Annotated in this window: 38 protein-coding genes (2 of these 38 running past the window's edge); 17 read left to right on the top strand and 21 right to left on the bottom strand. The window is 66.3% G+C overall.

Annotated elements, in window-relative coordinates; all coding sequences use genetic code 11:
- A protein-coding gene (locus HT578_RS02580; protein WP_213500422.1) for an IS5 family transposase crosses the window boundary here: on the top strand, positions 1-314 show its end. Its footprint begins 499 nt before the window's first position; the window shows 314 of its 813 coding nt (coding positions 500-813); its start codon lies off the left edge, out of view; it ends in the stop codon at positions 312-314.
- Between the two features lie 104 nt (positions 315-418).
- Entirely contained in the window at positions 419-1,450 is a 1,032-nt protein-coding gene (locus HT578_RS02575; RefSeq protein ID WP_213502043.1) for a LacI family DNA-binding transcriptional regulator, read from the top strand.
- A gap of 155 nt (positions 1,451-1,605) precedes the next feature.
- Here HT578_RS02575 and HT578_RS02570 read toward each other — a convergent pair whose 3' ends face one another.
- Positions 1,606-3,000: an amidase gene (locus HT578_RS02570; protein WP_239026451.1), complete on the bottom strand. Its 1,395-nt coding sequence runs from the start codon at positions 2,998-3,000 to the stop codon at positions 1,606-1,608.
- Positions 3,001-3,750: 750 nt separating this feature from the next.
- Here HT578_RS02570 and HT578_RS02565 point away from each other — a divergent pair.
- Complete coding sequence (locus HT578_RS02565) at positions 3,751-4,569, top strand: alpha/beta fold hydrolase (protein WP_213502041.1); 819 nt, start codon at positions 3,751-3,753, stop codon at positions 4,567-4,569.
- Between the two features lie 10 nt (positions 4,570-4,579).
- On the opposite strand, the gene fabI is transcribed toward HT578_RS02565, so the two are convergent.
- From fabI to HT578_RS02535, 6 genes are all read right to left on the bottom strand, one after another.
- The gene (gene fabI, locus HT578_RS02560; protein ID WP_213502040.1) at positions 4,580-5,353 is read right to left on the bottom strand and encodes an enoyl-ACP reductase FabI; all 774 of its coding nucleotides are present in this window, start codon (positions 5,351-5,353) and stop codon (positions 4,580-4,582) included.
- The gene (locus HT578_RS02555; protein WP_213502038.1) at positions 5,350-6,540 is read right to left on the bottom strand and encodes an acetate/propionate family kinase; all 1,191 of its coding nucleotides are present in this window, start codon (positions 6,538-6,540) and stop codon (positions 5,350-5,352) included. Before HT578_RS02555 ends, fabI begins: the two co-directional genes overlap by 4 nt.
- On the bottom strand, positions 6,537-7,949 hold the full coding sequence (locus HT578_RS02550) for a bifunctional enoyl-CoA hydratase/phosphate acetyltransferase (protein ID WP_213502037.1): 1,413 nt from the start codon (positions 7,947-7,949) through the stop codon (positions 6,537-6,539). The genes HT578_RS02555 and HT578_RS02550 overlap by 4 nt, the downstream gene beginning before the upstream one ends.
- A 13-nt stretch (positions 7,950-7,962) precedes the next feature.
- Positions 7,963-9,744 carry a PHA/PHB synthase family protein gene (locus HT578_RS02545; RefSeq protein WP_213502035.1) on the bottom strand — a complete coding sequence of 594 codons (1,782 nt, stop codon included), beginning with the start codon at positions 9,742-9,744 and terminating at the stop codon, positions 7,963-7,965.
- Positions 9,745-9,952: 208 nt separating this feature from the next.
- Positions 9,953-11,944: a tetratricopeptide repeat-containing sulfotransferase family protein gene (locus HT578_RS02540; protein WP_213502034.1), complete on the bottom strand. Its 1,992-nt coding sequence runs from the start codon at positions 11,942-11,944 to the stop codon at positions 9,953-9,955.
- Between the two features lie 109 nt (positions 11,945-12,053).
- On the bottom strand, positions 12,054-14,729 hold the full coding sequence (locus tag HT578_RS02535; protein WP_213502032.1) for a TonB-dependent receptor: 2,676 nt from the start codon (positions 14,727-14,729) through the stop codon (positions 12,054-12,056).
- 423 nt (positions 14,730-15,152) lie between these two features.
- On the opposite strand from HT578_RS02535, the gene HT578_RS02530 reads away from it, so the two are divergent.
- Positions 15,153-16,676 (top strand): BCCT family transporter, encoded by a 1,524-nt coding sequence (locus tag HT578_RS02530; protein ID WP_239026450.1) that lies wholly within the window; start codon positions 15,153-15,155, stop codon positions 16,674-16,676.
- Positions 16,677-16,686: 10 nt separating this feature from the next.
- Here HT578_RS02530 and HT578_RS02525 read toward each other — a convergent pair whose 3' ends face one another.
- Positions 16,687-17,382, bottom strand: a complete 696-nt coding sequence (locus HT578_RS02525) for a glycoside hydrolase family 15 protein (RefSeq protein ID WP_213502029.1) — start codon at positions 17,380-17,382, stop codon at positions 16,687-16,689.
- Positions 17,383-17,535: 153 nt separating this feature from the next.
- Positions 17,536-20,208, bottom strand: a complete 2,673-nt coding sequence (locus HT578_RS02520; RefSeq protein ID WP_277884189.1) for a cation-translocating P-type ATPase — start codon at positions 20,206-20,208, stop codon at positions 17,536-17,538.
- Positions 20,209-20,349: 141 nt separating this feature from the next.
- On the opposite strand from HT578_RS02520, the gene HT578_RS02515 reads away from it, so the two are divergent.
- The gene (locus HT578_RS02515; RefSeq protein WP_213502027.1) at positions 20,350-21,360 is read left to right on the top strand and encodes a 2-hydroxyacid dehydrogenase; all 1,011 of its coding nucleotides are present in this window, start codon (positions 20,350-20,352) and stop codon (positions 21,358-21,360) included.
- Between the two features lie 27 nt (positions 21,361-21,387).
- Here the strand turns inward: HT578_RS02515 and HT578_RS02510 are convergent, their stop codons facing one another.
- The 5 genes from HT578_RS02510 to HT578_RS02490 form a co-directional block, all read right to left on the bottom strand.
- A complete protein-coding gene (locus HT578_RS02510) occupies positions 21,388-21,615 on the bottom strand; it encodes a hypothetical protein (RefSeq protein ID WP_039393392.1) in 228 nt (75 codons plus the stop codon).
- A 112-nt stretch (positions 21,616-21,727) separates the two neighbouring features.
- The gene (locus HT578_RS02505) at positions 21,728-22,918 is read right to left on the bottom strand and encodes a CaiB/BaiF CoA transferase family protein (RefSeq protein WP_213502026.1); all 1,191 of its coding nucleotides are present in this window, start codon (positions 22,916-22,918) and stop codon (positions 21,728-21,730) included.
- 3 nt (positions 22,919-22,921) lie between these two features.
- Positions 22,922-24,802 (bottom strand): hydantoinase B/oxoprolinase family protein, encoded by a 1,881-nt coding sequence (locus HT578_RS02500; RefSeq protein ID WP_213502024.1) that lies wholly within the window; start codon positions 24,800-24,802, stop codon positions 22,922-22,924.
- Positions 24,803-24,818: 16 nt separating this feature from the next.
- Positions 24,819-26,867, bottom strand: coding sequence for a hydantoinase/oxoprolinase family protein (locus HT578_RS02495; protein ID WP_213502023.1), 2,049 nt, complete (start codon positions 26,865-26,867; stop codon positions 24,819-24,821).
- A 136-nt stretch (positions 26,868-27,003) separates the two neighbouring features.
- Positions 27,004-27,927 (bottom strand): hydroxymethylglutaryl-CoA lyase, encoded by a 924-nt coding sequence (locus tag HT578_RS02490; protein ID WP_277884188.1) that lies wholly within the window; start codon positions 27,925-27,927, stop codon positions 27,004-27,006.
- A gap of 363 nt (positions 27,928-28,290) precedes the next feature.
- Between HT578_RS02490 and HT578_RS02485 the strand changes: the two genes are divergently transcribed.
- Both HT578_RS02485 and HT578_RS02480 read left to right on the top strand, forming a co-directional pair.
- Positions 28,291-30,747, top strand: coding sequence for a TonB-dependent receptor (locus tag HT578_RS02485; protein ID WP_213502021.1), 2,457 nt, complete (start codon positions 28,291-28,293; stop codon positions 30,745-30,747).
- Between the two features lie 120 nt (positions 30,748-30,867).
- Entirely contained in the window at positions 30,868-31,545 is a 678-nt protein-coding gene (locus HT578_RS02480) for a GntR family transcriptional regulator (RefSeq protein ID WP_213502020.1), read from the top strand.
- Here the strand turns inward: HT578_RS02480 and HT578_RS02475 are convergent.
- Both HT578_RS02475 and HT578_RS02470 read right to left on the bottom strand, forming a co-directional pair.
- Positions 31,542-33,095, bottom strand: a complete 1,554-nt coding sequence (locus tag HT578_RS02475; protein WP_213502018.1) for an MFS transporter — start codon at positions 33,093-33,095, stop codon at positions 31,542-31,544. The genes HT578_RS02480 and HT578_RS02475 overlap by 4 nt on opposite strands.
- Before the next feature lie 133 nt (positions 33,096-33,228).
- Positions 33,229-34,266: a LacI family DNA-binding transcriptional regulator gene (locus tag HT578_RS02470; protein ID WP_213502017.1), complete on the bottom strand. Its 1,038-nt coding sequence runs from the start codon at positions 34,264-34,266 to the stop codon at positions 33,229-33,231.
- A 356-nt stretch (positions 34,267-34,622) separates the two neighbouring features.
- Between HT578_RS02470 and HT578_RS02465 the strand changes: the two genes are divergently transcribed.
- The 5 genes from HT578_RS02465 to HT578_RS02445 all read left to right on the top strand — a co-directional run bounded on the left by HT578_RS02465 (position 34,623) and on the right by HT578_RS02445 (position 45,135).
- Entirely contained in the window at positions 34,623-37,319 is a 2,697-nt protein-coding gene (locus HT578_RS02465; RefSeq protein ID WP_039395405.1) for a TonB-dependent receptor, read from the top strand.
- Positions 37,320-37,464: 145 nt separating this feature from the next.
- On the top strand, positions 37,465-39,306 hold the full coding sequence (locus HT578_RS02460; RefSeq protein ID WP_213503966.1) for an alpha-amylase family glycosyl hydrolase: 1,842 nt from the start codon (positions 37,465-37,467) through the stop codon (positions 39,304-39,306).
- A 52-nt stretch (positions 39,307-39,358) separates the two neighbouring features.
- Positions 39,359-41,017, top strand: a complete 1,659-nt coding sequence (locus tag HT578_RS02455) for an alpha-amylase family glycosyl hydrolase (protein WP_213502016.1) — start codon at positions 39,359-39,361, stop codon at positions 41,015-41,017.
- Positions 41,018-41,019: 2 nt separating this feature from the next.
- Positions 41,020-43,086, top strand: coding sequence for a glycoside hydrolase family 97 protein (locus HT578_RS02450; RefSeq protein ID WP_213502014.1), 2,067 nt, complete (start codon positions 41,020-41,022; stop codon positions 43,084-43,086).
- Positions 43,087-43,335: 249 nt separating this feature from the next.
- A complete protein-coding gene (locus tag HT578_RS02445; protein WP_213502012.1) occupies positions 43,336-45,135 on the top strand; it encodes a DEAD/DEAH box helicase in 1,800 nt (599 codons plus the stop codon).
- A gap of 375 nt (positions 45,136-45,510) precedes the next feature.
- Here HT578_RS02445 and HT578_RS02440 read toward each other — a convergent pair whose 3' ends face one another.
- Entirely contained in the window at positions 45,511-47,391 is a 1,881-nt protein-coding gene (locus HT578_RS02440) for an ABC-F family ATP-binding cassette domain-containing protein (protein WP_213502010.1), read from the bottom strand.
- 199 nt (positions 47,392-47,590) lie between these two features.
- Between HT578_RS02440 and HT578_RS02435 the strand changes: the two genes are divergently transcribed.
- Genes HT578_RS02435 through HT578_RS02415 form a run of 5 tightly spaced genes read left to right on the top strand, consistent with a single transcriptional unit; the run spans position 47,591 to position 54,227 of the window.
- A complete protein-coding gene (locus tag HT578_RS02435) occupies positions 47,591-48,592 on the top strand; it encodes an HlyD family secretion protein (protein WP_213502009.1) in 1,002 nt (333 codons plus the stop codon).
- Entirely contained in the window at positions 48,589-50,430 is a 1,842-nt protein-coding gene (locus tag HT578_RS02430; RefSeq protein ID WP_239026449.1) for an ATP-binding cassette domain-containing protein, read from the top strand. The genes HT578_RS02435 and HT578_RS02430 overlap by 4 nt, the downstream gene beginning before the upstream one ends.
- Positions 50,427-51,563, top strand: a complete 1,137-nt coding sequence (locus tag HT578_RS02425; RefSeq protein WP_213502006.1) for an ABC transporter permease — start codon at positions 50,427-50,429, stop codon at positions 51,561-51,563. Before HT578_RS02430 ends, HT578_RS02425 begins: the two co-directional genes overlap by 4 nt.
- A gap of 10 nt (positions 51,564-51,573) precedes the next feature.
- Positions 51,574-52,686: an ABC transporter permease gene (locus tag HT578_RS02420; RefSeq protein ID WP_213502005.1), complete on the top strand. Its 1,113-nt coding sequence runs from the start codon at positions 51,574-51,576 to the stop codon at positions 52,684-52,686.
- 23 nt (positions 52,687-52,709) lie between these two features.
- Positions 52,710-54,227: an efflux transporter outer membrane subunit gene (locus HT578_RS02415; protein ID WP_213502003.1), complete on the top strand. Its 1,518-nt coding sequence runs from the start codon at positions 52,710-52,712 to the stop codon at positions 54,225-54,227.
- Here HT578_RS02415 and HT578_RS02410 read toward each other — a convergent pair.
- From HT578_RS02410 to HT578_RS02395, 4 genes are all read right to left on the bottom strand, one after another.
- Positions 54,224-54,544, bottom strand: a complete 321-nt coding sequence (locus HT578_RS02410; protein ID WP_052322517.1) for a PepSY domain-containing protein — start codon at positions 54,542-54,544, stop codon at positions 54,224-54,226. The two genes, HT578_RS02415 and HT578_RS02410, sit on opposite strands and share 4 nt — an antisense overlap.
- Positions 54,541-55,125 (bottom strand): ferric reductase-like transmembrane domain-containing protein, encoded by a 585-nt coding sequence (locus HT578_RS02405; protein ID WP_213502002.1) that lies wholly within the window; start codon positions 55,123-55,125, stop codon positions 54,541-54,543. The genes HT578_RS02410 and HT578_RS02405 overlap by 4 nt, the downstream gene beginning before the upstream one ends.
- A 5-nt stretch (positions 55,126-55,130) precedes the next feature.
- Complete coding sequence (locus HT578_RS02400; protein ID WP_039393424.1) at positions 55,131-55,814, bottom strand: Fe2+-dependent dioxygenase; 684 nt, start codon at positions 55,812-55,814, stop codon at positions 55,131-55,133.
- A gap of 76 nt (positions 55,815-55,890) precedes the next feature.
- On the bottom strand, positions 55,891-57,671 hold the 3' portion of the coding sequence (locus tag HT578_RS02395) for a TonB-dependent receptor (protein ID WP_213502000.1). The gene runs 571 nt beyond the window's last position; 1,781 of the gene's 2,352 nt are visible here — the last part of the coding sequence; its start codon lies off the right edge, out of view; it ends in the stop codon at positions 55,891-55,893.

Raw genomic sequence — 57,671 nt, 5'->3', positions numbered from 1 at the left:
ATGGCGGCGGCGCGTTGCTGCAAATCTCGCGCGGCCTCTTCCCGTTCATCGAGAAGGTCTGGGCCGATGGCGGCTATAACCATCACCGTGTCACCGAGGCGACCCGCATCACCGTCGAGATAGTCAGCAAGATCGCCGGGCAGTCCGGCTTCGTCGTCCTCCCTCGGCGCTGGGTGGTCGAGCGGTTCTTCGCTTGGGTCAATCGAAACCGCCGTCTGGCCAAGGACGTGGAAGCCACCCTCAAATCCGCCGCAGCCTTCCTCTACGCCGCCGCCGCCATGCTCATGCTACGCCGTTTGGCTCGGTCAGCGTGAGTTTCGAAACCGACTCTAAGAGGAAGGTTACCATCCTGTAAGGTCGCAGCCGGCCTGTGTGAAACACTTGTGCGCGCTTCGCCGCAACTGTAACGATTACAGTAATGGCAAATATCAAGGACATTGCCCGCGTCGCGGGCGTTTCGGTCGCGACCGTTTCGCGCGCGCTGAGCACGCCATCGATGGTGCGGCCAACCACGATCGAGCGGATCGAGGCTGCCATTGCCGACCTCAACTACCAGCCCAACCACATGGCGGCAGGCCTTCGCCGCCAGCGCAGCGACAATGTCCTGGTGGTCGTCCCCAGCATCTACAATCCGTTCACGTCCGCCTTCGTCGAGGGCATTGAGAACGTCGCGCGCACGAGCCGTATGCGCGTGCTCCTGGGCATCACCGAAGGTGACCGCGATGCCCTCAACACGTATACCGCGATGATCGCGGGCAAGCAGGCCGACGGGATGATCCTGCTGGAAAGCAACCTGCCCGACATCCTCATCAATCCACCCGCCAAGGGCACGCTGCCGCCGATCGTGTCGGCCTGCGAATATCCGCTCGACCACGCCCTGCCGCGCGTGAAGATCGACAATCACGAAGCCAGCGCGCTGGTGGTCAGCCATCTTGCCGGCCTTGGCCACAGGCGGATTGCCGCGGTGACCGGGCCGATCGACCTGGTCATGTCGCAGGACCGTCTGGCCGGGTATCGCCTGGGCCTTGCCCGGGCGGGGATCGAGTTCGATCCGCAACTGGTGCACGAGGGCGATTTCACGCTGCAGTCTGGCTATGACGCCATGGTCCGCCTGCTCGATGCCGGGACGCCTTTCACGGCGGTTGCCTGTTCCAACGACGAGATGGCGCTGGGCGCGATGAGCGCGCTGCGGGCCCGCGGGCTGTCGGTTCCCGACGATGTCTCGGTGGCCGGCTTCGATGACCTGCGCTTCGGGGCCTACGCCAGTCCGCCGCTCACCACCGTACACAGCCCCACGGTGGAGATCGGTGAGGCGGCGATGCGCCTCATGCTCGATGCCCTTCTCCCCGCCGACCGCCAACCACCCGCGCGCGAAGTGATCCTGCCGCACCGCCTGATTGTCCGCGAATCCACCGCGCGGGTTCCGGCTCGGGTCGTCGCGGGCACCTGAGCCGCGTCCACCATCATCAAACTAAGGCTGTCGCAGAAAGAAGCCCCGGCCCCGCAAGGAGACCGGGGCTTCCCCGCGACCCGAGGGCTGGAGGAGCCGTGCTTGTGTTATCGGCTCCGCCTCGGGGAAAGGGGCAGGGGGGGCGGCCTGGTGCTCTAGGCTCGGGCGAGGGCTGCGTGCGGGTGGGCGCGCCACCGGGTCGCCTGTTCGTAGGCGTGCGCGGTGCGCAGGAGCCGGGCCTCGCTGTGGGGCGGTCCGATCAACTGGAGCGCGAGGGGCAGGCGCCGGGTGTCGAACCCCATCGGGGTAACCAGCGCGGGAAAGCCGAGCAACGAGGCGGGCCGGGGCAGTTCCGAAATCTCCCCGATGAGTTCCTGGCGGCTGTCCGGCCCGAGGATCTCCACGTCGCGGGCCAGCGGGACCGACATGCGTGTCGCCGGGGTCAGGAGCAGGTCGACGTTGGCAAACGGGCCGTCACGCATCGCCACTTGCGCCCAGTGGCGCAGCGCCAGCGCACTGCCGTAGTCGCTTTCGCTGATGGCCGAGCCCCGTGCGAGGCGCGCGCGCACGTCCTCGCCGAAGTCGCCGGGGCGCAGGGCCAGGTCCCGGGCGTGGACGCGCGCGCCTTCGTAAAGGGCGATTGTCCCGGCCGCGCGCGCCATCGCGGACTGGTCGGGCACGGCGACATCGACCAGTGTCGCGCCCAGCGCGCGCATCTGGGCCGCGGCGGCCTCCAGCGCGTAATCGATCTCGGGATGGATGCCGTCGTTGTACCAGGAGGTGGGAAGGCCGATGCGAAGCCCGCAAAGATCCTCGCCGATCCCGGCCATATAGTCGCGTCCGTTCGCGGCCAGGACCGTCATCAGCAGCGCCAGAGCGCGCGATGAGGTGGCAATGGGGCCCGCCGTGTCGCAGGTGCGCGAGAGTTCCATCATCGCGTAGGTGGGCAGGAGGCCGGTGGTCGGCTTGAGACCGCTGACGCCGCAGAACGCGGCCGGAACCCGCGCGGACCCGCCCGTATCCGATGCCAGCGAGGCGCAAAGGATACCCGCGCCGACCGCCGCCGCCGAGCCCGAGGACGAGCCGCCCGAAATGGCCCGCGCGTGCCAGGGATTGCCGCAGCGTCCCAGATGGACGTTGTGTCCCGTGGGGCCCAGCGCGAACTCGGCCATGTGGAGGCGGCCGAAGGTAATCGCGCCTGCCCCTTCGAGCCGGGCGACAAGCGGGGAGGTTTCCTCGGGTCGAAAGCCCCGCCACAGCGCCGCCCCCGCTTCTGTCGGAAGGCCGGCCCGAAAGAACATGTCCTTGTGGGCGAGGGGGACGCCGTGAAGGGGGCCGCGCAGCGACCCGGCCTGGCGTTCCCGGTCGCACTGGCGCGCGAGAGCAAGTGCGCTCTCGGCCTCAAGCGCGACAAAGGCGTTGAGATCGCGTGCCGCCTCGGCGCGGGCGAGCGTCATACGCACCGCGTCTTCGCTCGAGACGGTGCCATCGGCGATGGCTCGGGCAAGGGCGCACAGCTCGTTGGGCAGATCCGGCAGGTCGACCATCATGGCTCACTCCGTCACGGGCGGGGCGCCGACAGGGCCGGGCTCCGGGCGAGAAATGGGAAAGGGGCGATGCAGCCATTGGGAGGAGGAGAGAGAGAGGACTGCATCGCCCCTGTCACGTGGAGCGGGTTACGGGCAGGCCCCGAACGTCGACAGGAAGGGACTTACCGTCGTCGTTCCGCGTGGGTGGCGTGCATCGCGGGCGACCTGCGGATGGTCGCAATGGGGTGTGCCCCTGGATGTGACCCGTACACGTGATTTCATCGGACATGACCCCTGTTCGTGGGTGGGATGTCTAATCTGTGCGTTTCGTTTTCATGAGAATGCGCGATTCGTTCCGGATTGCAAGCGGCGTTCGCGAAGGGGTGCTCGGCTGTGTCCTAGATCGCTGATAATACTGCGGTTTAGCGCAACATTTATGCGCAGGTGTCCGCCTGGCGGATGATCGCAGTGCGGCATGGAGCAGGATCGGGCGGAGCGCAGAGGCGAGGTACCCCAAGGGCTTGGCCCCCGGATCAGGCGCATGCTGCGCTGCGAACACCGCCCATTCCTGCGCTCCAGGCGGTGCGTCTTATACTTTAGGCCTATTGCGGCGCGAATGTAATCGATCTCGCCATTTAGGCACGAGTCGAGCGTCTGCTCGCTTGGTGGAGCATGCTGCGGGCAAGGCGTGCCGTGCGCAGGCAGGCGTGCGATGTCCACCTGCGAGGCAGGAGACGTGGCCACTGGCCCGTCCGCAAAAGGAGATGACGAGTGAAGCGCTGGTCGCGACGCGGTTACACCGAAGGCCCCTACGGGCAGATCCACTATCGCCACGAAGGAGCCGTTACCCAGACCCGCGGGGCGATTGTCCTGTTGCACCAGGCGCCGATGACCTCGGCCCAGTACGACAACGTGCTGCGTCCTCTGGCCGCTCATGGTTTCCATGCCATCGCCATCGACATGCCCGGGTTCGGCATGTCCGACCCCGTCCCGGGCGTGCCGCGGGTGGAGGACTGGGCCGCCGTGGTGGCGCCGGTCCTCGACGCCCTGGGCTATCCCGATGCGGTGGTGCTGGGCCATCACACCGGCGCGATGGTCGCGACCGAGGTGGGCATCCAGTTCCCGGACCGCGTGCGTGCGGTAATCCTGAATGGCCCGATGCCGGTCAGCGAGGAGGAACGCGCCGAGTTCATGGAGGGCCTGCACCAGACCGAGCGCACGATTACGGCAACCGACGACGGCACGCAGTTCAACATGGTCCACGCCGCCCGCACCGGCCTTGCCGAGGGCACCGTCGCACCGGCGCGTATCAGTGAGTACGTCGTCCAGGCCTTCGAGGGGCAGGGTGCCTACTGGCATGGGCACCATGCGGCCTTCCTGTACCGGCAGGACGAAACGCTGGGCAGGTTGGAGCGCCCCGCGCTCATCCTCACCAACACCGGCGATGTCATCTACGAGCACGCGCTCGCGGCCCATGCAATCCGGCCCGACTTTGCCTTTACGGCGCTGGAGGGGGGCGGTGTCGACGTCGTTGACCAGATGCCCGAGGACTGGGCCGAGGCCGTGACGCGCTACGTTTCGGGGCTCTGAGGCCCTAGCCCTAGCCCATGATGTGTTCGCCCGCATCGACCGGGATCACGGTCCCGGTGATGCGGCGTGCGGCGGAACTCGCCAGGAACGCGGCGAGCGCGCCGACATCGTCGATATCGACACGCTCATGGACCGGCACGCTGGCGGCCGTGCGTTCGAGCAGTTCATCGAAACGGGCGATGCCGCTCGCCGCGCGCGTGGCAATGGGGCCGGGCGAAATGGCGTGGACGCGAATGCCTGCCGGGCCCAGTTCGGCGGCGAGATAGCGGCTGGTGCTTTCGAGCGCGGCCTTGACCGGGCCCATCAGGTTGTAGTGCTCGACCACGCGCTCCGATCCATAGAAGGTCACGCACATCAGGCAGCCGCCCTCGCGCATCAGCGGCTCGGCAAGCCTGGCCATGCGGATGAAGGAGTGGCACGACACGTCCATGGCGAGCGCGAAGCCTTCGGCCGAGCAGTCGGTCACGCGCCCGTGCAGGTCCTCGCGCGGGGCAAAGGCGATGGAGTGGAGCAGGAAGTCGAGCCCGCCCCAGCGCGTCCTGACCTCCTCGAACAGGGTTTCCAGCTGGCCTGGCTCGCGCACGTCGAGGGGGGCGATCCACTCACAGCCCATCGCATCGGCGACCGGCTCCACGAAGGGGCGGGCCTTCTCGTTGAGATAGGTCGCGGCAAGGCGCGCGCCAGCGTGCGCGAAGGCGCGCGTGCAGCCCGCCGCAATCGAGTTCTCGTTGGCGATCCCGATGACGAGGCCGCGCTTTCCGGCAAGGTCGACAAGTGGCTTCATGGCAGGTCTCCACAGAGGATGCGAAGGGTGTGGAGCGCGATCATGCGCTCCTCGTCGGTGGGGATCACGCGCACGGCGATACGGCTTTCGGGCGCGGAGATAAGGGGGGCATGGGCGGCGTTGGCCTCTTCATCGAGGATGAGGCCAAGCCAGCCAAGGCGCGCGCAGATATCGGCGCGCAAGGCGGCATCGTTCTCGCCGATGCCTGCGGTGAAGACGAGACCGTCAAGACCCTGGAGCGAGGCGGTAAGCGCGCCGATCTCGCGCGCGGTGCGGTAGGCGAAGAGTTCGACCGCCTCGCGTGCGGCGGGCTCGCGGCTTGCAGCCAGTGCGCGCATGTCGCTGGAGATGCCGGACACGCCCAGCAATCCCGACTGGCGGTAGAGCATCGTCTCGACGGCCTTGGCGCTGTAGCCCATCTGGGTCTGGAGGTGCAGGACAACGCCGGGATCGAGCCGCCCGCAGCGTGTCCCCATCATCAACCCGTCGAGCGCGGTGAAGCCCATGGTCGTGTCGATGCTGCGCCCATTGGCCATCGCGCACAGGCTGGCCCCGTTGCCCAGATGCGCGGCGATGACCTTGCCGTGCGCCAGCGCCGGATCGAGCCGGGCGAGGGTGCGCGCGATGTATTCGTAGGACAGGCCATGAAATCCGTAGCGCCGGATCCCGGCCTCGTGGAGGCTGCGCGGGATGGCCATACGCGCGGCGACTTCGGGCTTGTCGTGGTGAAAGGCGGTGTCGAAGCAGGCGACCTGCGGGAGGTCGGGGGCAAGCCGCGCCAGCGTGCGGATCGCGACGAGGTTGTGCGGCTGGTGCAGCGGGGCGAGGGGGGAGAGCGCCTCCAGTTCGTCGAGCAGCTCGGGTGTCACCCGCTGCGGCGCAACGAAGCGCGTGCCGCCATGGACGACACGGTGGCCGATGGCGACGATGGTCCCGCTTTCGATGTGGCGGGTGGCCCAGTCGAACAGGAAGTCGAGCAGGTCCGCGTGGGTCAGGTGCGCGCCCTCGGGCCAGTCCTTCTCCAGCAGCACCTCGCCCGCGTCGGTGGCGATGCGCAGGCTGGGCGCGATGCTGATCTTCTCGAACTTGCCGCCCGCCGAATGGACCGGATGGTTGCCTTCATCGAGGCGGAAGACGCCGAACTTGATGCTGGAGGAGCCCGAGTTCAGGCTGACGATGGCCTTCATTCGGCAAGCCCCGGTGCGGCCATGGTCTGGGCGCGGGCCATCAGCACCGCGACGGCGCAGGAGGCAAGCCGCGTGCGCAGGCTGTCGGCCCGGCTGGTCAGGATCATCGGTACGCGCGCGCCCAGGACGACGCCCGCCGCGTCCGCATCGCTGAGGAAGGTAAGCTGCTTGGCGAGCATGTTGCCCGCCTCCAGATCGGGCACGACGAGGATGTCGGCCTTGCCCGCCACGGGCGAGACGATGCCTTTCTCGCGCGCGGCGCTCTCGCTCACGGCGTTGTCGAAGGCGAGCGGCCCGTCGAGCAGGCCTCCGGTGATCTGGCCCCGGTCGGCCATCTTGCACAGCGCCGCGGCGTCGAGCGTTGCGGGCATGGCCGGGTTCACCGTCTCGACCGCCGCCAGGATCGCGACGCGCGGGGTCTCCTTGCCGATGACATGGGCAAGGTCGATGGCGTTGCGGATGATGTCGGCCTTGCAGGCGAGGTCGGGCGCAATGTTGATGGCCGCATCGGTGATGATGATCGGCTCGGCGTGGCCGGGCACGTCCATCACATAGGCGTGGCTGATGCGCCGCTCGGTGCGCAGCCCTCCGCTGCGGGCGACGACGGCGCCCATCAGCTCGTCGGTGTGGAGGGCGCCCTTCATCAGGAGCTGCGCCTCGCCTGCGTGGACAAGCTCGACCGCGCGCTGGGCGGACTGGTGGCTGTGCGCGCTCTCGACGATACGCATGGCCGAGATGTCCTTGCCCGCCTTCTCGGCAGCCTCTTCGATGCGCGCACGAGGGCCGACGAGGATGGGGGCGATGAAGCCTGCCTCGGCGGATTCGCAGGCCGCGGTGATTGCAGTGGCCGAGCAGGGGTGGACGACGGCGGTGGGGACGTTCGCACCGCCCTTGGCGGCCTCGATCAGGCGCTGGTACTGGCCGTGGTCGGAAAGGCGGATGTCGGGCAGGGCGACGCGCGGGCGCGCAACGCGTTCGGTCGGGGCGATGACGCTGGCCTCGCCGGTGATGACGGTGGTGCCCTCCTGGTTGGTGCAGGTGCAGTCGAGCTTGAGGCGCTTCTTGTCCTCACGCCGTTCGGTGACGGTGACCGTGGCGGTGATCGTGTCGCCCAGCGCCACCGGCGCGGTGAAGCGCAGCGATTGGCCGAGGTAGATCGTGCCGGGGCCCGGAAGCTCGGTGCCCAGGACCGCTGAGATCAGGCCCGCGCCCCACATGCCATGGGCGATCACCTTGTGGAACATGTCGTGCTCGGCATAGTCGATATCGACATGGGCCGGGTTCACGTCGCCCGAGACGAGCGCGAAGAGGTGGATGTCGCGCTGGGTGAGCGTGCGGACGACGCTGGCGCTGTCCCCTACGGCGATCTCGTCGAACGTGCGGTTGGTAATGGTCTGGTCGGTCGACATCGGGGCGTGGGTCCTATTTCTCGAGCACGTAGCGGCCGGGCGCGTTGCACAAGGGGGGATAGCCCTTGTCCGCGTTGCCCAGCGGGGGCGGCGCGGTCGGCTCGCCCGAGTTGGCATCGAGCCAGGCGCCCCAGTCGAGCCACCACGATCCGTCCTTGAGCGCGGCGCGCTCGCACCATTCCTCGGGCGCGAGATTACCGTTGGGATGAGGATGGGTGGCGATGCGGTAGTGGCGGTGGGGATGGCCCGGTTCGGAAACGATTCCGGCGTTGTGCCCCCCGCTCGTCAGCACGAAGGTCACCGCCGTATTGGTGAGAAGGTGGATCTTGTAGACCGAGCGCCAGGGCGCCACGTGGTCGCGCTCGGTGCCCACGGCGAAGACGGGGACCGTAATGTCCTCCATCGTCACGACATGGCCATCGACGCGGAAACGCCCTTCGGCCAGATCGTCGTGGAGGAAGAGCTTGCGCAAGTACTCGCTGTGCATGGCATAGGGCATGCGCGTGCCGTCCGCGTTCCAGGCCATGAGGTCGTTGATGTCGGCCCGCTCGCCCATCAGGTAGGTCTGGAGCATATGCGACCAGATGAGGTCGTTCGAGCGCAGGATCTGGAAGGCGCCGCCCATCTGGTCGCTCTCCAGATAGCCCCGGCTCCACATCATGTTCTCCAGCACATGAAGCTGGCTCTCGTCGATGAAGAGGCCCAGCTCGCCCGGCTCGCTGAACTCGGTCTGCGCGGCCAGGAGGGTGAGGCTGGCGAGGCGTTCATCCCCCTCGCGCGCCATGGCGGCGGCCGCGATGGAAAGGAGCGTGCCGCCCAGACAATAGCCTGCGCCGTGGATCTTCGCAGCGCCCGTGATCGCGCTGATGGCGTCGAGCGCGGCGAGAGGACCCAGGCGCCGGTAGTCGTCCATGTCGAGGTCCCGGTCGTGGCCATCGGGGTTGTGCCACGAGATCATGAAGACGGTATAGCCTTGCGCGCGCAGCCACTCGACCAGCGAGTTGCGGGTCGAGAGATCGAGGATGTAGTACTTCATGATCCAGGCGGGCACGATCAGCACCGGCTCGGGCCGGACCGTCTCGGTCGTGGGGGCGTACTGGATGAGTTCGATGAGGCGGTTGCGGTAGACGACCTTGCCGTCCGCGGCTGCAACGTCGGTGCCGACCTCGAAGGCTTCGGTGCCCGCGGCGGGGCGTCCGGTCAGGTAGCGGCGCATGTCCTCGAAGAAGTAGTCGAGCCCGTCGGCAAGGCACTTGCCCCCGGTCTCGGCGATGCGCTTCTGCAGCACCGGGTTGGTGGCGATGAAATTGGTGGGGGCGAAGATGTCGAGGATCTGCCGCGCGGCGAAGGAGACCATGTCCTCGTGGTGCTTCGAGACGCCGCCGATGCCGGTCGTCGCCGCTTCCCACCACTGCTGGTTGAGGAGGAAGGCCTGGGCCCACACGTTGTAGGGTGCCTCATGCCATTCGGGGCCCTGGAAGCGTCGGTCCTGCGGCAGGGGCTCGACCACGCGCGGGGTCTCCGGGTCGCGGGTGGCGCGCGCGGTGTAGCCCATCAGGCGCAGCGCCTTGCCCCCGGCCTTGGCGGCAAGCTGCATCTGCTTGCCGGGTGCCGAAGCGAGGTGGAGCGCCCAGTCGGTTGCCGCGAGGATCATGGTGGCCGGCGAAAGCCCGCTGGTCGCCTGGGCAATTGCCGCCGAGGCCGAGCGGTCGAGCGTCTGGGCAATGCCATCCAGCGGCTCGCGCGGGGATGAGGACGCGCCGGTCGATCCGGGCGCGGGGGCGGGAGAAGTCATCGTCAGGCTCCGCGTTGCGTCGCGTGTCGCTTCGCCTCGAAGCAACCCACGTAGTACGCGCAGGATGAGCGTCCAATTGTTGCAGTGCAATGTCCTTGATCAAAGACAATCGAGTGTAGCTGCCATTTCGCCGCAAATTCACCGTAAGTTGCGTTGCCCTAGAGATGGCGTGCGCAACTGTTGCGGTGCATGAAAAGCCGCGCCTGGGTCAGCCTTCCAGAGCCGTGCGCAGCGGACCGAGCCATTCTTCGTACGGCTTCCACGCCCCCACGCCCGCGCGCGAGATGGGGCGGCGGACCTGTTCGGAGCTGGCCGTGCGCACCGCGCGGTCGGTTTTGTGAAAGTCCAGGCAGGCCGGATCGAAGGGGACCCCGATATAGTCCAGCATGCGGCGCACCTGGCCTTCCAGATCGTCGAGCACGTCCTCGTGTTGGACGCGCAGGACACGGCCGGGAAGCACTTGGTCCCAGTGCTCCATCAGCGCCACGTAGTCGCGGTAGTAGCGGCCGATTTCGGCGAGGCCATAGGTAAACTCCTGGCCCTCGGCGAAGAGCTGCTTGAAGCCAGAGAAGCAGCAATCCATCGCATCACGGCGCGCATCGATGATCTTCGCGTTGGGGAGGATCAGGTGGATGAGGCCGATATGCCGGAAGTTGTTGGGCATCTTGTCGATGAACAGCGGCGCGCCCTGGCGGTGGATGCGGGTGTTCTCGATGTAGCTCCTGCCCAGCCCCTCCAGCTGCTCCGCCGACAGTTCATGCAGGATCTGCGGGTAGCGGGGCGCGCTCGCCTTGCGGCCACGCAGGCGGTGCGCGGTGGCAAGGATGTCGGGCAGCTCCAGCGTGCCGTCGATCATCGGGTGCGAGGCAAGAATCTGTTCGAGCAGGGTCGAGCCCGCGCGCGGCAGGCCCACGATAAAGATCGGGTCCGACGCGGCGTGGCCCTTGCCCCCCTGGCGCGCGAAGAGTTCGGACGTGCAGGCCTCGATCTGCGCGGCGATCTCTGTGTGCATGCGGTCCGCATCATAACGGCTCTGGCGCAGCTTGAGCTCGTTGCCGTGCGCGTAGTGGGCAAAGGCCTGCGCATGAAGCCCTTCGTCCTCGGCGGCCTTGGCGGCGGCGAAGGTCAGGTGGACGCGGTCCATGAAGGCAAGGTCGGGCTGAGCCAGCAGGTCTTCCATGCGCGCGCGCTCGTCCTCGGAAAAGCGCCAGGTCTTGAGGTTGGCCAGCGCGTACCAGGCATCGCCGTGTTCGGGCTTGGCGGCGATGGCGGCGCGGTAGGAGGCGACGGCTTCGTCCTGCGCGCCGGTGGTCTTGAGCGCATGGCCCTTGCTGGTGAGCGTGGCGGGGTCCTGGGGGAGCTTGTCCAGCACCGCGTCGAACAGGGCGAAGGCGCGGGCGTAGTCGCCGGTCTGCATGGCCTCGATGGCGAGGTGCGAGGCGAAGACGGGGCTTTCGGGATCGCGGGTGTGGAGGGCTTCGGCCTGCTCCAGCGCCTGCGTGAATTTCTGGCGCTTGCGCAGGACCTGGATGTAGTCGAGCCGCAGCTGCACAGTGTCGGGAGAAAAAGTAACCGCACTTTCCAAAAGAAACTCCGCGTCGTCGAGGATGCCAAGGCGGCTGGCGATTTCGGCCAGCAGGCGCATGCCCTCGATGTCGGTGCGGTGGGTCCGGAGGTAGGCCCGGCAGATCTCCTCGGCGCGTAGCAGGCGGCCTTCGTGGAGGTGATTGGAGACGGCCAGAAGCTCACGGGGAAGGGCCGCGATGCGCTCGGCCTGGGTGCGGGCCTGCGCGGCCTCGACGCTTCGTCCGGTGCGGGCGAGAAGATCGGCCTGCGCGCGCCAGCTGGCGTCGAGTACCGGGTTGTAGCGGGTCGCGCGGGCGTAGGCGCGCAGGGCTCCCGGCACATCGCCCCGGTCGCGGGCGAGATGGCCCGCTTCCTGCCAGGCGCGGCCATATTCAGGCTGCGCGGCGGACAGGGCGGAAAGGTGACTTTCAGCCTCGGCGAAGCGCTTGAGGTAACGGCACGCGACGGCGGCCATGTAGAGCCCTTCGGCGCTCGGCTCCCCGGCGTCGAGAAGGGGCGCCAATACCCCCAGCGCGGGCGCGAACTGGCCGCGCTGCATGGCCTCCCGGGCCTCTTTCAGCACGGCGGCTTCATCAAGGGAGGAAGGAGCGGGATTGGGGTCACGCGATGCCATGGGAATGTCCTTGCCGCAAACGCCAAGCGGCAGGCAAGGTCCGATGCCCGCCTGCCGCCGGATTGTCCGATCCCCGGCGCCTTCACGCAGAAGGCGCCGGGAGATGCGATCAGTAGTGCCAGCCGACGCGCACACCCACCGTCAGCGGACGGTTGGTGTTGATGCGCGGGGCATCGTAGTAGAAGTTGCCCGAGACCTGCGCGCGCTTGTCGGTCAGGTTCTCGCCGAAGACCTCGACCGACCAGTCGTCCTTCTTGACGCCTGCGGTCATCGAGAAGGTGGTGTAGCTGTCGAGCTTCAGACGGTTGATGTTGATGATGTCGGTGTACTTCGAACCTGAATGCACCATCTGCGGCATGACGTGGGCGACAAGGCCCGTGTCGCCCAGATCCCACTCGTAACGCACGCGCAGGTTGCCCTGGAAGGACGGCGCGTAGGCCAGCGAGTTGCCCTTGGTGACATCGTCGGTCGGCGTCAGCACCTCGGTGATCTTGGTGTCGAGCACCGAGAAGGCACCGGCAACGGTCAGACCCGGCACCGCGTAGGGAGCGAAGGCGAAGTCACCCTCGACGCCCAGGATGCGCGCGTCGGCCGCGTTGTCCGAGAAGAACAGGTTGACGATCGAGGTGTCGAAGATCGTGGTCTGCAGGTTCGAGATGTCGACGTAGAACGCGCTGCCGTTGAAGCGCAGCTGGCGGTCGAACAGTTCGGTCTTCCAGCCGATCTCGTAGTTGTTGACCTCGTCGGTCTGCAGCTCGAAGGGCACCATGTAACCCGAGGGGCTGACCGCGCCGCCGGGACGGTTGAGCAGGCCCGGACGGAAGCCTTCCGAGTACGTCGCGTAGAACATGACGTCCTCGGTGGGCGTGAAGGTCAGCGAGCCCTTGAAGATGACGCCTTCGGTCTTGGCCTTGTCCGGTGCCGAGAGGGCATTGAAGACCTGCATGGCCTGGCCTTCGGTGAGGCCTGCGTCCATGATGTCCTGGATGCTGTCGCCCTGGTTGAAGGTCAGACCCAGCGTATCACCGCACGAACCGATGAAGGTGAACTCGCCGTCCCCGTCGTAGAGGTCCGAGAGGTTGGTGCCAAAGGCGTTCGCATCGGTGCCGCCGGCGTTGCAGAACGAGCTGTTCGCCGTGCCCTTCAGGTCGACTGCCACGTTGTAGTAGCGCGCGCCCAGCGTGACGCTGAGAAGGTCGGGGACGAGGTCGTAGGAGGCCTCGCCGAAGATGCCGAACTGCTCATCCGAACGCTTGATGTCGTTGCGGAAGTTGGTGCCGTTGGGGAAGGGGCCCGGATCGCTCTGCCAGGCACCCGGGAAGGGGAAGTTCTCGGGGAAGCCGGTTTCGCCCCACAGGTCCACGTACTGGCTGCCGGGGTAGATGAAGTCGTTGCGCTCTTCCAAGGTCAGCTTCGAGTAGAAGCCGCCTGCGGTGACGCGCCAACGGTTCTCCGCCGGTGTGCTGACGCGCAGTTCCTGGGTGAACTGCTTGGTCTTGCTGTCCGAGGTGACGTAGAGGTTGGGCGCCTGGCAGGTGCCCATCGGCCCGTTGTCACCCGGGTACGAGACCGAGCTGTCGCAGATGTAGTAGGGCAGGTACTGGCCGACGTAGAGGTAGTCGGAGTAGTCCACCTGCTGCGAGGTCTCGCGGTCAGTGAAGGCGCCGGTGTAGACGAGGTCGAGCATGCCCAGGCGTCCCTCGACGGTCCAGGCGGTGTTCGAGAAGTTGTCTTCGAGGCGATCGGGCTGGAAGCGCTGCACTTCGAGGTCATCCAGGCCCAGTTCCGGGTCGGCGAAGAACACGCCGTCGGAATCGAGACCCTGGCGCGCGTGGCTGACCGTGATCTGCCAGTCGGGAGCCACCTCCCACAGCGCCGAAACGCGGAAACCGGTGTAGGTGGTGTCGTTGAAGTTGTCTTCGACGAGGTTGGTGTTGTCGGCCTCGATGAAGTTGACGTTCGAGAGGTCGGCCCCGGCCTGCAGGCCAGCGCGGTTCGCACCCACCGGAACGCCGTTGTAGCGCTGCGCGCCTTCCTCGCGGAAGCGGGCGCTGTCGGCGACCGAACGCGTGCCCTTGACGTTGTCGATGTAGCCGCCCTGGTCGTCCATGTAGACGACGCCGCGCACGGCCAGCGTCTCGGTCACCGGCACGTTGAGCATGAGCTCGGCGTTGTAGCTGGGCTCGCCGTTCTTGGTCCACGAAACACCGCCCTTGGCGGCGGCATCGAAGCCCAGGAGGTCGGGCTTGTTGGTGATGAGGCGCACCACGCCCGCCTGCGAGCTGGCGCCGAAGAGCGTGCCCTGCGGGCCTGCAAGAACTTCGATGCGCTCAAGGTCGGCGGCGTAGACGTCGAGGTTGCGGCCCGGCTGCGCGAGCGGCTGTTCGTCGAGGTACATTGCGACGTTGGGGGCAAGGCCCGCGACGCCCGCGGTGGTGAGGTTGGGCGTGGTCGAGGCGAGGCCACGAATGTAGATCGTGCTCTGGCCCGGGCCGCCGCCGCCTGCAGTGACGTTGGGAAGCTGCTCGAGGTAGTCGTCAAAGGTCTGCACGCCGAGGTTTTCGAGTTCCTCGGTGCCCAGTGCATTGACCGAGACGGCGACGTCCTGGAGGCTTTCGGTGCGCTTGGTGGCGGTCACCACGATTTCGGTGAGACCGCCCTTGCGCTGCTGGGCCGGAGCGGCCTGGGTACTGGTGGGCTGGGCCGGAGTATTCTGGGCTGCGACCGGGGTGGCGATAGCGATTGCCAGCGCGCCAACGGACGCGCCGGTGCAATGCTTGAACATGTATGTTCCCCTGTTGTTGTTCGGAACGTTCGCGACGGGGCAGCGCGTGGGAGACAGCGCTGCCAAGCGGGACAAGATGCCGGGAGGTGACATGCAAGGAAATGAGACCTTGGTGGCCCGCGCAGGTCAGCTATCCAATCAACGTGTACATGCCAACCCTTGCGCTTGAGAAAAGTTACAGGTTCTCGGCAGTTGTTGCATAATCACCACACGGCTTGTAGACAGGTTTAGAAGCCGTTTCGGGATGTGATAAACTCAATTCCACAACGCGAATTTTGATATGATATTCAATTCGCTATTTGGTTTATTATTTCTGATATTTTGAACAGGCTAAGTAAATCTCATTTCAGTGTTGGGGGTGTCGTCCGGGTGGCAAGTCAAGGCAGCAATGTATCCAGTCCGATTGCAGATTTTAAACCTGGCGTGTTCTTTGGCGCAATTGCCGCGATCGGTGGGCTCATAGTCTTCGCGCTCTACGATACAGATGTTGCTACCGCCCGTTTCGAGGCCATTCAGGCCTTTGCGACCCATAATTTTGGCTGGCTTTTCGTGGCGACGGCCAATGTCATGCTGGTTACGAGCGCGTTTCTCGCCATCTCGCGGATCGGGCATGTGCGCCTTGGCGGAGCGGATGCGAAGCCCACCTACAGCGCGACCAGCTGGTTCGCGATGCTGTTCAGTGCAGGGATGGGCATCGGCCTGCTCTTCTACGGTGTCGCCGAGCCGATCATGCACTTCTCCAATCCGCCGATTTCCTCGTTCTCCGATCCCGGCGCCACACTGCCTCAGGGTCTTGCGCGCAATGCGCAGCATGCCATGGGGCTCACTTACCTGCACTGGGGCCTGCATGCCTGGTCGATCTACGCGATCATCGGCCTGGGGCTCGCCTATATCGCCTACAACCGCAAGCTGCCGCTCAACCTGGGCACGTTCCTGCGCGCAGCCTTCCCGCGCATCCCGACGCTGGTCGTCGATCTGGTCGACATCATGGCGATCACCGCGACCGTGTGCGGGGTGGCCGCCTCGCTGGGCTTCGGCGCCTCGCAGATCAACGCCGGGCTGACCCTCCTCTTCGGCGCGCCCGAGGGGGGCATGGTCCGCGCCATCATCATTGTCGTCGTGACCGCGCTCGCCACGCTGTCCGTGGCGATGGGGCTCGACGCTGGCATCAAGCGCCTCTCCGAGCTCAACATGGGGTTGGCGCTGCTGCTGGCGCTGTTCGTCTTCGTGGTCGGCCCCACGGTCTACCTGCTCGACAGTTTCATCCAGAACCTGGGCTACTATTTCCAGCGCTTCATCTATCTCTCGACCTGGACCGAGAGCTACACCGACGAGGACTGGCAGAGCAGCTGGACGATGTTCTACTATGCCTGGTGGGTGAGCTGGTCGCCTTTCGTGGGCATCTTCATCGCGCGCATTTCCTATGGCCGCACGGTGCGCGAGTTCATTTCGGGCGTGCTCATCGTCCCCAGTCTCGTGACGTTCGCCTGGATGACCATCTTAGGCGATACCGCGCTTCATATCGAGCTGTTCGGGGCCGGGGGCCTGTCCGAGGCGGTCAACGCCTCGATGCCTGATGCCCTGTTTGCCTTCCTCGGCAACTTTCCCCTGAGCGGAATCGTGTCGGGGCTGGCCGTGGTGATCGTGACCACGTTCTTCGTGACCTCGGCGGATTCGGGCGCGCTCGTCACCGCGATGATCGCCTCGGGCGGGCATCATGAGGCGGGCTTCGTACCGCGCGTGACCTGGGCAATCTCGATCGGCGCGCTTGCCGGGGCGCTGCTCTACGGGGGGGGGCTGCAGGCGCTGAAGACAGCGGCCATCGTGACGGGCCTGCCCTTTGCCGCGGTCCTGCTGCTCATGTGCTTCGGGCTGATCAAGATGCTCCTCGCCCGGGTCCCCGCCCAAGACGAAGCTGCGCGCGAAGAGGCCCTCGCGGCCGAGTAAACGCAGGGGCTCAGGCCCGGGGCGAACTCGCGCCCTGGGTGGGGGCGCCCTCGGCGCGCCAGAAGGCGTCGCATTGCGCCAGCGCCTTGCGGGCCGCCGAGACGCTGCGGACCTGTTCGGCCTGGGTTCCTGCATCGCAGGATAGCGCCAGATGCGCCTGTTCCCCGGCTTTCAGCGTGAAGGGCATGGCAAGGCGGCTACCATTGACCGCAATGTCGAGCGCGCCTTCAAGACGCAGCGTGATCTCGCCCAGCGGCACCGTCCAAAGGTTCGGCGCCAGTTGCTCCGGCGCGCGCGCCTGGCCATCGAGGTTGAGAATGAGGCGGCCCGCCATGGTGCCGCGCGTGCAGGTCAGGAAGCGCACGATGCGCGCGCCGTCCCGGATGCCGCCGCCCGCCTCGTCCGCATCGCCAGGGCCGGGCAGGGCCACGGGCATGAAGTCGGTCAGCTTGATTGCGCCGGTAGGCCCTGCGAAGTAGGTGTCGAGAATGGTCGTGCCCGCGCGGTAGCTTTGCGCCAGCGGCTGCGCGTCTTCGAGCCGGAACGCCGAAATGCCGCCCGGGCGCAGGTCCTGGGCGTGGAGCGGGGCGGCCGCGCCCGGTACGTGCCAGGTCAGGCGGGTGATCGTGCCGGTACGGTCGACAAGGGCGCTCGAGCGCGTGTCGCCGATCATGCCGTGTTCGCCAAGCGCCGTGTGCACAGCCACTGCCCTCCCTCTCGTATCGCGTGTCTGGAGCCCTGCGCGTACAATCGCGCATCAACTGCAACGCATGGGCATGCGATACGATCCAGTTGGACACAGATTTTCGTTGCGCGCAACCCGTGAAGGATCAGCAAGCCGGGCCAGGGAGGGGCGAGATCAGTCGAGTTCGGCAAACCAGCCCAGGCGCCGGACCAGCAGTTTCTCGAGCTCCAGGAGAATGAAGATCACAGCGCCGATCGCGATGAGCGTTGCCCCTTGCGTGAAGCTGAGCGGGCGGGTCTCGAACACGGCCTGGAACGGCGGGAGGTAGGTGAAGCACACTTGCGCCAGCGCAACCGTGCCTACCGCGACGAGCACCGCACGCGTGCCCAGGATCCCGTGCCAGCTGAGTGACTGAACATGCATGTAGCGCACGTTGAAGAGGTAGAAGATCTCCGCGATCACCAGCATGTTGACCACCATCGTGCGGGTCGTCGCGATGTCCGTTCCCGTGTTGAGGGCGGCGAAGTAGACCCCCAGCAGCGCCACGGCGAAGAGCAGCGAGACGAGGCCCACGCGCCACAGGATGAAGCCGGACAGCAAGGGGCTGTCCTTGGCGCGCGGCGCACGTTCCATGATGCCCGGCTCGGAAGGTTCGAAGGCGAGCACGAGGCCCAGCGTGACCGAGGTGATGAGGTTGATCCACAGGATCTGCGTTGCGGTCATCGGCAGGGCAAGGTCGAGGATGATCGCCAGGACCACGGCGATGATTTCGCCGCCGTTGGTGGGCAGCGTCCAGGCGATGACCTTGCGGATGTTGTCGTAGACGGTGCGTCCCTCGCGCACGGCCGCGACGATGGAGGCGAAGTTGTCGTCGAGAAGCACCATTTCCGAGGCCTCGCGCGCGGCCTGCGTGCCGCTGGCGCCCATGGCCGTGCCGACATCGGCCTGGCGCAGCGAGGGCGCATCGTTGACCCCGTCGCCGGTCATCGCGACGATCTGGCCGTGCGACTGGAGCGCACGCACGATACGCAGCTTGTGCTCGGGACTGGCGCGCGCGAACACGGCGACTTCGGGCACCTCGCGGCGCAGTTCCTCGTCGCTCATGGCCTCGATCTGCGCGCCGGTGAGCGCGCGCGGTTCGTCCTCGATCTCGAGCTGCCGGGCAATGGCCACGGCCGTTGCGGCATGGTCTCCGGTGATCATCTTGACCGCAATTCCGGCCGAGCGGCATTCGCCGATGGCGATGCGGGCCTCTTCGCGCGGCGGATCTACGAAGGCCATGAGACCCAGGATGCGCGCGCCCTGCAGGTCCTCGAAGCGCAGGCGGGTGGTGCCCGGCGCAAGCGTGATGGCGGCAAAGCCCAGGATGCGCTCACCTTGGGCGGCGGCCTGGCGGGTGATGCCGTGCCAGCGCTCGAAATCGGTGCCTGCCGCGCCCAGCGCGAGCACCGCTTCCGGCGCGCCCTTGACGAAGGCGATGGCCTCGCCCTTAGGGCTGCGCACCAGTGTTGCCATCAGGCGGTAGGCCGCATCGAAGGGAATTTCGTCGAGGCGCGTCCAGTCCGCATGGAGTTCGGCGGTGTCGAGCCCGGCCTTGCCAGCGAGCGCGAGGAGCGCGCCCTCCATGGGATCGCCCACCACGCTCCAGTTGCCGTCTTCGTGGTGGAGGCGCGCATCGTTGCACAGTGCGCCGCAGTTCAGAATCTCGCCGGGACGAGCGGTCTCGTGCTCCCGGGCCTTGATCGCACCTTCGGGGGCATAGCCGCTGCCCGAAACCAGCCACTCCCCCTCAGGCGTGAAGAGGCGGGTCACGGTCATCGCGTTGCGGGTGAGCGTGCCGGTCTTGTCGCTGCAGATGACCGAGGTCGCGCCCAGCGTCTCGACCGCCGGGAGCTTGCGGATCACCGCCTTGCGCCGCGCCATGCGCTGGACGCCGATGGCCAGCGTGATGGTGATGACGGCGGGGAGCCCTTCGGGGATTGCGCCGACCGCCAGCGCGACAACAGCGATGAGGGCATCGACCCAGGGGTAGGAGCGCGCGGTCACCGAAAATGCGAAGAGCGCGGCGCTGCCCATGAGGATGAGGAGCGTGAGGCGTGTGCCGAACTGGTCGATCTGCTTCAGGAGCGGGGTGACAAGGCGCGGCACCGACTGGAGGAGAGCGCCGATCTTGCCGATCTGGGTGCTGGCGCCGGTCGCGACGACAATGCCTGTCGCCTGCCCGCGCACGACAAGTGTGCCCGAATAGGCCATCGACGTGCGCTCGGCGAGCGGCGCATCGGGCTCGACGGCCTCCTCCTGCTTATCGGCGGCGACCGATTCCCCGGTGAGTGCGGCTTCCTCGATCGAGAGCGCGCGGGCGCGCACGATGCGAAGGTCCGCAGGCACCCGGTCGCCTGCCTCGACAAGGACCGTGTCGCCCGGCACCAGACTTCCGGCGGGGACGGGCTGGCGGTGCCCGTCGCGAAGGACATGGGCTTCCTCGCCGACAAGGTTCTCCATCCCTGCGAGCGCCTTCTCCGCCTTGCCCTCCTGGATCACGCCGACGAAGGCATTGATGAGGACCACGGCAAGGATCACACCGGCATCGATCGCGTGGTCGAGCACGAAGGCGGCCGCCGCCGAAGCCAGGAGGAAATAGATAAGCGCGTTGTTGAACTGCGCGGCAAACCGCATGAGCGGATGCGGCGGCTTTACGCGGGGAAGAAGATTGGGGCCGTAGCGTTCGAGGCGGCGGGCAGCCTCGGACCCGGAGAGCCCGGCGCTGCCCGCTCCCAGATCGGCGGCGACAGTGACGGGATCGAGGGCATGCCAGCCCCGATCTTCGGGAATTTTCGCTTCGAGCAAGACCCTTGTCCCCCTGCGCGATGGCGTGCCCGGTGCGGGCGCGGGGCAAGCCTATCGCCCCCTCGGGCCTTGTGCAATGCAGCACGGATGTTACGAATGATTGCACCGGTGGCGGTCTTCGGACCTCGGGGAGGATAAAGCATGAAGGTCGTCGTCTTCAGCACGCGTTCGTACGATCGGACATTCCTGGAGGAGGCCAATCGGCTGGCCGGAAGCCCACACGAACTGACGTTTTTCGATACCCGGTTGTCGGCCCATTCGGCGCATTTTGCACAGGGCTTCGAGGCGGTCTGCGCCTTCGTCAACGATGCGCTGGGAAAGCCTGAGCTGGAGATCCTCGCGCGACACGGCATTCGCCTTGTTGCGCTGCGCTGTTCAGGGTTCAACAACGTCGACCTGGAGGCCGCGGCCCGGCTCAAGATCGCTCTGGCGCGGGTTCCCGCCTATTCGCCCGACGCCATTGCCGAGCACGCCGTCGCACTCATGCTCGCGCTCAACCGGCGCATCCACAAGGCCTATGCGCGGGTGCGCGAGGGCAACTTCGCGCTCGACGGGCTGCTCGGCTTCGACATGCGGGGCAAGACCGCCGGGATCGTCGGGACCGGGCGCATCGGCCTCAACGTCGCGCGGATACTGAAGGGCTTTGGCTGCGAGGTGCTGGCAAGCGACCCTTCGCCCAGCCCTGAACTGGCGCAGCTGGGCGGCGAATACACCTCGTTCGATGATCTCCTGGGGCGCTGCGACATCATCAGCCTCCACTGCCCGCTCACGCCCGCCACCCATCACCTCATCGGGCGTGGCGCAATCGCGCGCATGAAGCCGGGCGTCATGCTCATCAACACGAGCCGGGGCGCGGTGATGGACGCCCGCGCGGTCATTGCCGGGCTCAAGAGTGGCAAGGTCGGCAACGTCGGGCTCGACGTCTACGAGGAGGAGGGCGATCTCTTTTTCGAGAACCTCTCCGACACGGTCATTCGCGACGATGTCTTCGTGCGCCTGATGACCTTTCCCAATGTCCTCATCACCGGCCACCAGGGCTTCTTCACGCGCGAGGCGATGACCGCGATTGCCGAGACGACCGTCGCCAACCTCTCGGCCTACGAGGCGCAAGGCGCTCCGCTTCACGCGGTTTCGGTTGCCTTGCTGGCCTGAGGAAAGGGCTTTGGCCTAATTGACCGCCTAGTTGCCGGCCTTGTCCTCGGGCGGCACGTTGGTCATCGGCGTGTCGGGCACCTTCACGTCCACGCCGGTCTCGTCGACGTCGGTGACGATCAGTTCGCCCCCGCTCTTGTCCTCGACGTCGGCCGTGTATTCTTTGGCGGGCTCCGGCGAACAGGCACCAAGGCCAAGCGCGGCACAGGCCGCAAGGAGCGCTGCGGACGCCATGGGTGAAGTTCTGAAGATCATGCTACGTCTCCTTCCCAGGGTTCCGATATCGGGTCGGGGAAGGCGAAAACAAGATGGCGCGGCAATCGCAGGATCGCCGCGCCATCGTATGTGGTCTCAAAAGCCTTGAGGATCAGACGATCCCATCGGCTTCCATCCTGGCGAGCGCCTCGGCATCGAGACCCAGCAGTTCGCCATAGATCTCCGCGTTGTGCTGGCCAACGCGCGAGGGTGCCGGACGACGAATGCAGCTGGGCGTGGCCGACAGCTTGGGGAAGGCGTTCTGCATCTTGAGCTTGCCGTGGGTTTCGGTCTCGACTTCGACGATGGCCTCGCGGGCCTGGAAGTGCGGGTCGGCGAGCATCTCGGGCGCGCGGTAGACGCGGCCGGCGGGAATGCCGTACTCGCTCATCAGCGCGTCCATCTCCTCGATGGTGTAGCCCTTGGTCCAGGCGTTGATCATCTCGTCGAGTTCGGTCTGGTTCTGCCCGCGTGCGATGTGGGTGGCATAGCGCGGATCATCACCCAGTTCCGGCTTGCCCATGGCGGCCGACAGGCGCTTCCACAAGGGATCGGCGTTGGCCCCGATCATGTATTCGCCGTCGCTGCAATAATAGACGTTGGAGGGCGCGATGCCCGGCAGGATCGAGCCAGTGCGCTCGCGGATGAAGCCCGAGCTGTCGTATTCTGAAACCAGGCTCTCGGTGATCTGCAGCACGCTTTCGTAGAGCGCCGCGTCGATGATCTGGCCCTTGCCGGTGGTGTCGCGCACGTGGAGCGCGGCGAGGATGCCCATGACGCCGTAGGTGGCGGTGAGGGTGTCGCCAATCGAGACGCCCATGCGGCTCGGCGCACGGTCAGGTTCGCCCACGATGTAGCGCCAGCCACCCATGGCCTCGCCGATGCCGCCAAAGCCGGCGCGCGAGGAGTAGGGGCCGGTCTGGCCGTAGCCCGACATGCGCGAGATGATGAGGCTGGGCTGCTCTTCGAGCAGCTGCCTGGGATCAAGGCCCCACTTCTCCATCGTGCCGGGGCGGAAGTTCTCGATCACGATGTCGGCGTGGCGGATGAGCTCGCGCACCAGCTTCTGGCCTTCGGGCACGCGCATGTTGGCCGAGACCGCACGCTTGTTGCGCGCGACCACTTCCCAGCTGACCTTCTTCTCGCCCTGGCCCCAGACACGCAGCGGGTCGCCCTTGCCGGGCGGCTCCACCTTGATGATGTCGGCGCCCATGTCGCCCAGAAGCTGTCCGGCGAACGGGCCAGCCAGAAGCTGGCCCATTTCCACGACGCGAAGTCCCTTGAGGGCTCCTGTATTTTCCATGGTTTACTCCGCTGCCTCCGCGATGTCCGCATGCCGCCACATGGGCTGCTTGGGAGCGGGGAGGCCGGTTTCTTCGAGGCAGTTCTTGCGCAAGGTTTCGATGTCGGGGCCGAAGTTGAAGACCTCGACCTCGCCGCGCTCGGTGCGCATCTTTTCGCGCAGGGCCTGGGTGGCCGTCTCGTCGACCGCGCCGTCCTTGATGACGACGCCGTAGTCGAGGGCGCCGGTCTCGGTGACGAGGCCCTGGCCGATTTCCTTGAGGACGAGGGCCGGGTCGCGCTCGAGCGGGTCGCCCCAGCCACCGCCGCCCCAGGTGATGAACTGGAGTTCATCGCCCGCTTCGACGGGGTAGTCTTCCAGCTTGTTGCCGACCACGATCTGGGTGCCGTCGGCCTTGGTCAGGATTTTCTTGGCGCGCTTGCCCGGAAGACCGCCGTTGACGCCCCAGGGCGGCACGAACCAGCGGTCGTCGTGGATCGCGATGACGCCCGGCTCATAGAAGCGGTAGACCATGTTGATGCCGTTGCCGCCGCGGTGCAGACCCGCACCGCCGCTGTCGGCGACCGTCTCGTACTTGACGATCTCGAGCGGGAAGTAGCGCTCGAGGAACTCGTTGGGCACGTTGGTGAAGCCGGGGAACAGCGAGTGGCCGTCGGGTCCGTCGCCCATCGGACGACCCGGGATGCCGCCAAAGCCGATCTGGAAGAGCTGGAACCACTTGCCCGCCTTGTCGTGGCCTGCATAGAACAGGTGCGGCGAGGAGGAGAAGCCCGCGGCGTTGAGGAACTCAGGGGTCTTCTGGCCCAGCAGGCCGCCCATGATGTCGAACAGGCGTCCGAGCACGTGGGTACGGCCCGAGAGCGCGGCCGGGAACCTGGGCTTGAGCAGCGAGCCTTCCGGGATCCGGATGTCGATCAGCGGGTAGTAGCCGTCGTTGAACAGGATCTGCGGATCGAAGACCATGATCATGTAGATGCCGAAGAACATGCGCATCATGTTCTCATTGAGCAGCATGTTGATCGAGGCCTGCGACTGCGGATCGGTGCCGTCGAAGTCGAGAACGACGCGGCCGTTCTCCTTCCACATCGTGCACTTGATCTTGTAGGGGCCAAAACCCATGCCATCGTCGCAGATGTAGTCCTCGAACGAGACGGGCGTCTCGCCGATCGAGCTCTCGATGAGCTGCTGCATGGCGCGGTAGTTGCGATCCAGGAGCAGGTTGGTCGCCGAGACGAAGATGTCATCGCCGAAGCGCTCGGCCATCTCGACCACGCGGTTGGCGGCAACACGGCACGAGGCGATCAGCGCGTTCAGGTCCGCCTTGCACCAGTCGGGCATGCGCGACTGGTGCATGACCAGCTTGATGAGGTCCTCGTTGTACTCACCCTTCTTCCAGATCTTGACGGGCGGGATGCGCACGCCTTCCTGGAAGATCTCGGTGGCGTGGATCGGCATGGAGCCCGGCACCATGCCGCCGATGTCGCTCTGGTGGCCGAACATCGAGGTGTAGGCGATGAGGCGGCCGTCCTTGAAGACGGGGAGCAGGACGAGCCAGTCGTTGCAGTGGCTGATCGCGCCGCCGACCGAGTAGGGGTCGGACAGGAAGATCATGTCGCCGTCTTCCACGGTGCCTTCATAGCCTTCGAGGAAGGGGCCGATGTAGGAGCCGAACTGGCCCACGATCATGCGTCCCTTGTGGTCGGCGATGAGCGGGAAGGCGTCACCCTGTTCGCGGATGCCCGGCGACATGGCGGTGCGCACGAGGGTCGCGTCCATCTCGATGCGGGCGTTGCGAAGGGCGTTCTCGATGACTTCGAGGGTGACCGGATCGATCTCGATCTTCTCGAAGGGGGTTTCGTTGGCCTGAATGATCTGTGCGGGCATTAGAGAGTTCCTTCGCTCACTTCAGGTTGATGAGGATGTTGCCAAAGGCATCGACGGTGCCGGTGCAGTCGGCTTCGATGAGCGTGGTGGAGTCCATCTCGGTGACGATGGCCGGGCCCTGGATCACGTCGTTCGCCTTGAGCTTGGAACGGTCGTAGATCACGGCAGGGACCATCTTGCCATCGGCCCACAGCTGGTGGTCGCGCACCTTGGCCTCGATGGGATCGCCGTTGCCTTCGGGAAGGCGCTGGGCTTCGAGGTCGAGGACGGGGCCGAGCGCCACGGCGCGCAGGTTCACGAGTTCGTGCTCGCTATCCATCTTGAAGGTGAAGAGGCGCTCGTGCTCATCATCGAAGCGCGCGATGATCGCGGCAAGGCCACCCGACTTGAAGGTCTCGGGATCGATGGAGAGCGGCACTTCGAAGGCCTGGCCCTCGTAGCGCACGTCGAGTTCGAACTCGACGGTGACGTCGCTGGCGTCGATGCCCTCGCTGGTGAGTTCCTTCGTGGTCTGCGCGGCCATCTCTTCGAGCTGGGCGAGAACGTCGGCTTCCTCGGTGCTGGAGAACGACTTGGAGTACGAACGCGCGGTCTCGGTGCGCATGCGCGTGGTCGCATCGCCCAGCGCGCACAGGACGCCCGGGGACACCGGCGAGACGGCGGGCCAGGAGCCCATCAGCTTGGCGACGGCGTTGACGTGGAGCGGACCCGCCCCGCCAAAGCCCATGACCGCGAAGTGACGCGGATCGTAGCCCTGCTGGACCGAGATCATGCGCAGCGCGCCGAACATGTTCTCGTTGACGATGTCGATGATGCCGCGCGCGGCCTCCATGACATCGATGCCGAGCTTGTCGGCGACGGTCTGGACAGCCGCCTTGGCGCCTTCCCGGTCGAGCTTGAAGGTCCCGCCCAGAAGGTTCTCGGGGAGGTAGCCCAGGACCACGTTGGCGTCGGTCACGGTCGGCAGCGTGCCGCCCTTGTTGTAGGCCACCGGGCCCGGGACGGCGCCGGCCGATTCCGGTCCGACGCGCAGCGCGCCGGTGAGCTCGGGGACATAGGCGATCGAGCCGCCGCCCGCACCCACGGTCTTCACATCCAGAGCCGAAGCGCGCACCGAGAGGTGGCCCACTTCGGTGGTGCGCACGCGGCGTGCCTCGAGGTTTTCGATGAGCGCGACGTCGGTCGAGGTGCCGCCCACGTCCAGCGTCAGGATGTTCTTGATGCCAGCGTTCTTGCCGACCCACAGCGCGCCGGTGACGCCGCCTGCCGGACCCGACATGAGGAGCGCGACGGGGTGCTCTTCGGACTTCTCCGAGGACATGAGACCACCGTCCGAGCGCAGCAGCGAGAGCGAGCCCGCCATGCCGCCCGAACGCAGGTTCGAGCGCAGGTTACGCACGTAGTTGCCCACCACGGGCCGCACCGCGGCGTTGGCGACGGTGGTCAGCGTGCGCTCGTATTCCTGCATCTCGGGCAGGACTTCGTGGGAGAGCGAGACCGGAAGCTCGGGGCAGATCTCGGCGGCGAGTTCGCCGATGCGGCTCTCGTGCGCGCCGTTCAAGTAGCCGTTCATGAGCGAAACGGTGAGCGCTTGGACGCCCGAGGCCTTGAGCCTGGTCAGCACGTCGCGGATCTGGGCTTCGTCGATCGCGCGCACTTCCTCGCCCTGCGCGTTCATGCGCCCGGCAACCTCGAAAGTGTCTTCCAGAGCGGCGAGCGGCACGGGCTTGGGCCACACGATCCAACCCGCCAGACCGCCCGGCACGAACGAGCGCGCGATCTGCATGACCTGGCGGTAGCCTTCGGACGTGATGAGGCCCACGCGCGCGCCCTTGCCTTCAAGCACGGCGTTGGTGGCGACGGTGGTGCCGTGCAGGAAGAACTCGATATCCGCCGGCGTGATCCCCGCCTTCTCGCAGATCGCGCCGAGCCCGTTCAGAATACCTTCCGAACTGTCATGCGGCGTCGACGGCGTCTTGTGACGGAAAAACGAGCCGTCTTCCTGGTTGAACAGCAAAAGGTCGGTGAAGGTGCCGCCAACGTCGACACCCAAACGATAGGTCATGTGTTTCACCTTGTTCGAAGACTATGCGCCAGCGAATAGGCCGCATGTCGGAGGAATATGAAAACGACTGGCGCACAAACATCCGCCAGGCGGAGGCTGGTCCCGCCTATCGGATAAGTTGGCGCCGCCGCCACGCTCAGGCCTCGGCGGTTTCGACTGGCTTGGGAAAGGCGGGTGCGCGGGCGACCATGGACGGCAGGGTGCGCTCCATGACCGTGGCAAGCCACTGGTTTGCCTCGACAAGCTTGCCAAGATCCATGCCGGTCGCAACGCCTGCGCGGTGGAGCATGTAGACCACGTCCTCGCTGGCGACATTGCCGGCCGCGCCGGGGGCGAAGGGGCAGCCGCCAAGGCCGCCGAGGGCGGCATCGACGACGCGTGCGCCCGCTTCCACCGCCGCCCAGACATTGGCGATGCCGGTGCCGCGGGTGTTGTGGAAATGGACGCGCACAGGGGTAGAGCCGATCGCTTCGCTGACGGCGCGCACGAGGCGGGAGACGTGGGCCGGATCGGCGACGCCGATGGTGTCGGCCAGCGCGATCTCGACCGGGTTGGCCTCTGCCAGCTTGCGGGCCATTTCGACGACGTGTTCCTCGGCGATCTCACCTTCGAAGGGGCAGCCGAAGGCCGCGCCGATGGTGGCCTGGCCGCGCAGGCCTGCATCCTGGGCCATGGCGATGAGGCCCTTGGCGGCGTCGACCGATTCGAGGCTGGTCTGGCCCTGGTTGGCGATGGCGAAGCGGTCCGAGGCGACGCAGACGGCACCGAGTTCGTGGATGCGTCCCGTGGCGATGGCGCGCTCGCCGCCCTTCGCGTTCATGACGAGGCCTGTGTAGAGAACGCCTTCGACCTCGGGCAGTCCCGCGCAGACCTCGGCCGCATCGGCCATCTGGGGCACGCGGCGCGGGTTCACGAAGCTGGTCACCTCGATGCGGCGGGCACCGGCGTCGATGGCGCGGCGCACCAGTTCGAGCTTGTCCTGGGTCGAGATCAATGTCTTTTCGTTCTGCAGGCCGTCGCGCGGGCCTACTTCCATGAATTCGATCGACTTTACCGTCACGCGGTTCGGGCCTTTCCTTGGCTCAGGACCGGGGAGGGCCTGGAGCGCATTGCATGTGCGGAGCGGTGGGTGGGGCGGGCGAAGGCTGGTGGCTGCCTTCCGTGCCTTCCGCTGGAGGTGTTTCCAAAACTGTACACGAAATGGATTTCGCGGTCCAGATGCCAGTGCCTGTCTCGCGCATTACCTTGCTGTAACTTGCGTCATTAGGGCTAGGTGCGATGTTTGGCGAATGATGCTTGAATATTTTTGTGTACAAATATGTAAATCGCAGTCACCTTGATGCCGCCAAGAGCCGAAACCGGCCGGGCGCTCGATGAAATGTTTGCAAAGTAAGACAATTCGAGGTTCAGGGGAAATCATCAGATGCAGCACAAGAAGGTAATTCTTCTCGCAGGTGTCGCGCTTGGCGTTGTGGGCGCCAACCCGGTCGCGGCGCAGTCCACCTCTTCGGGAGCGGAACTGACCGGCAATCAGATCACCGTTACCGCGCGCCGCCAGAACGAGAGCCTGAGCGACGTGCCCGCCTCGGTCACGGTGCTGACCGGCGCGGACCTGGAAGCCAAGGGAATCGTGACGACCGAGCAGGCGATTGCGGCAACGCCGGGCGTTACGATCGTCTCCAACGCCGCGCAGGTCGGCGATGCGCAGATCAATATCCGCGGCGTCAACGGCGCGCGTGATGCGGAGAACAACGTCGCGCTGGTGGTTGACGGCATTCTCAAGACCAACACGGCGGCGGTCAACCAGTACCAGGGCGCGCTCCAGCAGTTCGAGATCCTCAAGGGACCGCAGGGCGCCTACTACGGACGCGGCGCAACCGCGGGCGTGATCGTGATGACAACGAAGAAGCCCTCGGACCGTCTCGAGGCCGAAGGGCGTGCCTATTGGGCCACGCAGGACAGCAAGCTTCTGGAAGGTTCGATCTCGGGTCCGCTGGGGGGCAACACCGGTTTTGTCCTCTTCGGCCAGTACCGGGCGACCGACGGCTTCTATACCAACACCGGACCCGATCCGCGCACGCGCGGCAAGACCATCGACCAGTACGAAGGCTGGGGGCTGGGCGGACGCCTCGTTTCCGAGCCGACGGACCGGCTGAGCCTTGATGTCAAGTTTCGCTACAACAAAATCGAGGCCGCGGCGCTCAACTACAACGCGGCTTTCGAGATGCCCGACTTTGCCAGCGCGCTGGGCATCCCGGAATACTACCAGGACGTGAACACCGCGCGTTTCGAGTGGCAGCGCAACGTCCCCTCGATCGACACCCTGCGCACGATCGAGGCCTCGCTCAAGGCGGACTACGCCTTCGATGGAGCGAAGCTGACGACCTGGGTGTCCTTCTCGGACATCGACGAGACGTTCTATGCCGACACGACCGCCGCCTCGTTTGGGCGCTTCAACGGCCAGGACGCGTGCATCGCCTCGACTGCGGCGCTTTACGATGCGGGTGTGGTGCTCGCCCCGCCGCTCTATCTGGCGCCGACGCCCGGTGGCTCGACGCTTGGGGCCTATAGCCCGACCGCCTGCGACGGTATTCAGGTGACCTTGCGCGACCAGCGCGACATCAGCGCGGAAATCCGGCTTGCTTCGGACACGGGCGGGCCGCTGCAATGGTCGGTCGGGGCCTACTACCTCCACATCAACCGCCACTATGCGACCGCGCTCAACGAGGATGACGGCGGGCCGGTCAATTCCAACCTCTACAATGCGCCCGGCACACCCAACCAGACCTCGCAGCTCTTCAACGACCGCTTCAAGACCAATGTCTATGCTGGCTTTGGATCACTGGAATGGAGCCCGACGCGGGCGCTCACCTTGTCGGGTGCGCTGCGTTTCGACCGCGAGGAGCGCACCGTCACTCCGCTCGTGCCCGATGTCCTCGATCCCATCACCGGGGCCTCGATCAATCCGGGCTATGAGGTGGGCACGCTGGAATTCCAGAAACGGGCCTACGAGCAGCTCCAGCCCAAGGTCACCTTGCGCTACGAGTTCACGCCCGACATCAATGTCTATCTGGACTATGGCGTGGGCTTCAAGGCGGGCGGCTTCAACAGCCAGGGCAGCGCCGCGCTGATCGACACCTATTACAACGACCTCCTGGGCTCGAACCTCGCCATTGACGATGATTACAAGAAGGAGGTCAGCCACGCACTGGAGGCGGGCTTCAAGATCGGCCTGGCCAACGGCGATGTGCAGATCAACGGCGCTGTCTATCGCAACATCGTCGAGGACATGCAGTTCTTCGAGTTCTACACCGGCACCTTCGGGATCCTGCGCGTCGTCTCCAACATCGACAAGGTGCGCCTGATGGGGGCGGAACTGGGCGTGGTCTGGAAGGTCGCTCCGGGCTTCACGCTCGATGCAGGCGGCAACGTCCTCGACAGCAAGATCATCACCAACTCGGTGCGGCCCAATACCGAAGGGAACAAGTCGCCCTATTCGGCCGACTATACGCTGAACGTCGGGGCCTCGGTGATCCAGCCGGTCAGCGACCGCGTCGATTTCACCTTCCTTGCAGACTACCTCCTGACCGGGCCGACCTGGTTCCATGTCGTGCAGGACCAGCAGCGCCGCACGATCTTCGACGTGTTCTACCCCGGGCTAGGCACGGCGGACTATTCGCAGACCCGGCGCGATGCCTATGGCATCGTGAACCTGCGGGCCGGGCTGAAGGGCGAAGGCTGGCACCTGACAGGCTTCGTCAACAACTTCTTCAAGAAGCGCTACCTGGAAGAGGTGATCCCTGCGCCCGAGTTCGGCGGTGCGTTCCTGACGCCGGGCGCGCTGCGCCAGATCGGCGTGGAAGCGGGCTTCAGCTTCTGACAGGGCGCGGTTGGGCGGGCGGCGCGCGCACTTTGCGCGTTGCGCTGCCCACCCACCCGGCGCTAGGGAGCCTGACTGTTTACCCATTGGAATGCCGGGCGCACGCTCCGGGAGTTGAACATGGCCAAGACATCAGAGCAGGTATATCGCCAGATCCGTGCAGGTATTCTGGCGGGCGATTTCGAGCCGGGCATGTTCGTGCCCGAGGACGAATTCGCGAGCTACTGCGGCACCTCGCGCACGCCTGTGCGCGAGGCGATTGCGCGGCTTGTCTCCGAAACGCTGCTGCAGCGCTCCGGCACGCGGCGGGTGTTCGTGCCGCTGTGGTCCGATGGCGAGGTGGAAGAACTCTTCACCCTGCGCGCCAAGCTCGAGGCGCACTGCGCCGAGCGCGCGGCCGAACTGATCACGCCTGACGAGATCGCGGAGCTGCGCACTCACGCCGACTTCATCGATGCGGCGCTGGGCGGGGAGGCTGACATCCCGGGCTTCGTCGAAGGCAACCGGCGTTTCCACGCGACCTTGCTGGCGGCGGCGCGCTCCGAGCCGCTGAACCAGATGATGCGGATCATCGTCAACCAGGTGATCATCCACCGCACGGCCGAACGCTACACTGTCTCGGACCTTGAACAGAGCCAGCGTGACCACCGCGACCTGATTGCGGCCTTCACCGCCCACGATGTCGCCTGGGCGGGCGCCATTGCGCGCAACCATATCCGCCGCGCCGCCCATGCCTATCGCTTGCGCGCGAACGAGGCCGCGACACGCGGCGCGCCGTGCGCCGAGGACATGGACTAGGACGCCGCGCGGCCCTGGTCGGGATCGACGCGAAGCGCAAGTAGCGCGGCGAGAGCCAGCGTTCCCGCAGCAAAGGCCATCGTCCAGATCGGCGCCTGGGGGAAGAAGGCCTTCATCACCGTCCCCATGACCGTCGCGACGAGCAGTTGGGGCAGGACCACGAAGACGTTGAAGAGACCCATGTAGACGCCGAGCTTGGCTTGCGGCAGGTGGCTGGCGAGGATGGCGTAAGGCATCGCGAGGATCGAGGCCCAGGCAATACCGATGCCGATCTCGCAGGCGATCAGCCAGGTGGGATCGCGCACCACGAGGAAGCCTGCAAAGCCCAGCGCGCCTGCGAGCAGGCACAGCGCGTGGGTGCGCACCTTGCCCAGCCGGCTGGACAGGAGCGGGAGCAGCAGCAGAGCGGCAAAGGCCGCCACGCCGTTGTAAACCGCGAAGAGCACGCCGACCCAGTTGCCCGCCTCCTGATAGGCCGGATCGAGCGGCGAGGCGGCGCCGAAATGGGTGCTCGCCACAACCGGTGTCGTGTGGATCCACATGATGAAGAGCGCCGACCAGCTGAAGAACTGGACAAGGGCCAGGCGCTTCATCAGGGGCGGCATTCCGGCAAAGTCACCCACGATCCCTGTAAGCATCGAGCTTTCCTTGCCCTGCCGTGCGCGCCGGGCCGCAAGGTTTACCGCGAGGCCATAGGCGGCAAGCAGCGCGGCGAGGAGGTAGACTTCCTTTTCGAGGCTCCAGTGCCAGACGGCGAGAGCCAGCGCGGCGCCAAGGCCGATCCAGGCGAGGCCGGTCGTGGATTTGCGAGTTGCCAGTGCGTCCAGCGTTGCGGACTGCGTGACATTGTCTCCGCTACCCGCAAAGGCGCGCATGTCCTCGGGTGCATATTCGCGGGTGGACAGGACGGTCCACAGCACGGCGATGACGAGCAGGGCCGCGCCGGCCTGGAAGCTGATCCGCACCGTCTCGGGGATCGCGCCGTCTGCGGCGACATTCGCAACGCCCAGATGCTCGAGGAGGTAGGGGAAGAGCGAGCCCACGACCGCGCCTGCGCCGATGAAGGCGGTCTGCACTCCGTAACCCGCGGTATGCTGGTCGCGGCGCAGCATGTCGCCGACAAAAGCCCGAAACGGCTCCATCGAGACATTGAGACTGGCATCCAGTGTCCAGAGCAGGAGGGCCGCCATCAGGAGGCTCGTGCTGCCGGGCATAGCCAGCAGCGAGGCGGCTGCCAGAAGTGCGCCTGCCAGGAAATAGGGCCGCCGCCGCCCGAGCCTGCCGAGCCAGGTGCGGTCCGAAAGGTGGCCGATGACGGGCTGGACGAGGAGGCCCGTCAGCGGCGCGGCCACCCAGAGTGCGGGCAGGTCATCGATGGACGAACCCAGCGATTGGAAGACCCGGCTCATGTTCGCGTTCTGCAGCGCGAAACCGACCTGAATGCCGAAGAAACCGACGCTGATGTTGCACAGGCCCAGCCAGCCCTGCCGGGGTTTTTCCGAGAGTGCGGTGGCCTCTCCGGGCAATTCGGCCTCGCTGCCTGTAGCCATCCGGCCGTCCTTTCCCATCTTGTCTGCCGATGGTCTGCCACCGTGCGCTTCAGGCCCATGGCCTTTGCACGAGCCGGGGTCTGCGGCAATCACGCATACGAATACGCGGCCCACTTCTGGGTCCGTTTCGAAGCTAACCGGGCATCGTGCTTTCACGAACGATAAGCCGTGTGCCGATCAGCGGGGAGGGCGGCGCGCGCTCCTCGATCCGGGCGAGCAGGGCATCGATCAGCCGCTCGCCTGCCGCGCGCATGTCCTGGGCGATGGTGGTGAGGCCGGGTGAGGCCATGGCGGCGGCGGGCAGATCGTCGAAGCCGATCACGGCCACGTCCTCGGGGATGCGCTTTCCCGCAGAGCGCAAGGCCGCCATGGCGCCCAGCGCAATGAGGTCGCTGGCCGCAAAGACCGCGTCGAACCGGGTGCCCGCATCAAGGATGTCCTGCATGGCCGCGCGGCCAAGGTCTTCGTGGCTGATCGTGTCGCGCCGGAGGGCCTCGTCGGGCGCGATACCGGCCGCATCGAGCGCCTCGCACAGTCCGCCATAGCGGTCTGCGAACTCGGGGTAGTGCTCATCTGCCTGACCGAGGAAGGCGATGCGGCGATGCCCCTGGTCCAGCAGGTGCTCGCCTGCCATTCGGCCCGCCTGCACGTTGTCCGAACCGATCGCGGCGCCAAAGGCCGGATCGTCGACCGCCCCCCACCGCACGAAATGCGTGCCATGCTCGACCAGGTCGCGCAGGCGGCTGCGGTAGAGTGTGTAGTCGCCATAACCCAGCAGGATCAGCCCGTCGGCGCGGTGGCTGTCGAGATAGCGCACGTGCCAGTCGTCCTCCATGCGCTGGAAGGAGATGAGCAGGTCGAGCCCGCGCTTGGCGCTGTGCCGCGTGATCGCGCCGAGCATGGCGAGAAAGAAGGGGTTGATCTTGGAATCGCCCGGGGTGTCTTCCTCGAAGAAGAGCAGCGCGATGGTGTTGGTCCGTTTCGAGCGCAGCGAGGAAGCATTCTTGTCGACCGAGTAGTTGAGTTCGCGTGCGATGGTTTCGATGCGCTTTCGGGTCGCTTCGCTGATCGATGGGCTGCCGCGGAGCGCCCGGCTGACGGTCGGCTGCGAGACGCCCGCCCTATAGGCGATGTCAAAGCTCGTCGGCCGGTTGGAAGGCTTGCGCCCCATGTAGTTCTCCCTCTCCCCTGGCGCTCTCATGCTGCGCACAATCGCGGCGTTCGGTTGGGCCTTGTGGCGCGGATTTCCGGGCGATCACGCAGTTTTGCGTATGTTGCCCGGGTGCCACGGCGCGAGGCCCCGTTCGCTCTACGTATACGTATGCCATATTATGCGTAACCAATCCCGCGTCTATGCCGAAGGCAGGAAATGAGTCGCGCCGTCTTCGAAGCGCACTCGCCCTTGGGAGCGGACGCCGCAATCGGTCTTCAGAACCGTCACGCGGTATTGGGAGGTAACAGGGAATGCATTTTCGTACGTATACTGCGAGCAAGGTCGCGATTTCACGGGGCGCACTGGTCGCCGCGATGCTGGCCGTCATGCCCGGCACGGCGCTGGCGCAGGAGGCCGCCGAGCCGCTCACCGAGGAAGGCGCGATCATCGTCACCGGCTACCGCGCCAGCCTGGCCAGCGCGGTGGGCGAGAAGCGCGAGGCCGAGCAGATCGTGGAATCGATATCGGCCGAGGACATCGGCAAGCTGCCCGACGCTTCCATCGCGGAATCGATCGCGCGCCTGCCGGGCCTGACCTCGCAGCGCGTCAACGGGCGCTCGAACGCAATCTCCATTCGCGGCTTTGCGCCGGACTTCTCGACCACGCTTCTCAACGGGCGCGAACAGACCTCGACCGGCGACAACCGCGCGGTCGAGTATGACCAGTACCCGTCCGAGATCGTCAACGCGGTCAATGTCTACAAGACACCGATGGCCAGCCTCATCGGCCAGGGCCTCTCCGGCACGGTCGACATGCGCACGGTCCGCCCGCTCGATGGTACCAAGCGCATCGTCAGCGTCGGCGCGCGCGGGACCTACACCGATCAGGGCAAACTCAACGCAGGGTCCTCGGACACCGGGTTTCGCATGAACGCGCTCTATGTCGACCAGTTTGCGAACGACACCCTAGGCATCGCTCTTGGCGCCAGCTATCTGGATGAGCCCTATCAGGTCGAGGAATTCAACGCCTGGGGCTACGCCGATGGGCCGGACGGCAACCGCGTGATCGGGGGCTCGAAGTCCTATGTCACCTCGACCAAGCTCAAGCGCCTCGGGCTCAACGGCACGCTGCAATGGCGCCCGTCTCCCAACTTCACCTCGACACTCGATGCGTTCTATTCCGACTTCAAGGACGACCAGTTCAAGCGCGGGATCGAGCTGCCGCTGTTCTGGTCGGGGGCTTCGCTCCAGGACGACTACAGCGCCTCGGACGGTCTCATCACGCAAGGGGCCTTCGACGATGTGAAGGGAGTGCTGCGTAACGACGCGTTCCAGCGCCACGCCAAGCTCTACTCGTTCGGGTGGAACAACACCTGGAAGGGCGACGATGGCTGGAACGCCGTTGCCGACGTCAGCTACTCGCGCACCGACCGCAACGAACTCGTGGTCGAAACCTACTCGGGCACGGGCCGTGCGGGTGAGGGCGCGACCGACACCATCGGCTTTTCCAGTTCCTCGGGCGGGACGGTGTTTACCCACCTGCTCGACTATGCCGACTACGATCTGATCCAGCTGACCAGCCCGCAAGGCTGGGGCGGCACGCAGATCGGGCCGGACGGGACGACCATCACCGGCGGGCAGGACGGCTACTACAACGACCGCAAGATCCGGGACGAGCTGTGGCAGCTGCGCCTCGAAGTCGCCAAGGAGATTGATCGCGGGCCCCTGCGTTCGGTGCAGGCCGGGCTCAACTACACCACCCGCTCCAAGCGGCTGGTGCCCGAGGAGTATTTCCTGGGCCTTGCCGCCAACACCGATGGCACGGTCTCGGTCCCGATCCCCGAGGACGCGCGCCTGGGCGCGACCGATCTCGACTATCTGGGGCTGGGCTCGATGGTCAGCTACGATCCGGTCGCGCTGGTCGATGCCGGTCTCTACAACCTTGTCGCCAACCCCTACGGCGACGTGGTGGTCAAGGCCTACGCGATCCGCGAGAAGATCATGACCGCCTATACCCAGGCGAACATCGATGCGGAGATCGGCTCGGCGCATCTGACCGGCAACGTGGGGGTGCAGGCCAACTGGGTCGACCAGAACTCGAAGGGGGCGACGGCGGTGTACCTGGGAACCAACGCCAATGGTTCGCCCGACATCGGCGCTTCGGAGCGTAACGAGAGCACCGACTACCTTGATGTGCTCCCCAGCCTCAACCTCTCGCTGCGTTTCCCGAGCGATTTCGTGATCCGCTTTGCCGCCGCGCGCGAGATCATCCGCCCGCGCCTCGACGATATGCGCGCCTCGCTCAGCTGGGGCTACACCGTCACGGGTGACGTGGCGCAGGTGACCGGCTCTTCGGGCAACCCCGATCTTCGCCCCTGGCGCGCCAACGCCATCGACCTCACCTTCGAGAAGTACTTCGCGAGCAAGGGCTACATCGCCGCGCAGTTCTACTGGAAGGATCTCAAGAGCTACGTCTACAATCTAGACGTGACAGTGCCCACCTCGGCGCTGGCGCTGCCGAGCCCGGGCGATGGCATCACGATTGCGCCGTATGCCCAGCTCAATGTTCCGGTGAACGGGGAGGGCGGCAAGCTCTACGGCGTGGAAGTGGCGACGACACTTCCCTTCGAAACCTTCGTCGAGGCGCTGGAAGGCTTCGGTGTGACGGGTTCTGTTGCCTATACCAAAACGAAGATCTCGCCAGTGCCGGGCGGCGCTTCGGAGGACCTGCCGGGCTATTCCAAGTGGGTGGCCAACGGCACGGCCTACTTCGAGAAGGCAGGCTTCAGCGCGCGCGGATCGGTGCGCTATCGATCGACCTTCGTGGGCGAAGTTTCCGGCTTCGGTGCGGCGCGCGTGCGGCGCCGTGCGGCCTCGGAGTTCATCGTCGACGGGCAGCTGGGCTACGAATTCCAGCCGGGCAGCGCGCTGGAGGGGCTCTCGCTCTACCTCCAGGGGCAGAACCTGACCGACGAGCCCTTCATCACCGCCAATCCCGGCGATGCGCGCCAGGTGATCGATTACCAGAGCTATGGACGCCGGTTCCTCGCCGGGTTCACCTACAAGTTCTGACCGTTTCGGCAGCAAGGCCCGGACTGGCTCCTCCCGGTCCGGACTGGCTGCCGTACACAGGGGGTGGGGCCGTCCGATTGAACGTCCCGGCCGGGCCCACCCCTGACCCGCTTTCACCCCCGCGATCTCTTTCGAGGAGGCCATGATGATCCGAGCCACGACACTGGCCCTTGCGGCTTCAAGCCTGGCACTGCTGTCCAGCGCTGGGCATTCGCGGGACGCGGTGCTGTCCGACGCGCTGACCGCCCTGCGCGCGCGTGCGCCCGAACAGGAGGTGATCTACTTTCTCCTGCCCGACCGCTTCGAGAACGGCGATCCGGACAATGATCGGGGAGGGTACGCAGGGGACAGGCTCGCGACGGGCTTCGATCCGGCTGACAAGGGCTTCTATCATGGCGGCGACCTGGCGGGACTGACTTCGCGGCTGGACTATATCCAGGGCCTGGGCGCCACCGCGATCTGGGTCGGCCCGGTCTTTCGCAACAAGCCGGTGCAAGGCGCGCCGGGCCAGGAGAGCGCCGGCTACCACGGCTACTGGATCACCGATTTCACGTCACTCGACCCGCACCTTGGCACCGAGGCCGAGTTCGCCGCCTTCGTGAAAGCGGCCCACGCGCGTGGCATGAAGGTCTACATGGACATCATCGTCAACCACACAGCCGACGTGATCACCTATACCGATGGCGCCGAGAGCGGCTATGCCTACCGCAGCAAGGCGCAATATCCCTTCTCGACCCGAGGCGGGGTTCAGGGGGCGCCGATCAACCCGGGCTTTGTGGGCGACCACGATCCCGCACCTGCCAACTGGGCGAAGCTGACCGATCCCGGTTTTGCCTATGCTCCGCGCGTGTCGGAGGGCGAACGCGCGGCGAAGACCCCGAAGTGGCTCAACGACCCGATCTACTACCACAACCGGGGCGACACCGACTGGACCGGGGAGAGCGCGCAGTACGGCGATTTCATCGGCCTTGATGACCTGGCGACCGAACATCCGCGCGTTGTCGAGGGGATGATCGAGATCTACGGCGCCTGGATAGATCGCTATGGCATCGACGGCTTCCGGATCGATACCGCCCGCCATGTGAACCCTGAATTCTGGCAGGCTTTCGTGCCCGCCATGGAGGAGCGCGCACGACAGGGGGGCATTCCCAACTTCCACATCTTCGGCGAAGTCGCGACCGAGCGTTACGACCCGGCCTTGCTCGCATCCTGGACCCATGCGGCCGGTTTTCCCGCCGTGCTCGATTTCGGCCTGATGTACGCGGTGATCCATGCTCTTTCGGCAGGTGGCGGCCAGGCTGAACTCGCCCGGTTGCCGATGGACGACACGCTCTACGCGGGCGGAACCGAAGCGGCCAACCGGCTGCCCACGTTCCTGGGTAATCACGATGCGGGCCGAATCGCCATGCTTCTGGAGAAGGCCAACCCCGGCATATCGCGCGAAGAGCTTCTTGCGCGGGTCACGCTCGCCCACGCGCTGCTGCTGAGCTTGCGCGGCGTCCCCACGATCTATGCCGGCGACGAGCAGGGATTTGTCGGCACCGGCGGTGACAAGGAGGCGCGCCAGGACATGTTCGCCTCGCAGGTCGCCGCCTTCAACACGCAGGACCTGCTGGGCACCGACGCGACAAGCGCTGAGGCCAATTTCGATACTACGCATCCGCTCTATCGCTTCATATCGCAGATGGCGCAGCTGCGTGCGCACACGCCAGCTCTGCAGAGCGGCGCGACACGGCTGCGCGCGGCGTCCGAAACCGCCCCCGGGCTCTTTGCGGTCTCGCGCTTCGATCCGCGCGATGGCCATGAAATTGTTATGGTTTTCAATACTTCGGGGCAGGCGTTAGAGGCTGTAGTGGCAGTCGATCCAAATTCAGCGCAGTTCCGCGAGATTGCGGGCCACGGCTGCGTTACAAAATCGATTGCAGCGGGAAGTCTCGCCATCACGCTGGCCCCCTTCGGCTTCGCCCTGTGCGAGGCCCGGCGTTAGTTTCTGGCGGACTTCGGCGCACAGTGACATGCGAAAAGGGATACTGCGTAGCATGACGAGCCCTGTGGCAAATCAAACCGACCGCGAAGCGGGTGCCTGGTGGCACGGTGCGACGATCTACCAGATCTATCCGCGCAGCTTCCTGGACAGCAACGGCGATGGCGTGGGAGACCTGGCGGGCATCACGCAGCGCCTCGACCACGTGGCGCGCCTGGGTGTCGAGGGGATCTGGATATCCCCGTTCTACACCTCGCCCATGGCAGACTTCGGCTATGACATCGCCGACTATTGCGACGTCGATCCGATCTTCGGGACGCTCGCGGATTTCGATGCCCTGGTCGCGCGCGCTGCAGAACTGGGCCTCAAGGTCATCGTCGACCAGGTCTACGCGCATACCTCCGATGCACATCCCTGGTTTGTCGAGAGCCGGGCCTCGCGCCGCAATTCGCATGCCGATTGGTACGTTTGGGCAGACCCCAAGCCCGACGGCTCCCCGCCCAACAACTGGCAGTCCGTGTTCGGCGGTCCGGCCTGGTGTTGGGACGCGCGTCGCGGGCAGTACTACCTTCACAATTTCCTGAAGGAGCAGCCCCAGCTCAACGTCCATAATCCCAAGGTGCAGGAAGCGCTGCTGGATGTGGCGCGCTTCTGGCTGGAGCGGGGCGTCGCGGGCTTTCGCATCGATGCGCTCAACTTCACGATGCACGACCCGCTGCTGCGCGACAATCCGCCTGCGCCCGATACCGGCGAGGTGCGCACACGGCCCTTCGATTTCCAGCTTCAGGCCTACAACCAGTCGCACCCCGATATCCCGCAGTTCATCGAGCGGTTGCAGGCGCTGATTGCCAGCTATCCGGGCACCTTCTCGCTCGCCGAAGTGGGCGGGCGCAACGCACTGGCCGAGATGCACGAATTCACGCGCGGACCCGACCGGCTCGACAGCGCCTATGGCTTCGACTTCCTCTACGCACCGGCGCTTACCCCGGCGCTTGTCCAGCAGGCACTTGAGGCCTGGGACGGGCCCGAGGTCGGCGGCTGGCCGAGCTGGGCCTTCGAGAACCACGATGCGCCGCGCGCCCTCTCGCGCTGGTGTGCCGATGAAGACGCGCGCCCCGCCTTCGCCCGCCTGAAGGCGATGCTGTTCTTCGCGCTGCGCGGCAATCTCATCCTCTACCAGGGCGAGGAACTCGGGCTGCTCCAGGATGAAGTCCCCTTCGACTTGCTGCAGGACCCGGAGGCCATCGCCAACTGGCCGCTGACCCTGTCGCGCGACGGGGTGCGCACGCCGCTGCCCTGGCTCGGGGACGATGTGCATGGGGGCTTCACACAAGGGGGATACCCGTGGTTGCCCCTGAGCGGCCAGAACCTCGCGCGGGCCGTTGATGGGCAAGAGGCCGATCCGGCCTCGCAGCTCAACCTGACCGTGCACGTGCAGCAGATCCGCAAGGCCTCGCCCGCATTGCGCGAAGGGGGCTGCGCCGTGCTGCTCGCCGATGCGCACCGGCTGGTCCTTCGCCGCAGCCACATGAGCCAGAGCGTGCTCGCGGTGTTCAACTTCAGCGAAGCCGCGCAGCCTTGGCCGGAGGATCTGACCGCTGCCGGAAATCTGCTTGCACATACCAATTTCGACGCCGCCCTATGGACAGGCGAGGGGCGCCTTGACGAACTGCCCCCGCACGCGGCGATCTGGATCGAAGAGGGAGAGAGATAACGATGAAACCGCTGAGCCTTCTGGCCGCCGCCGGACTGGTTCTTGCCACCTGCCATGGGATACGCGCAGGAGCGACTGAGCCCAAGGAAGTTTCGGCCAGTTCACCCGATGGAAGCTTGGTTCTTCGGGTGACGACCGACAACGATGCCCGGCCGGAATGGTCGCTCTCGCGCAAGGGTAAGCTCCTTGTCGCGCCCAGTCGGCTGGGCTTCGTCCTGGCCGACGGTCTTCCCATGGTACGGGGTTTCTCGATTGCGGGGAGCGAGCGGGCACAGGGCGAAGAGACCTGGGAGCAGCCCTGGGGCGAGCGCCGCTTCGTGCATGACCGTCACAACGAGGTGCTAGTGCGTTTCGTGCAGTCCGAAGAGGACGGCGCGCGGCGGATGAACGTCCGTTTCCGCCTCTTCGATGACGGCATCGGTTTTCGCTATGAACTGCCCGAGCAGCCCGCGCTCAAGACCATGCGCATCGCCGAGGAAGCGACCGGCTTCACCATCGCGCCCAAGGGCGAAGCCTGGTGGATCGCGGGTGGGGAATGGAACCGCTACGAGCAGGTCTACCAGCTCACCGCCATCGACGCGGTGTCCACGGCGCACACGCCGATCACGATGAAGCTGGAGGACGGCACGCACCTCTCGTTTCACGAGGCGGCCCTCGTCGATTACGCGGGCTATCGCCTACGCCGGGCCGATGGCCAGAGCTTCCGGACCGAACTTGCCCCGTCCGCCAATGGCCCCGCCGTCGTGCGCGATCTTCCCTTCGCAACGCCCTGGCGTACGATCCGCATTGCCGAGGATGCGGCGGGCCTTGTCGAGAACGACCTGGAACTCAACCTCAATGAGCCCAACACGCTGGGCGATGTCAGCTGGTTCGAGCCGGGACGGTACATCGGCATCTGGTGGGGCATGATCCGGGGCGACTGGACCTGGGGCGAAGGCCCGCGCCATGGCGCCACCACCGCCCGCACCCGGGCCTATATCGATTTTGCCGCTAAGAATGGATTTCGGGGCGTCCTTGTCGAGGGATGGGACAAGGGCTGGAACGGCAATTGGTTGGGGCATGGACAGGACTTCAGCTTCACCAGGGCCGTGCCGGACTTCGATATCGACGCGGTGACATCCTATGCCCGCAGCAAGGGCGTGCGTCTCATCGGGCACCATGAGACAGGCGGGAACATCGCCAACTACGAAGCCCAGCTCGACGATGCGATGGCGCTTTACGAGCGGCTGGGCGTCGATGTCGTGAAGACCGGATACGTGACCGATGCGGGCGGGATCATCGCCGACACCGAGCGTTATGGCGAAGCGCCCGGCGCGGTGCGCACCGCCTGGCACGACGGCCAGCGCATGGCGAACCACTACCTCGACGTGGTGAAGGTGGCGGCACAGCACCATGTGGCCGTCAACACGCACGAGCCGATCAAGGACACCGGCCTTCGCCGCACCTGGCCCAACTGGGTCTCGCGCGAGGGCGCACGCGGCATGGAATACAACGCCTGGGGTGCCTATGCGAACGGGCCGGATCACGAGCCGACGCTGGTCTACACCCGTATGCTGTCCGGTCCGATGGACTTCACCCCGGGCATTCTAAGCCTCACCGGCGCCGAGGGTGTGCCGCTCGCTTCCACGCTGGCCAAGCAACTTGGGCTCTACGTCACGCTCTATTCGCCTATCCAGATGGCGGCGGACTTCATCGAGGAACTGGAGAAGCACCCGCGCGAGATGGACTTCATCTCCAGCGTGCCGACCGACTGGTCGGAAAGTCATCTCCTCGCAGGCGAAGTGGGCGATTATGCGGTCCTTGCGCGCAAGGATCGCAAGAGCCCGCGCTGGTTCGTCGGCGGGGTCAACGATGCAACGCCGCGCACGGTGCGCGTCGATTTCGATTTTCTCGATCCGGGGCGGACGTATACGGCAACGATCTGGAAGGATGGCGAAGGCGCGTCCTATCTCGATGAAACGCGCCATGCCATTGCCTATGATACAAAGACGGTGAAGCAAGGGGACAGCCTCGACATGTGGATGGCTCCCGGTGGCGGTATGGCCGTGCGGCTGGAGCCAAGTTTCTGAAATCTGGTGCCGGGAAGGGGGAAGGGGGGCTCCTTTCCCCTTCGAGTGGGCGGGGCGTGCGGTTCATTTCCGGCACTCGGCCCGGCGCGGAACGGGACAGCCTCGATAAAAAATCGCCCGAAAACGAAATTGGGGCGCGCATTGTGGCGCGCTTTCGTCTATGGGGGCGCCGACTGTTTGCCCGATGTGCGGGCCAGCTTCCCGAATCCCCCTGACCGAGAGGCCGCTTTTTGGCGGCATGAACCGTTGATGCCTTCCAATTTTGAACACCTCCCCGAACCTCTTGCAGCCGCGCTGACCGGCCAGGGCTATGAAAAGCTGACCGCCGTGCAGGAGGCTGTCTGCGAAGGGGAAGCGGAAGGCCGCGACCTTCTCGTCTCGGCGCAGACGGGCTCGGGCAAGACGGTGGCGTTCGGCCTCGCCATGGCCGAGCAGATGCTTGCGGCCGAGGACCTGCCCTATGCGCGCACGCCGCTCGCACTGGTCATCGCCCCGACCCGCGAACTCGCTCTGCAGGTCAGCCGCGAACTGAGCTGGCTCTACGCCCCCACCAACGCGCGTATCGTGACGTGCGTGGGCGGCATGGACCCCGTGGCCGAGCGCAAGAAGCTGGAGAAGGGCGCCGCGATTGTCGTGGGCACCCCCGGCCGTCTGCGCGACCACCTTGAGCGTGGCAAGCTCGACCTCTCCGAGCTGCGCGTGGCTGTCCTCGACGAGGCCGACGAGATGCTCGACATGGGCTTTCGCGAAGACCTTGAGGAACTCCTCGACGCGACCCCGGCCGAGCGCCGTACGCTGCTCTTCTCGGCGACCATGCCGCGCGGCATCGAGCAGCTGGCACGTCAGTACCAGAACAACGCGCTGCGCATTTCGACCGTGGGCGAAAGCCGCGGCCACGGCGACATCGCCTACCAGGCGGTGACGGTGTCTCCTTCGGACGTCGAGAACGCGGCGATCAACATCCTGCGCTTCCATGAGGCCGAGACCGCGATCCTGTTCTGCGCGACGCGCGACAAGGTGAAGCACCTGCACGCGCAACTGGTCGAGCGCGGCTTCTCCGCCGTGGCGCTTTCGGGCGAGCACTCGCAGAACGAGCGTAACAACGCGCTCCAGGCGCTGCGTGACAAGCGTGCTCGTGTGTGCGTTGCGACCGACGTCGCCGCGCGCGGTATCGACCTTCCCACGCTGACGCTCGTCGTCCACGTCGAGATCCCGCGCGATGCCGAGACGCTCCAGCACCGTTCGGGCCGTACCGGCCGTGCGGGCAAGAAGGGCACCGCCGTCCTGCTCGTTCCGCATTCACGCCGTCGCCGCGTTGAATACATGCTGCGCGACGCGAAGATCCCGGCCGAGTGGACCGAAGTTCCCGGCCCTGAGGTCATTCGTGCCAAGGACCGTGAGCGCATCATCGAGGCGCTGACCGCGCCGCGCGAAATCACCGAGGACGACCGCGAGATCGCCCGCGCACTTATGGAGAAGGTTCCGGCCGAAGACCTCGCAGCGGCTCTCGTCGCTGCGCAGCGCGAAACGATGCCGCAGCCCGAGGAACTCCTCGGCAAGGTCGAGAAGCCGGGCCGTGGCAAGCGGGGCGAAGGCTTCGAGGACGCGGTCTGGTTCCGCATGAACATCGGCCGCAAGGACCAGGCCGAGCCGCGCTGGGTGCTCCCGGTCGTGTGCCGTCGTGGCCACGTGTCGAGCGATGTCATCGGCCAGATCCGCATTCTCGTGCATGAGACCTTCGTCGAGATCCCGGCCGCCATGGCCGACCGTTTTGCCCAGACCGTAGAGAAGACCGCCGGTTCGGAAGACGATGACTTCGAGAAGGCCATCCGCTTCGAGCGTTCGGCCGCGCCGCCGCCGGGACGCCCCGGTGGTTTCCGTGGTGGTCCGCGTGGCGGCAACGACGGTCCGCCGCGCAAGGCCCGTCCGTTCAACGGTGGCGGCAAGCCGCCGCGCCGCGACGGTCCGCGCCGCGAAGGCCCGCACCGCGGCGCCTCGAGCCACGGTGGCCACGGTGGCGGCCCGAAGGGCAAGAGCCGCCGGGGCTGATCGTCGCCGCGCGCGCTTGAGGCAAAGAAGAGGGCTGGACCACGTGTCCGGCCCTTTTTCGTTGGCTAGCGTCGGACAGGTCTATGTCCAGCGCTGGTAAACGTGCGCTCTCAGCGCCTTGATCCAGGGGGCTCTAGGCAAGCGTGATGGTCAGCGAGTAGACACGTGCAGGACCAGGAAGGGTATTTTTTCAAGGGGTTATTACCCCTTGACCCCAAAATCGGCGACCTCACCTTTCGCAGCCACGGCAGCGCGTGAAAGGTGAGGCCGACAGTTTGAGGGGCCCGAGGGCAATGGCCCTCGGAACTTCCTTCTTAATTTCTATATGCTTACTGGTGTTCGCGGATGTCCGCCCTGGCATTGGGCTTACCGGCCTCACCCGTTCCCCATGACCTCGTCGAGCGCCTCGCTGGCTTCGAGCCAGGTCATCTCGGCTTCGTCCAGCGCTTCGGTCACTTCGGTGTGCTTCTGTCCGATGGCGCCGAGGCCCAGGCCCTTGAGGTCGCCCTTGGCGCTCGCGGGATCGACCAGGGCCGCGTCGAGCGCGGCGAGCCGGGTCTGGAGGCGCTTCATCGCCGTCTCGGCCTCGGTCACCTTGCGGCGCAGGGCCTTCAGCTCCTCGCGCGCGACTGCGCCTGACTTGCGGGCGGGCTTGGCTTCGTTTGCGCGCTGCGGTTCCTCGGCCTTGGGTTGGTTCCGTCCCAGGACGAAGTCGATGTAGTCGTCCATCGAACCGTCGTAGGCCCGGGCCTCACCCTTATCGACAAGCACGAGGCGGTCGGCGGCGAGTTCCACCATGTGGCGGTCGTGGCTGACGAGGATGACGGCGCCTTCATAGGCGTTGAGCGCCTGGACCAGCGCTTCGCGCGCGTCGACATCGAGGTGGTTTGTCGGCTCGTCGAGGATGAGCATGTGCGGCGCATCGCGCGTGACCAGCGCCAGCGCCAGGCGTGCACGTTCGCCGCCCGACATGGTGTGCGTGTCCGAAGTCGCCCGGTCGCCCGAGAAGCCGAAGCGGCCGAGCTGGTTCCGCACGGCCTGCGGCGGCTTGTCGGGCATGGCGCGGGTCATCAGTTCGAGCGGGGTTGAGCCTTCGGGCAGTTCCTCGACCTGGTACTGGGTGAAGTAGCCGATGCGGATGCGCGGCGAGAAGTTGGTTTCGCCTTCCATCGGCTCGAGCTGGCGCGCGATCAGGCGCGCGAGCGTGGTCTTGCCGTTGCCGTTGCGTCCAAGCAGGGCAATGCGGTCGTCGGGATCGATGCGCAGGTTGAGCCGGCGCAGGATCGGCTTGCCTTCTTCGTATCCGACGGCGGCCATGTCGAGCGTGACCAACGGCGGGCGCAGTTCGTCGGGACTCGGAAACTCGAAGCGCATCGAGGGATCTTCGGCGAGCGTCGCGATCGGCTGCATGCGGGCCAGCATCTTCGCGCGCGACTGGGCCTGCTTGGCGGTCGAGGCGCGCGCGGAGTTGCGTGCGACGTAATCCGCCAGCTTCTTGCGCTGGGCTTCCTGGCTCGCCTTGGCGGCTTCGGCCTGCGCCGCGCGTTCGGCGCGCAGGCGCTCGAAGCTGTCGTAGGTGCCGGGATAGAGCGTGAGCTTGCCGTTCTGCAAGTGGCAGATGTGGTCGACCACGCGGTTGAGGAGGCTGCGTTCGTGGCTGATGACGATCAGCGTGCCGGGATAGCTCGAGAGGAAGCTTTCCAGCCAGAGCGTGGCTTCGATATCGAGGTGGTTCGAGGGCTCGTCGAGCAGCAGCACGTCGGGCTGGGAGAAGAGCAGCGCGGCCAGCGCGACGCGCATCTTCCACCCGCCCGAGAAGCTGTCCAGCGGTTGGCCCTGCATCTCCTCGTCGAAGCCGAGGCCGACGAGGATCCGCGCGGCGCGGGCGGGGGCCGAGTAGGCGTCGATCGCGATCAGGCGCTCGTGCACATCGCCCAGGCGATTGGGATCGGTGCAGGTCTCGGCTTCCGCGAGCAGCTGTGTGCGTTCGGTGTCGCCGTCCAGCACCGCCTCGAACGGGGTCTTGGTGCCGCTGGGTGCTTCCTGCGCAATGTAACCAAGGCGCGCGCGGCGCGGCAGGTCGACCGAACCGCCATCGGGTTCCAGCTCGCCGATCACGGTCTTGACCAGCGTCGACTTGCCCGCGCCGTTGCGGCCGATGAGGCCGACCTTGCCCCCGTTGGGGATGGTCGCACTGGCCTGGTCGAGGATGGTGCGGCCCCCAAGGCGCACGGTGATGTCGCGGATCGTCAGCATGGCGGGCCGCGTAGCAGGACCGGGCCGATTTCCCAAGCGGCAGATGGCCTGTCTCCGATGGGGTCGGGCGTGTTGCAGTGCAATCGGGCTGCAAAGACATTCGTCCAATTTGATCTGGCGCGGTTTTCTTGGGCGCGCGGTGGTGGCAGTCTTCCTGTCGGATTGCGGTGCGGAAACGACTCGGGGGTTCGTAAGGGGCATGAAGAAATCGGTCGGAGCCGCGCTGCTGGCGCTTGTCCTCGTGGCGCTCACTCTCTTCTGGTTCCTGGGGCGGGGTGATGACCGGGACGGGGTCCTCGAACTGCATGGGAATGTCGATGTGCGTCAGGTCTCGCTGGCGTTCGAGGAGGCTGGGCGCCTTGCCGAGCTGAACGTCGAGGAGGGGGATACGGTGGCCGCCGGAGATATCGTCGCCCGGCTCGATACCGAGACGCTCGCGCTGCAGGCCCGCCAGGCCGAGGCGGAACTGGCGGCTCGCCGCGCGCAACTGGACCAACTGCGCAACGGCTCGCGCCCCGAGGAAATTGCCCAGGCTCGTGAGGCGCGGCGCGCGGCGCAGGCCGAAGCCGCTCGCACCCGCCAGGACCTTGCCCGTATGCAGCAGGCACGTGCCGCAACTGACGGCCGGGCGGTCAGCACGCAGGATCTCGACGCGGCAAGGAGCGCGGCCGAAGCGGCGGCGGCGCGCGCCGGGGAAGCCGGACAGGCGCTGACACTCGCGCGCAAGGGGCCGCGCGCCGAGCAGGTGGCCACCGCCGCCGCGCAAGTCCAGGCCGCCGAAGCGCAGGCCGCGTTGCTGCGCCACCGCGTCGAGATGGGCGTCCTGCGCGCGCCCCATCGCGGGGTCGTCCGGGCGCGGCTGCTTGAGGAGGGGGACATGGCATCGCCCCAGCGGCCGGTGCTGGATCTGGCGCTCCTGTCGCCCAAGTGGGTGCGTGTCTACGTCGGTGAGGCGGACCTGGGACGGGTTCATCCCGGCATGGCCGCGCATGTAACCAGCGACAGTGCGCCCGACGCGCCGGTGAAGGGGCAGGTCGGCTACATTTCCTCGGTCGCCGAGTTCACGCCCAAGTCGGTCGAGACCGAGGAGCTGCGCACGGCGCTGGTCTACGAGGTGCGCGTGATCGTCTCGGACACCCGTGAGGCCTTGCGTCTTGGCCAGCCGGTCACGGTGCGTCTGGACATCGGTGGACAGAAGTGAGTCCAGCGCTGGACATCCGTGAGGTCGGAGAGGTGGAGCACGCGCCGCCGATCATCGTCGCGCGCGATCTGGTCAAGCGTTTCGAGGGGCCTGACGGCGCGCCCTTCGACGCCCTGAAAGGTGTGTCCTTCGAGGTCGCAGCGGGCCGGTTGACCGCGCTCGTCGGTCCCGATGGGGCCGGCAAGACAACGCTGATGCGCATGATCGCGGGGTTGCTGCGAGCCGATGGAGGCGCACTGCATGTGCTGGGGCATGACGCCGCGCAGGACGCACAGGAAATTCAGAGCCGCATCAGCTACATGCCCCAGCGCTTCGGGCTCTATGAAGATCTCAGTATCCAGGAGAACCTCGATCTCTACGCCGATCTTCACGGCGTGCCCGCGAACCTGCGACGCGAGCGGTTCGCCCGGCTCCTGGAGATGACCGACCTCGCGCGCTTTACTGCGCGTCCGGCAGGCAATCTTTCAGGTGGCATGAAGCAGAAGCTGGGCCTCGCCTGCACGCTGGTGCGTGTACCCGATCTCTTGCTGCTCGACGAGCCGAGCGTGGGGGTCGATCCTCTCTCGCGCCGTGACTTGTGGGAGATCATCGAACAGATGATTGCCGAAGAGGGGCTCAGCGTTCTGGTCAGCACGGCCTACATGGACGAGGCGGCGCGCTGCGAGCGGGTCCATGTTTTCAACAAGGGCGAACAACTGGCTGAAGGCACACCCGGTGAATTGCGCGCGCGGGTTGCCGGGCTCACGTACGTCGCCGCGCCGCGCGAGCGTGAGCCCGCCCGCGACTTGCAGGCGCGCCTGATTGATGCGCCGGGCCGGATTGTCGATGCCGTGCCGAGCGGGGGCGAGGTTCATTTCATCCGCCGACCTGAATGCGCAGCGGACAGTCTCGACGATCTGCTGGCCGGCTGCGAAGTGCGGGCCCGCGAGGAGGAACTGGAAGACGCCTTCATGCTTCTGTTGCGGGCGCACGAGGAGGGAGACGAGCCGACCACGCCCGACCAGGGTGGGCCGGATCAGGGCGGGGAAGCGGTCCTGTCCAGCGCCGGGCCGGAGCGGGAACAGGACAGCGCGCCGATCATCGTCGTGCGCGACCTGGTGCGCCGTTTCGGCGACTTCACCGCGGTTGCCAGCACCAGTTTCGATGTTCGGCCGGGCGAGATATTCGGTCTCCTGGGTCCCAATGGCGCGGGCAAGACAACCACCTTCCGCATGCTCTGCGGGCTGCTTCCGGCGACCAGCGGGCATCTGGAGGTGGCGGGGGTGAACCTGCGCCAGGCGCGCGCGACGGCGCGGCGGCGCATCGGGTACGTGGCGCAGAAGTTCTCGCTCTATGCGAACCTCTCGGTGCGCGAGAACCTGGAGTTCTTCGGCGGCGCCTACGGCCTGCGTGGCCGGTCCCTCCGTGCGCGGGTACGCGCCATCGAGACCCGCTTCGATCTCGCCCCCCAGGCGCAGAGCGGCACTCTTCCGCACGGCTACAAGCAGCGCCTGGCGATGGCGGCAGGGCTCTTGCACGGGCCCCGGATCCTGTTCCTCGACGAGCCCACCAGCGGCATCGACCCCCTGGCCCGGCGCGCGTTCTGGCGCACGATCACCCAGCTTTCGCAGGAGGGCGTGACGATCATCGTGACCACGCACTTCATGGAAGAGGCCGAGTACTGTGACCGCATCGCAATCCAGGACGCGGGCCGTCTGCTTGCGCTGGGGACTCCGCGCGAAGTGCGCGAGGAGGCGGGCCCGCGGGGGCAGGACATGAACAGCGCCTTCATCGCCATTGTCGAGACCGCGCGAGCGCAGGAGCGGAGCAGAGCCGCCGCGCCGGAGAGCGTGGCATGAGCGCGCCAGGATCGGGCTTTGTCCAGCGCCTGACTGCGCTGGTGCGCAAGGAAATGCGCCAGATGGTGCGAGACCGCTCGAACCTCCTCGTGGGGTTCCTGCTCCCGCTCGCGCTAATCCTGCTGTTCGGCTACGGCCTCTCCTTCGACGTGCGCAACGCGCCTGTCGCCGTCGTCATCGACACGCCGTCTGTGGCTGCACGCGAGGTGGTCTCGGGGCTGGAGGGCTCGCGCTATCTCGCGCCGCGACGGGTCACGAGCATGGCCGAGGCCGAGCACCTGCTGGGCGATGGCCGCGTGGATGCCATCGTCCATCTCCCGGTCGACTTCGCGCGCCGGTATGCAGCGGGCAGCGGACGCGTGCAGGTCGTCCTCAACGGGATCGATTCGGTGACGGCCAGCACGCTGGAAGCCTATCTTTCAGGATCCATCTCCAAGACACTGGAGCACCGTGGTGATCGCGGGGAGGGCGCGCTGTCCGGCGCCGGACAGGTGGAGATCGTGCAGCGCGTCTGGTTCAACGAGACCTCGAACAGCACCTGGTACCTGGTGCCGGGGCTCGTCGTTCTCATCATGACGCTGGTGGGCGCGTTCCTGACCTCGCTCTTGGTAGCGCGCGAGTGGGAGCGCGGCACGCTGGAATCGCTGTTCGTGACCCCGGTGCGCCCCCTCGAGATCGTGCTCGCCAAGCTCGCGCCCTACATTCTTGTCGGACTTGTCGACCTCGCCATGTGCCTGGTGGCCGCGCGCGTCCTTTTCGATGTGCCGATCCGCGGCTCGCTGCTGGCGGTCCTCGTCTCCTCGACGATGTACCTCATCGTCTCGCTGCTCCTGGGGCTCTGGATTTCGGGGGCGACCCGCAACCAGTTCGCGGCGAGCCAGGTGGCGCTCCTCACCAGCTTCATGCCCGCGATGATGCTGTCAGGCTTCGTGTTCGACTTGCGCAACGTGCCGATCGGTGTCGAGATCGCCGCCCAGATCGTGCCCGCCACCCACTTCATGACGCTCATCAAGACGCTGTTTCTGGCCGGGACCGACTGGGCAATGGTCGCGCGCAGCTGCGCGATCCTGGGGGGCTATGCGCTTCTTCTCACTTTCCTGACGCGGCGCACCGTGCGCAAGCGGCTCGACTGAAGGCGCGCCGATGGAGGCCCTGAGCGCCCTGATCTTCCCGATCCTCACGCTGATCCGCAAGGAGCTGCTCGCGATCTTCAAGGACCCGGCCAACCGTATCGTCCTGTTCGCGCCCGCTTTCGTGCAGACCTTGCTGTTCGGCTATGCGGCCTCCTTCGACCTTACCAACGTGCCCTACGCGGTGCTCGACCAGAGCCACAGCGCGGCCTCCAGCGAACTGCTGGCCCGGCTCGATGGGACGGGGGTGTTCCGGCGCGAGGCGACGCTCGCCAACGCCCACCAGATCGCGCTGGTGATCGACGAGCAGCGCGCGCTCATGGTCATCGCGATACCTGCGGACTTCGCCGAGAGCCTCGCCGCCGGGCGCCGGGCCCCGGTGCAACTGATTCTCGATGGGCGCAATTCGACGACAGCGGGTTCGGCCTCGGGCTACGTCGCATCTGTGGTGGTGGCCTTCAACGCGGCGCGTGGGGGCGGGGCGGGGCTCGAACTGGTGCGCCGCGCCTGGTTCAACCCGAACCTGGAATCGCGCTGGCAGATCGTGCCCGCCATGGTCGCGACGCTGAGCATGCTGCAGACGCTGCTCCTCGCCGCGCTCTCGGTCGCGCGTGAGCGCGAGCAGGGGACTTTCGACCAGCTCCTCGTCACCCCGCTTACCCCCTTGCAGATTCTGGTCGGCAAGGCGGTGCCCTCGATTGTCGTCGGCATGCTGCAATCCACGATCGTGCTGCTGATCTCGCTGTTCTGGTTCGACATCCCGATGAGCGGATCGGTCTGGCTGCTCTACCTTGGCTTGCTGGGCTTTACCGGGGCTTCGGTCGGGATCGGCATGTCGCTGTCCTCGGTGGCGCTCAACATGCAGCAGGCGATGCTTTATACCTTTCTCATCATCATGCCACTGACGCTGCTTTCGGGCCTCATCACCCCCGTGCGCAATATGCCCGAGGTGCTTCAGGTCGCGACCTACGCGAACCCCTTGCGCTTTGGCGTCGACCTTGTGCGGCGGGTCTATCTGGAGGGCGCAGGGATCACCGACATCTACCACGACTTCATCCCCATGTTCGTGATCGCGGCGCTGACACTGCCGCTTGCGGCATGGCTCTTTCGCCACCGTCTGGCCTGAACCTCGAACCTGCGAGACGCTGCATGACCCACCATTCTTCGCGTGCACGAACGACGGCTTCGCCCCTGCTCCTCGCCCTCACGCTGGGGGCCTGCACGGTGGGGCCGGACTATGCAGCGCCGTCGTTGGAGGCCCCGGCTGATTGGCACAGTTGGCGCTCGGGCGATGGTACGCTGCACACCACTTCGACGGATGGTGCGGCGCTGCCCGCCGACTGGTGGACGCTCTGGGGCGATCCGGTGCTGAACGATCTGGAGGCGCGCGCCCTGGTGGCGAACCCGGATATTGCGAGCGCTGCGCTCCATTTTGCAGCCGCACGGGTGCAGCGCGGCGGAGCGAAGGCGGCGGGGCTGCCCCAGGTCAACCTGTCGGGTTCGCTCACGCGCCAGCGGTTGAGCGAGAACGGCGCCTCGACCCGCCTGTTCGACGTGATCGGCAGTGAGGCCGAGCGCGACCAGATGGCGCGCTTCCTCGCCAATCCCTTCACGCTCTTCCAGGGCGGTTTCGATGCCGGGTGGGAGCCGGACCTGTGGGGCAAGGTGCGCCGTTCGCTGGAGGTCGCCGATGCCCGCGTGGAAGGGCAGGCCGCGACGCTCGAGCAGGCGCGCCTGACGGTGGCGAGCGAGGTCGCGCGCAGCTATGTCGAACTGCGCAGTGTGCAGCGCCAACTGGCCTTGGCGCAAGAGGACCGGGACATCCTGACAGAGCGTGAGGAGATCGTCGGCGCGCGGGTTCGAGCCGGGCTCGACGGGCACGCGGTGCTCGAAGGCGAAACGATGGCGCGCGCCGGTGCGCAGGCCACTCTTGCCCCGCTCCGCGCGCAGGAGGCTGCGCTCATCAACGCGCTGGCGGTCCTGACCGGAGAGCGCCCGGGGGGATTGCAGGACCTTCTCGATCCGCCTGCCGGTACGGGGGTGCCGAGTGATCCGGATCTGGGGCTGGGGCTCCCGTCCGAGGTGGCGCTGGGGCGGCCCGATGTGCGCGCGGCGGGCGCGCAGCTCCATGCGGCCACGGCCGAGATCGGGGTTGCCGTGGCCGACCTCTATCCCAGCATTCGCCTGGGGGGAGGCTTCAGCCTGGAGTCCTATCGCAGTGAAAACCTGTTCGACTGGGGCAGTCGCACCTGGTCGGTGGGGCCGAGCCTCAACCTGCCGCTCTTCGATGGCGGGCGCCGCCGCCGAGTTGTCGCGCTGCGCCGGATCGAGCAGCGCGAGGCCGCGGTGCGCTTCCAGCAGACGGTGCTGAGCGCCTGGCAGGAAATCGATGACGCGCTCAATGGCTATGGCGCCGAGCGCAGCCGCCGCGATGAACTGGCCGCGCGCCTTGCCGGCGCCGAGCGGCGGCGTGATCTGGTGCAGGCGAACTATGCGGCGGGCAACGTCAGCTACCTGCCGCTGCTTGATGCGCGCCGCGCCGTGCTGGGTGCACAGCGCGAGCTTGCCCAAAGCGAGGGCAACCTGCGCACCCGCTTCATTGCGGTCAACAAGGCGGTGGGCAATGTGCCGCCGGGCGATCCAGCAGGGGGAGAGGGTGCCCCTTAGAAGCCCTTCTTGCGGTAGATCTCGGTGCCCCGACGATAGACGACGAGCTTCTCCAGCGTCACCGGGTGGTAGAACGCTTCGAGCACCTGGCCTGCGTTGTTGCGGGCATATACCTCGTAGCAGTCGCCCTCGACCTGCATCTTGAGAAGCGTCCAGCCTTCCTGCCAGATCTTCTTCTTGAGCTTTTCGATGGGCTTCCAATTGGCCTCGGGACCGGCCTTGCAGGCGACATCACCATCGGCGAGGGCCGGGGCGGAAAGGCCAAGGGCCGAGAGGGCGAGGCCCGCGCAGGCGAGCGAGGTGAACAGGCGGGTCATGCGGTGAAGGCTCCCTTGCGGATGCGATGGCGTTTCCACGCGCGGGCGGCCCAGACGAGGACGAGCGGGGCGACGTGGACGAGGGCGGGGGTGGAACTCCAGCCCAGCAGCAACCAGTGTGCAAGGGCCAGGAGAAGGGCAGGGTAGACGAGGCGCTGCAGCGTCTTCCAGCGGCGGCCGAGCCAGCGAACAGCCGTGTTGAAACTGATCGAGGCGGGGACCATGAGGAGAGCCAGCGCAAGCCAGCCTGTCCAGATGCCGGGGAGGCCAAGTTCGGAGACAATGCCCGCGGGCGTCATGTCGATGACGTAGAAGGCAAGGTGCAGCAGGCCGTAACCGGAGGCTGCGACGCCGAGGTTACGGCGGATCGGCAGCCATCCCTTGAGAAAGCGGTTGGTCCCGACCAGTTCGACAAGCGGGCCGGGCAGCATCGCCAGGACCATCAGGCGCACGGCAAGCTCCCCGCTGGGTGCCAGCAGGTCCATCGGCCAGGCCGCGTTCGCGAGCAGGTCCCAGACCATGAGCAGGCCGGGAATGGCCAGCGCCAGGCTGACCAGGAGCGAGAGGCGCGCGCGCTTCATCGCTCTCAGACCTGCGCCCAGCGGCGCACGAGGTTGTGGTAGACGTGGATCAGCCGGTCGACGTCAGGATCATCGACGGCCCGGTCGCTCGACAGGGCCTGGATGGACTGGTCGAGATCGTAGAGCAGCGCCCGCTCGGCCGCGTCGGCTACCGCGCTTTGCAGCCACAGGATCGCGCAGAGGCGCTGGCCCGAGGTGACGGGCGTGACCTGGTGCAAGCTGCTGGAAGGGTAGAGGACCATGTCACCGGCCGCGAGCTTCACGCCTTGCGCGCCGTACTCCTGCTCGATGACCAGTTCGCCACCTTCATAGCTGTCGGGATCGGAGAGGAAGATCGTGGCGGAGAGATCACTGCGCAGCGTCAGGCCGCGCGCATTGTCGCGCATCAGCGCGGAATCGACATGGGTGCCGTAATGCCCGCCGTCCTGGTAGGCGTTGAATACCGGGGGCCAGATCTTCTCGGCCAGCGAGGCCGAGACGAAGCGCGGGGTTTCGCCGAGACGCCGCAAGAGGATGTTGGAAAGCTCGTGGCCCACCGGGCACTCGCGGTCGACCTGGAGGTTCTGCTTGACCGCGATGGAGCGGGTGCCCGCGGTCTGGTTTCCGTCGATCCAGCGCGCCTCGTTGAGGCGCGCGCGCAGATCCGCGACCTCGTCGGGACCGAGCAGGTTCTCGATGACAATCAGCATGCGTCGTGGTGTCCGGGCAAGAAAGGATATGCAGCGCGGCGGACATGCCCGAGCACGCCCGCCACGCCATGGCCTATCAGAAGCGGCCGGTCAGGGTAATCGTCCCGCGGCGTTCGTCCCCCTTGTAGAGGAAGGCACCCGAACGGTATGCGGCGGTATAGTAGTCCTCGTCGCCGATGTTCTGGACGTTGATGCGCGCGGAGAAGTTCGTGTTGAACTTGTACTCGGCGAAGGCGTCGAACACGGTCGAGGAGGGCACGCGGAAAGTGTAGCGGCCGATCTGCGCGTTGTAGCTTGCCGCCGCGTCGGGCTGGCCTGCGTACATCGCGCTCTTGTAGGTGCCGGTCACACCGAAGGCGAAGGCATCGGTCGCCTGGTAGCGTACCTGGCCCGTCACCTGGTTGTCCGCGAAGTTCGCCAGCGTCAGGCCGATGTTGGCATCGCTGTAGCTGTCGAGCACCTTGGCATCCATGATCGAGCCGCCGATCTGCGCCGAGAGGCGGTTGGTGATGTTGCCGACAAGGCCGATCTCGAGGCCCTTCACGCGGGTCTTGCCAGTGTTGAGCGAGCCGCTCGGGGTGTAGTCGCTACCCCGGCCGGCGGTTTCGTAGACATCGTCCTTGGTGGTCTGGAAGGCCGCCACGGTGAGCAGCAGGCGGTCGTCGAACAGGTCCCACTTGGCGCCGACTTCGAAGGACTCCGAACTCTCGGGCTTGCCGGCCGAAAGGGGGATGTTCTGATCGACGCACAGGCCGCCATAGCCACAGTTGGCGCCAAGATCGGATTCGCCGCCGTTGACGTTCGAGCCGGTCGACCAGGTGAAGTAGAGCATGAGCTCTTCCATCGGCTTCAGGCTCACCCCGGCATGGCCGTTCCACAAGGTGTCGTTGATGTAGTAGTCCGTGCGCGCGTCGCTGCTCGCGCTGTAGGTGGAGAGCGCGAAGTCGATGGCATCGGCGCGCACGCCGCCGTTGAGCGAAAGCCAGGGCGTCACATCCACGGTGTCCATCGCGTAGAAGGACAAGGTGCGCATGTGCCACAAGGAGTCCCAGCTGGACTTGGTGATGTCGCGCTGCAGGAGGTTGCGGATCGCGCTGTCCTCGACGATCTGCTCGCCGTTTTCATCGGTGATGCAATAGCCGGGGCGGGTGGTGCCGCAATTGGGCGTGCCCATGGCCGTCGTGCTATAGGTGCCGTTGCGGACCTTGTGATCCGAATATTCGCTGCCCACGATCAGGTTGTGGGCTAGGCCCGCCGTCTCGAAGCGGCCGATCACGTTGAGCTGGTTCACGAAGTAGCTCACGTCCTGCCAGCCCTGGTGGGTGCTGAGCGAGATCGAGCCGCCGGTGCTGTTCCCGCGCGCGCCGGTCGCGACGTAGCCGTTGTGGCTCTCGCCATAGCGGGTCGAGTTGACGATCTCGAAGCCGTCCATCGGGGTAATGAAGATGCGGCCCGTGACCGTGTCGACGTCGGACTTCAGGAAGTCCTCGTCCTGCGCATAGCTGGGCAGGTCATCGAAGGTCTCGCCGTAGCCATCGGCATCGCTGGCCGCGACGTAGACGCCCAGGTCCGGGCGGTCCTTGGCGGTGAGGTGGTAGTAGTCGAGCTGGACGCGCACGTCCTCGCTCACCCGCACGAGGCCCGAGACAGCGGCGCCCCAGCGCTCGCGGTAGGCGGGATCGCGGTCGGGCACGTCCTGGTTGGCGTAGAGGAGGTTGGCGCGGACCGCGACGTTCTCGCCCAGCGCCCAGTTGGTGTCGAGCGTGCCGCGCCAGAAGCTGTCGGTACCCACGCCCAGGTCCACCTTGTGGAACGAGTAGTCGGTGCTCGCCGACTTGGTGATCGCATTGACCGCGC

The organism is Novosphingobium decolorationis, from assembly GCF_018417475.1.
GTDB classification, from domain to species: domain Bacteria; phylum Pseudomonadota; class Alphaproteobacteria; order Sphingomonadales; family Sphingomonadaceae; genus Novosphingobium; species Novosphingobium decolorationis.
The sequence above is the reverse complement of the archived record's forward strand: the minus strand, read 5'-3'. Positions and strand labels throughout refer to the sequence as shown.

What these genes read in the sequence shown, in the direction of transcription:
- HT578_RS02575 (WP_213502043.1), top strand. Translation starts at nt 419, where the DNA reads ATGGCAAATATCAAGGACATTGCCCGCGTCGCGGGCGTTTCGGTCGCG.
- HT578_RS02570 (WP_239026451.1), bottom strand. Translation starts at nt 3,000, where the DNA reads ATGATGGTCGACCTGCCGGATCTGCCCAACGAGCTGTGCGCCCTTGCC.
- fabI (WP_213502040.1), bottom strand. Translation starts at nt 5,353, where the DNA reads ATGAAGCCACTTGTCGACCTTGCCGGAAAGCGCGGCCTCGTCATCGGG.
- HT578_RS02555 (WP_213502038.1), bottom strand. Translation starts at nt 6,540, where the DNA reads ATGAAGGCCATCGTCAGCCTGAACTCGGGCTCCTCCAGCATCAAGTTC.
- HT578_RS02550 (WP_213502037.1), bottom strand. Translation starts at nt 7,949, where the DNA reads ATGTCGACCGACCAGACCATTACCAACCGCACGTTCGACGAGATCGCC.
- HT578_RS02545 (WP_213502035.1), bottom strand. Translation starts at nt 9,744, where the DNA reads ATGACTTCTCCCGCCCCCGCGCCCGGATCGACCGGCGCGTCCTCATCC.
- HT578_RS02540 (WP_213502034.1), bottom strand. Translation starts at nt 11,944, where the DNA reads ATGGCATCGCGTGACCCCAATCCCGCTCCTTCCTCCCTTGATGAAGCC.
- HT578_RS02535 (WP_213502032.1), bottom strand. Translation starts at nt 14,729, where the DNA reads ATGTTCAAGCATTGCACCGGCGCGTCCGTTGGCGCGCTGGCAATCGCT.
- HT578_RS02515 (WP_213502027.1), top strand. Translation starts at nt 20,350, where the DNA reads ATGAAGGTCGTCGTCTTCAGCACGCGTTCGTACGATCGGACATTCCTG.
- HT578_RS02510 (WP_039393392.1), bottom strand. Translation starts at nt 21,615, where the DNA reads ATGATCTTCAGAACTTCACCCATGGCGTCCGCAGCGCTCCTTGCGGCC.
- HT578_RS02505 (WP_213502026.1), bottom strand. Translation starts at nt 22,918, where the DNA reads ATGGAAAATACAGGAGCCCTCAAGGGACTTCGCGTCGTGGAAATGGGC.
- HT578_RS02500 (WP_213502024.1), bottom strand. Translation starts at nt 24,802, where the DNA reads ATGCCCGCACAGATCATTCAGGCCAACGAAACCCCCTTCGAGAAGATC.
- HT578_RS02495 (WP_213502023.1), bottom strand. Translation starts at nt 26,867, where the DNA reads ATGACCTATCGTTTGGGTGTCGACGTTGGCGGCACCTTCACCGACCTT.
- HT578_RS02485 (WP_213502021.1), top strand. Translation starts at nt 28,291, where the DNA reads ATGCAGCACAAGAAGGTAATTCTTCTCGCAGGTGTCGCGCTTGGCGTT.
- HT578_RS02480 (WP_213502020.1), top strand. Translation starts at nt 30,868, where the DNA reads ATGGCCAAGACATCAGAGCAGGTATATCGCCAGATCCGTGCAGGTATT.
- HT578_RS02475 (WP_213502018.1), bottom strand. Translation starts at nt 33,095, where the DNA reads ATGGCTACAGGCAGCGAGGCCGAATTGCCCGGAGAGGCCACCGCACTC.
- HT578_RS02470 (WP_213502017.1), bottom strand. Translation starts at nt 34,266, where the DNA reads ATGGGGCGCAAGCCTTCCAACCGGCCGACGAGCTTTGACATCGCCTAT.
- HT578_RS02465 (WP_039395405.1), top strand. Translation starts at nt 34,623, where the DNA reads ATGCTGGCCGTCATGCCCGGCACGGCGCTGGCGCAGGAGGCCGCCGAG.
- HT578_RS02460 (WP_213503966.1), top strand. Translation starts at nt 37,465, where the DNA reads ATGATCCGAGCCACGACACTGGCCCTTGCGGCTTCAAGCCTGGCACTG.
- HT578_RS02455 (WP_213502016.1), top strand. Translation starts at nt 39,359, where the DNA reads ATGACGAGCCCTGTGGCAAATCAAACCGACCGCGAAGCGGGTGCCTGG.
- HT578_RS02450 (WP_213502014.1), top strand. Translation starts at nt 41,020, where the DNA reads ATGAAACCGCTGAGCCTTCTGGCCGCCGCCGGACTGGTTCTTGCCACC.
- HT578_RS02445 (WP_213502012.1), top strand. Translation starts at nt 43,336, where the DNA reads ATGCCTTCCAATTTTGAACACCTCCCCGAACCTCTTGCAGCCGCGCTG.
- HT578_RS02440 (WP_213502010.1), bottom strand. Translation starts at nt 47,391, where the DNA reads ATGCTGACGATCCGCGACATCACCGTGCGCCTTGGGGGCCGCACCATC.
- HT578_RS02435 (WP_213502009.1), top strand. Translation starts at nt 47,591, where the DNA reads ATGAAGAAATCGGTCGGAGCCGCGCTGCTGGCGCTTGTCCTCGTGGCG.
- HT578_RS02425 (WP_213502006.1), top strand. Translation starts at nt 50,427, where the DNA reads ATGAGCGCGCCAGGATCGGGCTTTGTCCAGCGCCTGACTGCGCTGGTG.
- HT578_RS02420 (WP_213502005.1), top strand. Translation starts at nt 51,574, where the DNA reads ATGGAGGCCCTGAGCGCCCTGATCTTCCCGATCCTCACGCTGATCCGC.
- HT578_RS02415 (WP_213502003.1), top strand. Translation starts at nt 52,710, where the DNA reads ATGACCCACCATTCTTCGCGTGCACGAACGACGGCTTCGCCCCTGCTC.
- HT578_RS02410 (WP_052322517.1), bottom strand. Translation starts at nt 54,544, where the DNA reads ATGACCCGCCTGTTCACCTCGCTCGCCTGCGCGGGCCTCGCCCTCTCG.
- HT578_RS02405 (WP_213502002.1), bottom strand. Translation starts at nt 55,125, where the DNA reads ATGAAGCGCGCGCGCCTCTCGCTCCTGGTCAGCCTGGCGCTGGCCATT.
- HT578_RS02400 (WP_039393424.1), bottom strand. Translation starts at nt 55,814, where the DNA reads ATGCTGATTGTCATCGAGAACCTGCTCGGTCCCGACGAGGTCGCGGAT.